This window comes from Vreelandella mediterranea (assembly GCF_970647075.1).
On record NZ_OZ310198.1, the window covers coordinates 2,152,209 to 2,209,746 of the forward strand.

At 61.1% G+C, this 57,538-nt stretch carries 48 protein-coding genes and 1 tRNA gene (2 of these 49 only partly in view); 23 read left to right on the top strand and 26 right to left on the bottom strand.

What is annotated here, in order from left to right; translation table 11 throughout:
• The 4 genes from greB to ACWFVE_RS10080 form a co-directional block, all read left to right on the top strand.
• A protein-coding gene (greB, locus tag ACWFVE_RS10065; RefSeq protein ID WP_447529137.1) for a transcription elongation factor GreB crosses the window boundary here: on the top strand, window positions 1-217 show its final stretch. The gene continues 317 nt to the left of window position 1, outside the view; 217 of the gene's 534 nt are visible here — the last part of the coding sequence; its start codon lies beyond the left edge, outside the window; its stop codon occupies window positions 215-217.
• An 85-nt stretch (window positions 218-302) separates the two neighbouring features.
• The gene (locus ACWFVE_RS10070; RefSeq protein ID WP_447529138.1) at window positions 303-662 is read left to right on the top strand and encodes an ArsR/SmtB family transcription factor; all 360 of its coding nucleotides are present in this window, start codon (window positions 303-305) and stop codon (window positions 660-662) included.
• Window positions 659-1,075: an arsenate reductase (glutaredoxin) gene (arsC, locus tag ACWFVE_RS10075; RefSeq protein ID WP_447529139.1), complete on the top strand. Its 417-nt coding sequence runs from the start codon at window positions 659-661 to the stop codon at window positions 1,073-1,075. Before ACWFVE_RS10070 ends, arsC begins: the two co-directional genes overlap by 4 nt.
• 86 nt (window positions 1,076-1,161) lie before the next feature.
• Window positions 1,162-2,472, top strand: coding sequence for an arsenic transporter (locus tag ACWFVE_RS10080; RefSeq protein ID WP_447529140.1), 1,311 nt, complete (start codon window positions 1,162-1,164; stop codon window positions 2,470-2,472).
• A 13-nt stretch (window positions 2,473-2,485) separates the two neighbouring features.
• Here ACWFVE_RS10080 and ACWFVE_RS10085 read toward each other — a convergent pair whose 3' ends face one another.
• The 3 genes from ACWFVE_RS10085 to ACWFVE_RS10095 are packed head-to-tail and all read right to left on the bottom strand — an operon-like array spanning window position 2,486 to window position 5,841.
• Complete coding sequence (locus tag ACWFVE_RS10085; RefSeq protein WP_447529141.1) at window positions 2,486-3,484, bottom strand: methyltransferase; 999 nt, start codon at window positions 3,482-3,484, stop codon at window positions 2,486-2,488.
• Window positions 3,481-4,290: a methyltransferase gene (locus ACWFVE_RS10090; protein WP_447529142.1), complete on the bottom strand. Its 810-nt coding sequence runs from the start codon at window positions 4,288-4,290 to the stop codon at window positions 3,481-3,483. The genes ACWFVE_RS10085 and ACWFVE_RS10090 overlap by 4 nt, the downstream gene beginning before the upstream one ends.
• Before the next feature lie 33 nt (window positions 4,291-4,323).
• Window positions 4,324-5,841, bottom strand: a complete 1,518-nt coding sequence (locus ACWFVE_RS10095; protein WP_447529143.1) for an amidase — start codon at window positions 5,839-5,841, stop codon at window positions 4,324-4,326.
• Window positions 5,842-6,005: 164 nt separating this feature from the next.
• Between ACWFVE_RS10095 and ACWFVE_RS10100 the strand changes: the two genes are divergently transcribed.
• The 3 genes from ACWFVE_RS10100 to ACWFVE_RS10110 are packed head-to-tail and all read left to right on the top strand — an operon-like array spanning window position 6,006 to window position 9,002.
• Window positions 6,006-7,031: a substrate-binding domain-containing protein gene (locus ACWFVE_RS10100; protein ID WP_447529144.1), complete on the top strand. Its 1,026-nt coding sequence runs from the start codon at window positions 6,006-6,008 to the stop codon at window positions 7,029-7,031.
• Window positions 7,024-7,998, top strand: a complete 975-nt coding sequence (locus ACWFVE_RS10105; protein ID WP_447529145.1) for a sugar kinase — start codon at window positions 7,024-7,026, stop codon at window positions 7,996-7,998. Before ACWFVE_RS10100 ends, ACWFVE_RS10105 begins: the two co-directional genes overlap by 8 nt.
• A gap of 29 nt (window positions 7,999-8,027) precedes the next feature.
• The gene (locus ACWFVE_RS10110; RefSeq protein ID WP_447529146.1) at window positions 8,028-9,002 is read left to right on the top strand and encodes a 2-hydroxyacid dehydrogenase; all 975 of its coding nucleotides are present in this window, start codon (window positions 8,028-8,030) and stop codon (window positions 9,000-9,002) included.
• A 116-nt stretch (window positions 9,003-9,118) separates the two neighbouring features.
• On the opposite strand, the gene uxuA is transcribed toward ACWFVE_RS10110, so the two are convergent.
• The 8 genes from uxuA to ACWFVE_RS10150 form a co-directional block, all read right to left on the bottom strand.
• A complete protein-coding gene (gene uxuA, locus ACWFVE_RS10115; protein ID WP_447529147.1) occupies window positions 9,119-10,300 on the bottom strand; it encodes a mannonate dehydratase in 1,182 nt (393 codons plus the stop codon).
• A 25-nt stretch (window positions 10,301-10,325) separates the two neighbouring features.
• The gene (locus ACWFVE_RS10120; RefSeq protein ID WP_447529148.1) at window positions 10,326-11,789 is read right to left on the bottom strand and encodes a mannitol dehydrogenase family protein; all 1,464 of its coding nucleotides are present in this window, start codon (window positions 11,787-11,789) and stop codon (window positions 10,326-10,328) included.
• Window positions 11,790-11,791: 2 nt separating this feature from the next.
• Window positions 11,792-13,075, bottom strand: coding sequence for a TRAP transporter large permease (locus ACWFVE_RS10125; protein WP_447529149.1), 1,284 nt, complete (start codon window positions 13,073-13,075; stop codon window positions 11,792-11,794).
• 2 nt (window positions 13,076-13,077) lie between these two features.
• Window positions 13,078-13,659: a TRAP transporter small permease gene (locus ACWFVE_RS10130; RefSeq protein ID WP_447529150.1), complete on the bottom strand. Its 582-nt coding sequence runs from the start codon at window positions 13,657-13,659 to the stop codon at window positions 13,078-13,080.
• Window positions 13,660-13,743: 84 nt separating this feature from the next.
• Window positions 13,744-14,712 carry a TRAP transporter substrate-binding protein gene (locus ACWFVE_RS10135; RefSeq protein WP_447529151.1) on the bottom strand — a complete coding sequence of 323 codons (969 nt, stop codon included), beginning with the start codon at window positions 14,710-14,712 and terminating at the stop codon, window positions 13,744-13,746.
• Window positions 14,713-14,796: 84 nt separating this feature from the next.
• Window positions 14,797-15,819: a Zn-dependent oxidoreductase gene (locus tag ACWFVE_RS10140; protein ID WP_447529152.1), complete on the bottom strand. Its 1,023-nt coding sequence runs from the start codon at window positions 15,817-15,819 to the stop codon at window positions 14,797-14,799.
• 12 nt (window positions 15,820-15,831) lie between these two features.
• Window positions 15,832-17,043: a D-mannonate dehydratase ManD gene (gene manD / locus ACWFVE_RS10145; protein WP_447529153.1), complete on the bottom strand. Its 1,212-nt coding sequence runs from the start codon at window positions 17,041-17,043 to the stop codon at window positions 15,832-15,834.
• Window positions 17,040-17,777, bottom strand: a complete 738-nt coding sequence (locus tag ACWFVE_RS10150; RefSeq protein ID WP_447530523.1) for a GntR family transcriptional regulator — start codon at window positions 17,775-17,777, stop codon at window positions 17,040-17,042. The genes manD and ACWFVE_RS10150 overlap by 4 nt, the downstream gene beginning before the upstream one ends.
• A 122-nt stretch (window positions 17,778-17,899) precedes the next feature.
• Between ACWFVE_RS10150 and ACWFVE_RS10155 the strand changes: the two genes are divergently transcribed.
• From ACWFVE_RS10155 to ACWFVE_RS10165, 3 genes are all read left to right on the top strand, one after another.
• Complete coding sequence (locus ACWFVE_RS10155; RefSeq protein WP_447529154.1) at window positions 17,900-19,075, top strand: alpha-hydroxy acid oxidase; 1,176 nt, start codon at window positions 17,900-17,902, stop codon at window positions 19,073-19,075.
• A 103-nt stretch (window positions 19,076-19,178) separates the two neighbouring features.
• The gene (locus tag ACWFVE_RS10160; protein WP_447529155.1) at window positions 19,179-19,703 is read left to right on the top strand and encodes a hypothetical protein; all 525 of its coding nucleotides are present in this window, start codon (window positions 19,179-19,181) and stop codon (window positions 19,701-19,703) included.
• 90 nt (window positions 19,704-19,793) lie between these two features.
• Complete coding sequence (locus ACWFVE_RS10165; protein ID WP_447529156.1) at window positions 19,794-20,342, top strand: CAP domain-containing protein; 549 nt, start codon at window positions 19,794-19,796, stop codon at window positions 20,340-20,342.
• A 22-nt stretch (window positions 20,343-20,364) separates the two neighbouring features.
• On the opposite strand, the gene ACWFVE_RS10170 is transcribed toward ACWFVE_RS10165, so the two are convergent.
• Together ACWFVE_RS10170 and ACWFVE_RS10175 are read right to left on the bottom strand one after the other, a co-directional pair.
• A complete protein-coding gene (locus ACWFVE_RS10170; protein ID WP_447529157.1) occupies window positions 20,365-20,868 on the bottom strand; it encodes a CreA family protein in 504 nt (167 codons plus the stop codon).
• Between the two features lie 46 nt (window positions 20,869-20,914).
• On the bottom strand, window positions 20,915-22,000 hold the full coding sequence (locus tag ACWFVE_RS10175; protein ID WP_447529158.1) for a catalase family protein: 1,086 nt from the start codon (window positions 21,998-22,000) through the stop codon (window positions 20,915-20,917).
• Window positions 22,001-22,228: 228 nt separating this feature from the next.
• Here ACWFVE_RS10175 and ACWFVE_RS10180 point away from each other — a divergent pair, with 228 nt between their 5' ends.
• Genes ACWFVE_RS10180 through ACWFVE_RS10195 form a run of 4 tightly spaced genes read left to right on the top strand, consistent with a single transcriptional unit; the run spans window position 22,229 to window position 25,416 of the window.
• Window positions 22,229-23,134, top strand: coding sequence for a 3-keto-5-aminohexanoate cleavage protein (locus ACWFVE_RS10180; RefSeq protein ID WP_447529159.1), 906 nt, complete (start codon window positions 22,229-22,231; stop codon window positions 23,132-23,134).
• On the top strand, window positions 23,131-24,135 hold the full coding sequence (locus tag ACWFVE_RS10185) for an L-carnitine dehydrogenase (protein WP_447529160.1): 1,005 nt from the start codon (window positions 23,131-23,133) through the stop codon (window positions 24,133-24,135). Before ACWFVE_RS10180 ends, ACWFVE_RS10185 begins: the two co-directional genes overlap by 4 nt.
• Window positions 24,135-24,587, top strand: a complete 453-nt coding sequence (locus ACWFVE_RS10190; protein WP_447529161.1) for a thioesterase family protein — start codon at window positions 24,135-24,137, stop codon at window positions 24,585-24,587. Before ACWFVE_RS10185 ends, ACWFVE_RS10190 begins: the two co-directional genes overlap by 1 nt.
• A gap of 1 nt (window position 24,588) precedes the next feature.
• Entirely contained in the window at window positions 24,589-25,416 is an 828-nt protein-coding gene (locus ACWFVE_RS10195; RefSeq protein ID WP_447529162.1) for an alpha/beta hydrolase, read from the top strand.
• A 54-nt stretch (window positions 25,417-25,470) separates the two neighbouring features.
• Here ACWFVE_RS10195 and ACWFVE_RS10200 read toward each other — a convergent pair whose 3' ends face one another.
• Both ACWFVE_RS10200 and ACWFVE_RS10205 read right to left on the bottom strand, forming a co-directional pair.
• Window positions 25,471-26,382 carry an ABC transporter substrate-binding protein gene (locus ACWFVE_RS10200; RefSeq protein WP_447530524.1) on the bottom strand — a complete coding sequence of 304 codons (912 nt, stop codon included), beginning with the start codon at window positions 26,380-26,382 and terminating at the stop codon, window positions 25,471-25,473.
• 211 nt (window positions 26,383-26,593) lie between these two features.
• On the bottom strand, window positions 26,594-27,562 hold the full coding sequence (locus tag ACWFVE_RS10205; RefSeq protein WP_447529163.1) for a GlxA family transcriptional regulator: 969 nt from the start codon (window positions 27,560-27,562) through the stop codon (window positions 26,594-26,596).
• A gap of 155 nt (window positions 27,563-27,717) precedes the next feature.
• On the opposite strand from ACWFVE_RS10205, the gene ACWFVE_RS10210 reads away from it, so the two are divergent.
• A complete protein-coding gene (locus ACWFVE_RS10210; RefSeq protein WP_447529164.1) occupies window positions 27,718-28,206 on the top strand; it encodes a pyridoxamine 5'-phosphate oxidase family protein in 489 nt (162 codons plus the stop codon).
• A gap of 57 nt (window positions 28,207-28,263) precedes the next feature.
• Here ACWFVE_RS10210 and ACWFVE_RS10215 read toward each other — a convergent pair whose 3' ends face one another.
• From ACWFVE_RS10215 to ACWFVE_RS10250, 8 genes are all read right to left on the bottom strand, one after another.
• Entirely contained in the window at window positions 28,264-28,503 is a 240-nt protein-coding gene (locus tag ACWFVE_RS10215; protein ID WP_447529165.1) for a DUF333 domain-containing protein, read from the bottom strand.
• A 70-nt stretch (window positions 28,504-28,573) separates the two neighbouring features.
• On the bottom strand, window positions 28,574-28,864 hold the full coding sequence (locus ACWFVE_RS10220) for a lysozyme inhibitor LprI family protein (RefSeq protein WP_447529166.1): 291 nt from the start codon (window positions 28,862-28,864) through the stop codon (window positions 28,574-28,576).
• Window positions 28,865-29,365: 501 nt separating this feature from the next.
• Window positions 29,366-31,096 (bottom strand): hypothetical protein, encoded by a 1,731-nt coding sequence (locus ACWFVE_RS10225; RefSeq protein WP_447529167.1) that lies wholly within the window; start codon window positions 31,094-31,096, stop codon window positions 29,366-29,368.
• 2 nt (window positions 31,097-31,098) lie between these two features.
• The gene (locus tag ACWFVE_RS10230) at window positions 31,099-32,832 is read right to left on the bottom strand and encodes a hypothetical protein (RefSeq protein ID WP_447529168.1); all 1,734 of its coding nucleotides are present in this window, start codon (window positions 32,830-32,832) and stop codon (window positions 31,099-31,101) included.
• A gap of 873 nt (window positions 32,833-33,705) precedes the next feature.
• The gene (locus ACWFVE_RS10235) at window positions 33,706-33,915 is read right to left on the bottom strand and encodes a hypothetical protein (RefSeq protein ID WP_447529169.1); all 210 of its coding nucleotides are present in this window, start codon (window positions 33,913-33,915) and stop codon (window positions 33,706-33,708) included.
• A gap of 56 nt (window positions 33,916-33,971) precedes the next feature.
• Window positions 33,972-34,048 (bottom strand) — tRNA-Arg (locus ACWFVE_RS10240).
• Between the two features lie 60 nt (window positions 34,049-34,108).
• Window positions 34,109-35,056 (bottom strand): AEC family transporter, encoded by a 948-nt coding sequence (locus tag ACWFVE_RS10245; protein WP_447529170.1) that lies wholly within the window; start codon window positions 35,054-35,056, stop codon window positions 34,109-34,111.
• Between the two features lie 122 nt (window positions 35,057-35,178).
• On the bottom strand, window positions 35,179-37,092 hold the full coding sequence (locus ACWFVE_RS10250; RefSeq protein ID WP_447530525.1) for a sensor domain-containing diguanylate cyclase: 1,914 nt from the start codon (window positions 37,090-37,092) through the stop codon (window positions 35,179-35,181).
• Between the two features lie 461 nt (window positions 37,093-37,553).
• Between ACWFVE_RS10250 and ACWFVE_RS10255 the strand changes: the two genes are divergently transcribed.
• Genes ACWFVE_RS10255 through rfaH form a run of 7 tightly spaced genes read left to right on the top strand, consistent with a single transcriptional unit; the run spans window position 37,554 to window position 52,486 of the window.
• Window positions 37,554-39,635 (top strand): capsular polysaccharide biosynthesis protein, encoded by a 2,082-nt coding sequence (locus ACWFVE_RS10255; protein ID WP_447529171.1) that lies wholly within the window; start codon window positions 37,554-37,556, stop codon window positions 39,633-39,635.
• A gap of 1 nt (window position 39,636) precedes the next feature.
• Window positions 39,637-40,872 carry a capsule biosynthesis protein gene (locus ACWFVE_RS10260; protein WP_447529172.1) on the top strand — a complete coding sequence of 412 codons (1,236 nt, stop codon included), beginning with the start codon at window positions 39,637-39,639 and terminating at the stop codon, window positions 40,870-40,872.
• Window positions 40,869-41,696 (top strand): SDR family NAD(P)-dependent oxidoreductase, encoded by an 828-nt coding sequence (locus tag ACWFVE_RS10265; RefSeq protein ID WP_447529173.1) that lies wholly within the window; start codon window positions 40,869-40,871, stop codon window positions 41,694-41,696. Before ACWFVE_RS10260 ends, ACWFVE_RS10265 begins: the two co-directional genes overlap by 4 nt.
• Entirely contained in the window at window positions 41,693-43,300 is a 1,608-nt protein-coding gene (locus ACWFVE_RS10270) for an LTA synthase family protein (protein WP_447529174.1), read from the top strand. The genes ACWFVE_RS10265 and ACWFVE_RS10270 overlap by 4 nt, the downstream gene beginning before the upstream one ends.
• The gene (locus ACWFVE_RS10275; protein ID WP_447529175.1) at window positions 43,297-50,634 is read left to right on the top strand and encodes a type I polyketide synthase; all 7,338 of its coding nucleotides are present in this window, start codon (window positions 43,297-43,299) and stop codon (window positions 50,632-50,634) included. Before ACWFVE_RS10270 ends, ACWFVE_RS10275 begins: the two co-directional genes overlap by 4 nt.
• Entirely contained in the window at window positions 50,631-51,959 is a 1,329-nt protein-coding gene (locus tag ACWFVE_RS10280; protein ID WP_447529176.1) for an aminotransferase class I/II-fold pyridoxal phosphate-dependent enzyme, read from the top strand. Before ACWFVE_RS10275 ends, ACWFVE_RS10280 begins: the two co-directional genes overlap by 4 nt.
• Before the next feature lie 8 nt (window positions 51,960-51,967).
• Complete coding sequence (gene rfaH / locus ACWFVE_RS10285; protein ID WP_447529177.1) at window positions 51,968-52,486, top strand: transcription/translation regulatory transformer protein RfaH; 519 nt, start codon at window positions 51,968-51,970, stop codon at window positions 52,484-52,486.
• Between the two features lie 483 nt (window positions 52,487-52,969).
• Here the strand turns inward: rfaH and ACWFVE_RS10290 are convergent, their stop codons facing one another.
• Complete coding sequence (locus tag ACWFVE_RS10290; protein WP_447529178.1) at window positions 52,970-54,010, bottom strand: phytanoyl-CoA dioxygenase family protein; 1,041 nt, start codon at window positions 54,008-54,010, stop codon at window positions 52,970-52,972.
• Window positions 54,011-54,204: 194 nt separating this feature from the next.
• Between ACWFVE_RS10290 and ACWFVE_RS10295 the strand changes: the two genes are divergently transcribed.
• The gene (locus ACWFVE_RS10295) at window positions 54,205-55,812 is read left to right on the top strand and encodes a gamma-glutamyltransferase family protein (protein WP_447529179.1); all 1,608 of its coding nucleotides are present in this window, start codon (window positions 54,205-54,207) and stop codon (window positions 55,810-55,812) included.
• A 403-nt stretch (window positions 55,813-56,215) separates the two neighbouring features.
• Here ACWFVE_RS10295 and ACWFVE_RS10300 read toward each other — a convergent pair whose 3' ends face one another.
• Both ACWFVE_RS10300 and pgi read right to left on the bottom strand, forming a co-directional pair.
• A complete protein-coding gene (locus tag ACWFVE_RS10300) occupies window positions 56,216-57,070 on the bottom strand; it encodes a UTP--glucose-1-phosphate uridylyltransferase (RefSeq protein ID WP_447529180.1) in 855 nt (284 codons plus the stop codon).
• Between the two features lie 44 nt (window positions 57,071-57,114).
• Window positions 57,115-57,538 carry the final stretch of a glucose-6-phosphate isomerase gene (pgi, locus tag ACWFVE_RS10305; protein ID WP_447529181.1) on the bottom strand. 1,250 nt of this gene lie beyond the right edge of the window, so only the last 424 of its 1,674 coding nucleotides appear in the window; the start codon falls outside the window, past its right edge; it ends in the stop codon at window positions 57,115-57,117.

The following is a 57,538-nucleotide window of genomic DNA, read 5'->3' on the forward strand; positions in this document are numbered from 1 at the left end:
CGGCGCGTTTGTCAGCCTGGAAGACGACGACGGTGAGCCGCTGAGCATTCGCATCGTGGGCCACGATGAGATCGATACCCAGAAACGCTGGATCAGCGTGGACTCGCCCATGGCCAAGGCTTTGCTTGGCAAGGAAGTCGATGACGAGATCACGGTGCAAACGCCCAGTGGCGAGACGTTCTATACCGTGACCGCGATCGACTACACCACCCCCTAGCAAGGTCCGGAGGGTAGGCTTGCGACTATCATGAATTTTTGATGAAGCGCTTGCCGAAACCCAATATGTCTATAATAGTAGACATATGGAAATAAATGATGCCACTACAAGTTTCAGCGCGCTTTCCCAGTCCACCCGCCTGGAAGCACTTCGCCTGCTCTTGCGCCATGAGCCCGAGGGCCTGCCCGCCGGCGAAATAGCCCGAAAACTTGACGTACCCCACAACACCCTGTCCGCGCATCTCGCGGTCCTTGCGCGCGCGGGCTGGGTAAGCTCAAAGCGCGAAGGCCGCTCGATCATCTACCGCGCAAACCTTGAGCACATGCAACGTGTGCTCACCTTCCTCGTCAGCGACTGCTGCAACGGCGACCCTACGCTCTGCGCGCCGCTCGTCGATGCCCTGACAACCTGTTCATCGCCCTCAATGAAGGAATCAACGCCGTGACAGCCTTGATCTACCACAACCCCGACTGCGGCACCTCGCGCAATACGCTGGCCATCATGCAGGCCTCACACGAGCCGCTTGAAGTATTCGAGTACCTGAAAACCCCGCCCGGCCGTGAGCGGCTGGTCGAGCTGATCGCGATGATGGGGATGCCCCCTCGCGAGCTGTTACGCCGCAAGGGAACGCCCTTCGAGGAACTCGGTCTGGACGATCCGGCCTTGAGCGACGATGCGCTGATCGACGCGATGGTAAAGCACCCGATTCTGATCAACCGCCCCATCGTCGTGACCGCCCGGGGCGCCCGGCTCTGCCGCCCCTCGGAGCGGGTCTTCGCCCTGCTGGCCACCCCGGTAGCCCGCTATACCAAGGAAGATGGCGAAGTCGTCGAGGCCAGGGATCATGTCGATCTCTAAACCGGACGATATCGATGATCGCCTCACCCTCATGCAGGCCACTCCGAGCACATCAACCAACCCTCTGCCTGGAGTGAGCGCCTAACATGCTGGCACTGGCAATATTCATCGTTACCCTGCTGCTGGTGATCTGGCAGCCCAAAGGGCTAGGCATTGGCTGGAGCGCGCTGGGCGGCGCCGTGGCGGCGCTTTTGACGGGTGTCGTGCAACTGGCCGAGGTGGCCATCATCTGGGAAATCGTCTGGGACGCCACGTTCACTTTCGTCGCGCTGATCATCATCTCGCTGCTGCTCGACGAAGCCGGCTTCTTCGCCTGGGCGGCGCTTCACGTGGCGCGCTGGGGTAATGGCCGGGGGCATCTGCTCTTTCCCCTGGTGGTCGTGCTGGGCGCCTTCATTGCCGCTTTCTTTGCCAACGACGGCGCGGCCTTGCTGCTCACGCCTATCGTCATCGCCATTTTACTGCGCCTGAACTTCACGCCCCCCGCCGCACTGGCCTTCATCATCGCGACCGGGTTCGTGGCGGATACCGCCAGCCTTCCGTTGGTGATCTCCAATCTGGTCAATATCGTCACCGCCAATTATTTCGGTATCGGCTTCGATCGCTACGCCCTGGTCATGGTGCCGGTCAACCTGGCGGCGCTTGCGGCCACGCTCGGCGTACTCTGGCTCGCCTTCGGCCGCCGGATACCGATAAGGTACGCGATGGACGAGCTCGAAGCGCCGCACTCGGCGGTGAAGGATCCGCTGGTGTTCCGAGCCGCCTTTCCGCTGTTGGCGCTATTGATGGTGGCCTACTTCGTCACTGCCCCGCTGGACGTGCCCATCGCGTTTGTCACCGGTACAGCGGCCGTACTTCTGATGGCGCTTGCCGGGCGCTGGTGGCAAGGCGGGCGCGGCGCGGTCGTATCGGTCACTCAGGCGCTGCGCGGCGCGCCCTGGCAGATCGTGCTGTTCTCGATCGGCATGTATCTGGTGGTTTACGGACTGGGCAACGCCGGCTTGACTGGCTACGGCGCACAGGCACTCGAGTGGCTTGCTCAGCAAGGCACTATCGTCGCCACGGTAGGCACCGGGTTTCTGGTCGCTCTCGTTGCCTCCATCATGAACAACATGCCGTCCACCCTGGTGGCGGCGCTGGCGATCGATCAGGCAACGCTTCCTGCGCTTACACAGGAACTGATGATCTACGCAAGCGTGATCGGCAACGACCTGGGGCCGAAGTTTACCCCCATCGGCAGCCTTGCCACCCTGCTCTGGCTGCACGTGCTGGCGGGCAAGGGCTACCGGATAAGCTGGGGGCAGTACATGAAGGTGGGGCTTTTGATCACCCCACCGGTACTGCTGGCAACCCTTCTGGCGCTGGCGTTCTGGCTGCCGATTCTGGGGCCGGGATGAACCCCGCCGGGGCTTAGCGCCTTGCCAAACCGGCGCGGTATACCTTGAAGCGCCGGTTATCCGCCAGGGTTTCGACATCACTCAGGGCGCGCTGTAAAAGCGGCGGATAGGGTAAAAACGCATTGGCGACCAACACGAGCTGCCCCTGGGGGCTCAAATGCTCGCGGGCCTGCTCGATCAGCCGGGCGCTGGGCCCGTAGCTAATATCGCGCTCCTGGTGAAACGGCGGGTTGCTGACGATGACGTCGAACTGCTTGCCCTCGAGCGCCTCGAACACATCGCTTTCGAGCACCCGGGCGCTTAACTCGTTGGCCGCGAGTGTTCGCTGACACGCCTTCACCGCGAAGGCGCTCACGTCCACGGCGGTCACATCAAAACCACGCTTGGCAAGCCAAGCGGTGATGATGCCGTCGCCGCAGCCCATATCGAGCACGCGAAGCGGTTTTTGCGGCAGGTGCTTTTCAAGCTGTTCCAGCAATAGCCGGGTACCGTCGTCGACCTTGCCGTGGCCGAACACGCCGGGGTGGCTGACAAGCGCCAGATCTTGCGCTTCGAACGTGGTCCAGGCATTTTCCGGGTCGCTCGCCCCCAGGGTGCGCGTGGTGAACAGCGAACAGCGCCGGGCGTTGTCCAGCTTGTCACAGGCCATGCCCTGTTCGTCCAGGAATTGGGGCACGCGCTTGATGCCGCCCTGGTGCTCACCGACGATATCCACCGCCGTGCCTTCCGGCAGCGTGTGGCAAAGCCACTGTAGCCACCAAAGCCCCAGCTGGTGCGCCTTGGGCCAGAAAAGCACCACCTGGCCGGCGGCCAGGCCGATCTCGGCGTCAAAAGGGCTTTTGGCGCTTTTTTGCTGGGCCTGCCAGGCAGTGCGCAGCGCGACGTTATCGCTGACCATGGCCGCCGAACGGTGGATCAGCCAAGCGTCCTCGGGTGGGGCGACGGGGCAAAGCGCGGCCGCGTCACCATAGTAGCGCTCGAGAAGTTGGCAGGCGGGAAGTTGGGCACTCATGAATCGGCCTCGGGTTTGGTTAATGTATAAAGCAAATAGCGCCCCAGTCGCCAATGCGGGTCCTGGCGGCAGTACTGTTTTTCCAGCGCCAGCAGCGTGGCTTGTTCGGTTTCATCCACCGGGGGCGTGCGTAGATAGTCCTGGAAGATGCGAATGCCGGCCACCGCCTGCACCGCGAGCCCGCACTCCTCGGCCCACTGGCTGATATCGGCGTGGGTCACCGGGGAGATCGGCGTCAGCCGCTGGCGCTTGCCCTTGCCTTCCAGCTCGTCGCTCAAGGCCTTTTTTAGATTACCCTTTACGGCGTTGGAGAAGCGCAGCGCGTCGCGGTTGAAGACCATCAGACTCAGTTGGCCGCCGGGGGCCAGCAAAGCGGCCAGCACGCTCAGTGCTTGGCGGGGCTGACCCAGCCACTCGAGCACCGCGTGGCAGGTGATCAAAGGCCAAGGGCCAGGGGCCTCGCCGGGTAGCGCTTGAAGCGGCGCCTGCAGGTAACGAATGGCCTGCTCGGGCACCGTTTCCCGCGCCCGGTGCCACTGGCGGGCGTAGTCGAGCATATCGCCGGAGGGCTCGGCCAGCGTCACGCCGTGGCCGCGCTCGGCGAACCAGGCCGCCTGCTGACCAAGCCCGCCGCCGATGTCCAGCGTGGCTTGGCCGTCGAGGGTCAGCATCTGCGGCAGCAGGTAGTCCAGCATGGCCAAGCGCAGCTCGCCGCGCGGGGCGTAGTAGAGCGAGCGGGAGAACTTGTCGACCATACCGTCGAAGTAGCGATCCCCCGCTTGGGTCAGTTCATAGATGGAGTGCATGCCTTTCGCCAGATGGCTCTCAAAGCGGGCAGTTTACCTTGCATCAAGCACGAACGCTTGTGAAGGTGGCCGCTGCGGCCAGGGGGCGAACTGCTCGAGCGCCCCGGCAAGCTGCATGAGGGTTTTATCCTCGCCCATGCGCCCCACCACCTGCACGCCCACCGGCAGGCCATTGGCCGCCACGTGCAGCGGCACCGACATTGCCGGCTGGCCGGTCAAATTGGCCAGCTGCGTATAGGGTGTGCGACTTAACGCATCGACGGCCAAACGCTTCAGCATCCCCGCCTTCAAGGCAATCGTTGGAAGGCCAGGAAGCGCCAAAAGCTTCATGAGCTGCTCCCGCGCTCGGCTGGGGTAAAGCTCGCCAATACTGGGCGCGGTGTCCGCCGTTACCGGCATCACCATCACATCAAAGCGTTCGTGAAACGCGCTCATTTGTGCCGCCGCGGCGTACCACTCGCGCTTGGCCAGTTCATACTCCCGCGCGCCCAGCTTTGCCCCCAGGCGGCCAATAGCGCGGGTCGCGGGCTCGATGGCCAAGCGGTGAAGCGGCGTATTCGTCGCGCGGCTGACCCATTCGAGATCCGCCGCCAGGTGGCCCAAATAAAGCGTCAGGTAGCTGTTGGCCAGCGCCTCGCCATCGACTGGCGGGTCCGCCCACTCCACCTCATGGCCCATGTCTACCAGGGTCTTGCCCGCCTTCTCGATAGCGGTTTTGACCTCTGGCGAGAGCGTCGTTTCAAGGCCTTTCGAGAACGGCTCGCCCAGCGAGAGCGCAATACGCAGCGGCTTGCAGGGCGCAGAAAGCGCTGCCAAATAACCGGTTTCACGGGCCACCGGGTAGGGGCTGCCCGGCAGCATGCCGTTGATGTGTTCTAAAAGCGCGGCGCTGTCGCGCACGCTGCGGGTCAGCGCGTGTTCGATCACCGCGCCCTGCCATACTTCACCCTGGCCTTGCGCGAGCGGCACCCGCCCGCGGGACGGTTTGAAGCCGAACAGCCCGCAGTAGCTTGCCGGGATTCGCAGCGAGCCGCCGCCGTCGCCCCCCAGCGCCAGCGGCACCATACCGCCCGCCACCGCCGCGGCGGCGCCCCCGCTCGAGCCCCCCGGCGAATAGCCCGCGCGCCAGGGGTTTTCCGGGTGCGCAAACGCCCTGGGCTCGGTAATGCCCATCAGGCCAAGCTCCGGGGTGGCGGTTTGGCCTGCCATCACCAGCCCCGCCTGGCGCGCCCGGGTGATGATCGGCGCGTCCTGCGTCGCGCGCCAATCCATAAGCGCCGCACTGCCACAGGCCAGCGGCTCGCCGGCCATGCCCATCAAGAGATCCTTGCTCAGCGTGGGCACGCCGGCAAACACACCGTCATCGTTTAGCGAGGCGCTTTCGCGCCGGGCCTGGTCGGCACGGGTTCGCACCACGGCGTGCAGCGCCGGGTTCAACTGTTCGATGGCGCTTAGTGCGCTATCCAACAGCTCTTCACGGCTTACTTCGCGACGGCGAACCAGCTCGGCCAGCCCCAACGCATCAAAACGCTGATACTCATCCAGGCGCATGCGGTCTCCCTTTTTTGTTCGGTAATGCCGGCTTTCGAAAGGCTCTAATGCTCACTCTACCACTTTAGGCGATCTTGTCTTCGCCTCTCAAAACCACTAGTTTGAAACATCAATGGGAACGTTCCCATCGCAGTCATGAATACAGTCATGAATAGAGCCAGCGCATGTCCCAAACGCCACCGCGCGCCACCCTGATCGAAGTGGCCAAGCGCGCCCACACCTCGAAAACCAGCGTGTCGCGCTATTTCGGCCCAGAGCGCGGCAAGCTCTCGGCCGAGCTTTGCGCGCGTATCAAGGCGGCGGCGGGCTCGCTTGGCTACCAACCCAACCAGATGGCACGGGGATTGAAAGGCGGCGGCTCGAAGCTTTTGGGCCTGCTGGTGGCGGATATCCGCAACCCGTTTTCGGTGGCGATTGCCCACGGCGTCGAGCAGGCCGCGCGGGCGCACGGCTACTCGCTGCTCGTCTGCAACACCGATAATGACCCGGTTCAGGAGCAGCGCCACCTCGAACTGTTGGCCGGCTACCAGGCCGAGGGCATCATCATCAACGCCACAGGCCAGCCCCAGGCGCAGCTTCTAACGCTCGAGCGCCGCGGCGTGCCGGTGGTACTGCTCGATCGCGAGATTCCCGACTTGGGGGAGCAGGCGATCGGTCTGGATAACGCGCTTGCCATCGATATGGCGCTGGAGCACCTCATCGCCCAAGGGTATCGCTCGCTTTTATACGCAAGCAACGCCCCGGAGGGCGCCAGCGCCCGCCAACAGCGCCTGGCCCGCTTTCAAACCCGGTGCGCCGAGCTTGGCATCAACCCGCGCACCCTCACCCTTCTCGAGCCTGATGCGATCTCCCAAGCGCTGACCGAGCTGACCGCGACCGCACAAACGCCTTGCGCGGTGCTTTGCGCCAACGGAACCGCCACGCTTGCCGTGGTCGAAACCGTTCAGCGGTTGCGCTTAACCCTCGGGCCGCTGGGGCTGATGGGCATCGACGAGCTCGACTGGTGCGCGCTGATGACCCCGAGCATCACTACCCTTGCCCAACCCTGTGATGCGATCAGCCGCGCCGCGGTGGCCCGGCTGTTAACGCCCGACGCCCCCATCGACTATCGCCATGCGCCGCGTTTGATCCCCCGCGGCAGCACCGTTTTAACCCACCCTTTACCGACCGCTGGAGCACTACATGGCTAACACCGCCTCAACCAATTCATCGCCGAGCGTACTGACCTTTGGCGAAGCCATGGGCATGCTGGTCGCCGACACACCGGGGCCGCTTTCGTCCATCGAGCACTTTCACCGCCGCCTGGCCGGCGCGGACAACAACGTCGCCATCGGTCTTTCACGGCTGGGCTACTCGGTGGGCTGGCTGAGCCGGGTCGGCCAGGACAGCTTCGGTGACTTCATTCGCCACACGCTTGAAGCCGAAGGCATCGACGCACGCTACATTCATACCGACACCCAACACCCCACCGGACTGATGTTCAAGGAGCGTGCCGAAGGCGGCGCCGACCCTCGGGTGGAGTATTTCCGCCGCGGCAGCGCCGCCAGCCACCTGGCAGTAGAAGATGCGCAAAGCATCGACTTCGCCGCACTCACTCACCTGCACGCCACCGGTATTACCCCGGCACTTTCGCAAAGCGCCCAGGACTTGACGCGTCACCTGATGCAAAAGGCGCGCGCCGGCGGGGTGAGCGTTTCCTTCGACCCGAACCTGCGCCCCTCGCTTTGGCAAAGCGAAGACGTCATGCGTGACACCTTGAATGAACTCGCTCGCCATGCAGACTGGGTACTGCCGGGGCTCTCGGAAGGCCAACGGCTGACCGGCGAGCAGGAGCCCGCGGCAATAGCCGATTTCTATCTCGAGCGCGGCGCCAAAGCGGTCATCATCAAGCTCGGCCCCCAGGGCAGCTACTACCGGGGCCATTTGGGCGGCCAGCTTGAAAGCCTGCACGTGGCGGGGCAACCGGTGGCCAACGTGGTGGACACCGTCGGCGCGGGGGATGGCTTCGCGGTGGGTACGATCAGCGCACTGCTCGATGGCTTATCGCCCCGACAGGCGCTTGCCCGTGGTAATTTGGTTGGGGCCCAGGCGGTGCAGGTCGTCGGCGATATGGAAGGCCTGCCCACCCGCGAACAGCTTCAGGCGCTGGAGCGCTGAATCGACAACAACGCACGCAAGGAAACCGCATGAGTAAAACCGTTATCGTGATGGGTACGCTGAGCGACAGCCAATGGGCCGAACTCGAACAGCACTTCGAGTTGATCGAACTGGCCAAGCCGCTGGATTTCCAGGCACCCAAAACCCTTGATGTCCTCTCCCGCGCCCACGCCCTGATCGGCTCGGGCCTGCCCATTACCACCGAGCTACTCGACGCCGCCCCCAGGCTCGAGGTGGTCGCGACCATTTCCGTGGGCTACGACAACATCCCGGTGGACGAGCTCACAAGGCGCAACATCCTGCTTTGCAACACGCCGGACGTGCTGACGGAAACCACCGCGGATACCGGCTTTACGCTTCTGATGGCCACCGCCCGGCGCGTTGTGGAACTGGCCACCTGGGTGAAAGCGGGCGCCTGGGAGGCGAGCATCGGCCCGGACCTTTACGGCAGCGACGTGCACGGAAAGACGTTGGGCATGGTAGGGTTTGGCCGCATCGGCCAGGCGATTGGCCGGCGCGGCGCGCTTGGCTTTGGCATGAAGGTGCTCTACTCCAACGCCTCCCCCAAGCCCGATGTAGAAAGTGAATTAGGCGCCGAACGGCGCGAACTCGAACAGTTACTCGCCGAGTCGGATTTCGTCTGCCTGACCGTGCCCTTGACCGAACAAACCGAAAAGCTCATCGGCGAGAAGGAGCTTTCGCAAATGAAGCGCACGGGCATTCTGATCAACATCGCCCGCGGCAAGGTGGTCGACGAAGGGGCGTTGATCCAGGCGCTGGAAAGCGGCGTGATCCACGCTGCGGGGCTGGACGTGTTCGAGCAGGAGCCGCTTTCCGATACCTCACCGCTGCCCGGCATGGCCAACGTGGTCGCACTTCCCCACATCGGCTCCGCCACCCTCGAAACCCGCGCCGCCATGGCCCAGCGGGCGGTGGACAACGTGCGCCAGGCGCTCACCGGCGAGCGGCCGATTAGCGTCGTGAATGAAGAACTGTGCCAATAAAAAGAAGCACTGTGCCAATATAAACAGCCGAGCCAATTAACGTTGGCAAGATTGGAACGGCAAAACGCCCGCTTGGCCAGCCAAGCGGGCGTTTTAGATAACGAAGGCATCCCTTCTTACCGCGCTGTCAACTGCCGCACGGCGACCTCGACCCCACGAAGCTCGGAAAGGCCCCGCAGGCGCCCATAAAGCGGGTAACCCGGGGCAGTGGCGCGCGCCTGGTCATCCAGAATATGGTGGCCGTGGTCCGGGCGAAGGGGAAGGCGTGCCCCGCCTTCGCGTTCGCGGCGGCGCTCTTCCTCTATCAGCGCCTGAATCACTCCGACCATATCCACGTCGCCTGCCAGGTGCGGCGCCTCATGGAAGCTTCGCGCATCCTGGGCTTCGCGTTTCGTCGCGCGCAGGTGGGCAAAGTGGATGTGTGGGCCAAAGTGGCGCGCCATCGCCACCAGGGCGTTATCCTCGCGCACCCCGTAAGAGCCGGTGCAGAAGGTAATGCCGTTGGCGGGGCTCGGGACGCAGTTCACCACCCACTGGGCGTCGTCCTGGGTCGATACCACCCGAGGAAGGCCCAAAAGCGGCCGGGGCGGGTCGTCCGGGTGAATCGCCATGCGAATGCCGACCTCTTCGGCGACCGGAATCACCGCGCGCAGAAAGTAGCCCAGGTTCTCGCGCAGTGTTTCTGCGTCAATAGCCGCGTAGCCCGCCAGGGCCTCGCGAAACTGCGCCAGGGTATAGTGCTCCTCGGCGCCGGGAAGCCCCGCAATGAGCGTATCGATCAGCTTGTCGCGGCCCGCCTGGTCCAGCGATTCCAGATACGCCTGGGCATCACGTTGCTCTTGCTCGCTGTACTCGCTCTCGGCACCGGGGCGCTCGAGCAGGTAAAGGTCGAACGCCGCAAACGCGGTTTGATCGAAACGCAGCGCCCGTGCTCCACCGGCCAGCGCGTAGGTCAGGTCGGTGCGCGTCCAGTCGAGAATCGGCATGAAGTTATAGCAGACGACATCGATCCCGCAGGCGGCCAGGTTTTTGAGCGTTTGGCAGTAGGTCTCGATGAGTTCATCACGCGCGGGCAGGCCCTTCTTCACGGCCTCGGGGACCGGCACGCTTTCGACCACCGACCAGGAAAGCCCTTCCGCCTCGATCATCGCCTTGCGTTCGCTGATCGCCTCGACCGACCAAACCTGGTCGTTGGGTATGCCGTGCAGGGCGGTAACGATGCCACTCGCGCCGGTCTGACGAATCTCGCTGAGTTGGATCGGGTCGTTTGGTCCGAACCAGCGCCAGGTATGTTCCATGCTGTATCCTTATAGCGAGCGCTAGTTAGTGCTCAAGATGTGCAAGCGCGTGTTCGACGCCGTGTTCGGTCAATGTCCGGTAGGCCTCGACGACCTGGCGCTTGAACGCCTCATGGTCCGCGAGGGCCTTGGGCATCACCGCCTCCAGTGCGAAGAAGGCGTCGACCAGCGCAGCGGCGTCCGCGTTGCGTTCATGAAGCGATGCCAGCTTCTCGGCCATCGGGTCTTCGACACTGAATGCTTGACCAGAGAGCGTGGTGCCCTGGGTATAGCGAATCCAGGCGGCCAGGCCCAGTGCGACGCACGCGGTGCTGCGACCGGCGGCCAGGTTGGCCTCGACCACCTGCAGCCAACGCTGGGGCAGTTTCTGGCTGCCGTCCATGGCGATCTGCTGCAGGCGGTGGCGCAGGCTGTCGTTGGCAAAGCGCGCCAGTAGCGAATCCGCGTAGGCGTTCAGGTCGATCTCGTCGGGCATATCCAACGTCGGGGCGGCCTCATCGCGCATATAGCGACTCAAAAGCGCCTTGAACGCCTCGATTTGCACGGCATCGAACACGGTTTCGATATCACCCAGAGCACCCAAATACGCTAAAAGCGAGTGGCTGCCGTTGAGCATGCGCAGCTTCATGGTTTCGAACGGCGCAACGTCCGACACCATGGTCACGCCCTCCTCTTCCCAGCTCGGGCGGCCGGCGGGGAAGTGATCCTCGACGACCCACTGGGAGAACGCCTCGCACACCACGGCGTTGCCATCGTCAACGCCCAGCGACTTGAGCGCGGTGAAGTCCTGCTCGGTCATGGCCGGCACGATCCGGTCGACCATGCTGCAGGGAAACGCCACGCTATCCAGAATCCACTCGGCCAAGGCAGTGTCGTTTGTCCGGGCAAGCTGCGCCACGGCCTGACGGGTGCGCTGGCCGTTGTCCGGCATGTTGTCGCAGGAGAGCACGGTAAACGGTGCAACCCCCGCCGCCCGACGGCGCTTTAGCGCCTCGACCAAAATACCCGGCGCGGTGCGTGGCGCCCCGGGCGTGGCGATATCGGCCTGGATCATCGGGTCGTCTGTCAAAAGCTCGTCGCTTGCCGGATTGAGAAAGTAGCCCTTCTCGGTCACGGTGAGTGTGACGATGCGCGTATCAACCTGGCTCAAGCGCTCGAGCAGCGAATCCAGGTCGCGCCCCCACTCGCCCTCTTTGGCCTGGCCTGTGAACAGCGCCTCTTCGATAACCCCCACTTCACGCAGCGTTACGCTGTCGCTGTCCTGGTACTCGGCCACGTGGTAGCGAAAGTCCGCCTTGCGCAGCGCATCGACCAGATCGACGCTTTTGCGCAGGTTCGCTGCACTTACGCCCCACTGGGTGTCACCGGTGCGGTGTCGATAGCGCTCAAGATAAACGGCCTGGTGGGCGCGATGAAACGCACCCAGGCCGAGATGGACGATGCCGATTTGGCCGTTTTGCGCGTGGGTGTCAATACGTTCTATCGTCACGACTAATTACTCCCCATCAGCAAATTGGGCAGCCAGAGCGAAATGGCCGGCACGTAGGTCACCAGCAGCAGCACCGCCAGATTACACAGCAAGAAAGGCACGATGGCGCGGGCCACGGACAGCATGGGTATCTTGCCGATACCCGCCACTACGAACAGGCACACCCCGACCGGCGGCGTGGTCAGGCCGATCATAAGGTTGAGCACCGCGATCACGGCAAAGTGGACCGGGTCGACGCCGACACCGGTGGCCACCCCGACCAGCGCCGGGAACAAAATGATCAACGCGGCAATGGTTTCCATGAAGGCGCCGACGAACAGCAGGATCAGGTTGAGAATCAGCAGCACGATCAGCGGGTTCTCGCTGATGGAGAGAATCAGCGTGGCGACCATCTGGGGAATTTGCTCGCTGGTCAGGATCCAGCCGAACAGGTTGGCAAGCCCCACCATTAGCAAAAGCGCCGAGGAGGTCAGCACGGTGTCGACCAGAATCGACGGGAGCTTACGCCAGGTCAGCCCCTTGTAGACGTACATACCGACCACCAGGGCATAGACGCAGGCCACGATCGAGGCCTCGGTCGGGGTGAAGAAGCCACCGATGATGCCGTAGAGAATGATCACGGTCATCAGAAGCGCCCAGAAGGCGGTTCTGGCTTCGCGCAGAAGCTGCATGACCGGAACACGCTTCTCCTTCGGGTAGCCCCGCCGAACGGCCAGGATGTACACCGTCACCATCATGGCAAGGCCCATCAAAAGCCCCGGAATGGCGCCGGCTAGAAACATTCGACCCACGGAAATCCCGCTCAAAGAGCCGGCGATGATCATGGGCACACTCGGCGGAATGATCGGCCCGACCGTGGAGGACGCCGCGGTGACGGCGGCGGCGAAAGGTTTGTCGTAGCCCGAGCGCGCCATACCGGGAATCATCACCGAGCCGATACTCGCCGAGTCCGCCACGGCGGTGCCGGAGATGCCGCCAAAGATCATCGAGCCGCCCACGTTGGCAAGACCCAACCCGCCACGAATATGGCCAAGCAACGCATTCGCAAAACGCACGATGTGTTCGGTGATGTTGCCCACGTTCATCAGGTTACCGGCCAGCACGAAGCCTGGAATACACAGCAGCACGAAGGTATCGATACCTGCGAACATACGCTGGGGCACGATGGTCAGCGAAATGCCTTCCATCAGCAGATAGGACATCGAGGCGATACCCAGCGCAAAAGCGATGGGCATGCCCACCACCAGCAGTACCAGAAAAACGCTAAACAAAATGATGACTTCCATGCTTACGACTCCCGTTCACGAGCGGCAGAGGGACGACACACCGCCATCACTCCCTCGACGCAGCCCAGCGCGCTATAAAGCAGCACCAGCGCAAAAGTCACTACCGTCGAGAAGAAGATATACAGCATGGGGATGCGAAGCGTGGGGGATGTTTGCCAGGTACCGTTTTGGGCATACTGCCAAGCGTAGGGCAGCACCATGAAAGCAAATACGCCGATGATCAAACAGATCAGCGCCTGACACGCGGCTCGAGCGCGTAGCCCGAGCATATGATGGAACAGCTCGACGCTGATATTGCGGTTTTGGCGCAGCACCACGCCCGCCGAGAGCGCCACCATGTAGATGAACAAATAACGCGAAAGCTCTTCGGTCCAGGATATGGAGACCGGCAGAAACAGCCGCGAAGCCACTTGAAGCAGGACCGTGGCGGCAATGGCGATAAGCGCCAGCACGGCAAGCGTGAGAAAGCACGTATCCACCCAGCTCATCAGGCGCCCGATAGGCCCCTTGAACTTGGGTACCGTCGACATCGAATCCAGACTCTCTAGCGCCTCTTGCTCGAGCGCATTTTGATCCGAGCTCATAATCGTATCCTCGAGGGGCAAACCACTCTTGCAGATAGAAAACGGGCTGGCGTAGCCGCCAGCCCATTCTCGTTACCAACCGCGTTACAGGTCTTGAATGGCGTCGAACAGTTCACGCTGCTCGTCCGTCAAGGCATCGATGACCGCCGGGCGCGCTTTTTCGGCAAAGGCGTCCACGTCCACCTCGATGAACTCCATGCCCCGCTCTTGAAGCGCCTGCTCCAGACGCGTCTGGTCTTCATCGAAGAGCTCGGACTCGAAGGACTGCATGGTGCTGGCGGCATCGCGAACGACCTGCTGCAGGTCATCGGGCATGTTTTCCAGCTGGTTACGGCCAATTACCACGTAGATCCAGCTACGCACGTGGCCGGTCATGTTCACGTAGTCCTGAACTTCGTTGAAGCTGGCGCTCTCGATCAGGCTAAGCGGGTTTTCCTGGCCTTCGAGGGTATTTTGTTGAAGCGCGGTGAATACCTCGCTGAATGCCATGGGCGTGGGGCGTGCACCCAACGCCTCCCAGGTGTCGACGAAAAGCGGCACGTTGGGGACACGTAAACGCAGGCCGTCCAGATCCTCCGGCGTGCGGATCGGCCGGTTGGAAGTCAGCTCCCGCGCGCCACGCTCGAACCAGGCAAGCGGCACCAGGTTGGTACGATCGATGATCTGCTCTTCGATCTCGCTGCCGATCTCACCGCTCACCGCCGCATGCAGGTGCTCGGAGTCGCGGAAAGCGTAGGGTACGGCCATCATGGCGGCTTTAGGGGCCCAGTTCTGCAGGCTCTCACCGGTAATGGTCATATCCGCGGTGCCCAGCTGGATGCTATTGATGACATCCATTTCATTACCCAACTGCTCGCTGGGATAAAGGCGCACTTCGATACGACCATCGGAGTTGGCTTCGACCTCTTCCTTGAATTTCTCTGCGGCCTGGTGCCAGATGTTCTGTTCGTTGGCCAGGTGACCAAAGCGTAGCGTGTAATCCGCCGCCAGCGCCGACTGCGCGCTGAGCAGAACCGTTCCGAGTACTGCGCTGGTTAGTAGTTTCTTGATCATTTTTATCACTCCTGCACTTTTGCGTTATTGGTTGTTAGTCGCGCTTTACGGCTGTTAAAACAGCGTGGTGAGTTGGCGTATGCCTCAAGAGCTGATCTGGATCAGCACCTTGCGAGCTTCTTCCGGGCGGTGATCGAGCATGTCGATGGCATCGGGCATCTCGCCCAGCGGCAGTCGATGGCTCACCAGCGCCAGCGGGTCGAGCTTACCGCTTGCCATCAGTGCCAATACCTCCGGAAACTTACGGTTATTGAGCCGCGAGCCGACTAGCGTCAACTCTTTTTTGATCACTTCGAGCTGGATCAAATCGCTTGGCTGAACGCTGAAGCCAAGCAGACCGATGCGCCCCGCCGGGGACGCCAGACGCAACATCTGGGGCAGTAGCGCCGGTACGCAGGCGGCGTCGGCAATCAGCGGCACGCCCTCGCCCTGGGTCAGCGCCAGAATCTCTTTTTCGACATCCTGGGTATGGCTGTTGAGCACGTGGGTCGCGCCAAGCTCCTTGGCTGCGGCCAGGCGCTCGTCGATCACATCGGTCACGATGATTTCATCGATGCCCATGGCCCGCGCCATCTGCAGGATGGTCATGCCGATCATGCCCGCACCCAGAATCATAAGCTGGTCGCCACGGTGCGGCTGCATGCGGTCCAACACGTTGGCGGCAATGGTGTAGGGCTCGACCAGCGCGGCGGCGTCCAGGCCGATATGCTCGGGTACCTTGTGCACATTGGCGGCCGGCACGACCACGAACTCCTCGAAGCCGCCGTTACGGTGCACGCCGATCACTTCCAGCGCGCTGCATACGTTGGGGCGGTTGATACGGCACGGATAGCAGGTGCCGCAGCTAATCACCGGGTCGACGCAGACGCGTTCGCCGGCGGCGACATCCGCAACGCCCTCACCGGTGCTCTCCACCACCCCGGCAAACTCATGGCCGGTAATACGCGGAAAGCGCACGAAGGCGTTATCGCCGTGGATGATGTGCATGTCGGAGCCGCAAATACCGGCAAACGCGACGCGCACCAGCACCTCGCCCGCGGCGGGTGTGGGGACATCGACATCGCCGACCTGGTAGTCGTGGGGGGCATTGACCTGAAATGCTTTCATAAGCAGAACTCCTTACCAGTGCCAGAGGGTGCCGTCTTCAAGGCGGTTGACCGGCAGGCTGGCACGCTTGTAGGGATACTGTTTGGCAAGTTCCTCGTCGATATCGACGCCGTGCCCCGGTTTTTCACCCACGATAAAATGGCCATCCTCGAAGCGATAATCGTGGGGGAAGACCTCGTCGGTGGTCTGGGTGTGCGGCATGTACTCCTGAATACCGAAGTTGGGCACCCAGGTATCGAAGTGGATCGCCGCGCCCAAGCACACCGGCGAGAGATCCGTCGGCCCGTGGAACCCGGTACGCACGTGGTAAAGCCCCGCCAGGTCCGCCAGCCGGCGCATGTGGGTGATACCGCCGGCGTGGGTGAGCGTGGCGCGAATGTAGTCGATCCACTGGTTCTCGATCAGCGCCTTGGCATCGAACAGGCTATTGAACACCTCCCCCACGGCAAGCGGTGTGGTGGTGTGTTGACGAACCAGACCGAAACTCTCCTGATTTTCCGCCGGTACGCAGTCCTCGAGCCAGAACAAATGATAAGGCTCCACTTCCTTGCCAAGCCGGGCCGCTTCGATGGGCGTCAGGCGGTGGTGAACGTCGTGCAGGATATGCAGGTCATCACCAAAGCGCTCGCGCACGGCGGCAAACAGCTTGGGCACGTGGTTCAAATATTTGGAGGTATTCCAAACGTGCTCCGCCGGCAGGTCGGCGTCGGCGGGCTCGTAGGGCTCGCCATCCTTTTTCGCCACGCCGTAGATGCTCGCAATACCCGGCACGCCGGCCTGAACGCGCACCGCCTTGTAGCCCTGGTCCACGTGGCGGGCGACCTCTTTTAAACACGCATCGATATCGCGCCCGGTCGCATGGCCATAGACCATCACCCGCTCGCGGCTTTTACCGCCCAGCATCTGATAAAGCGGCATACCGGCAAGCTTTGATTTGATATCCCAAAGCGCCATATCCACCGCGCCGATCGCGCTCATGGTGACCGGCCCACGCCGCCAGTAGGCGCCGCGATACAGATAGTGCCAGATATCCTCGATGCGTTGCGGGTCCCGGCCAATCAGTGCCGGTATCACGTGTTCATCGAGGTAGGCGACCACCGCCATTTCGCGGCCGTTGAGCGTGGCGTCGCCGATACCGTAGGTCCCTTCATCGGTAACGATTTTCAGGGTAACGAAGTTACGCCCCGGCGAGGTGACAATGGTGTAAGCGTGTTCGATTTTCATGAAGTTGCCTCCTCAATGAGGGATACCGTTTCCTGAGCATCGAACATCTCGGGAAACCGCTTAACTAAATCGGGAAGAGAAACGAAGATTTCGCGCAAATGCCGGCGCATCGCCTGCTCGGCAAGCGCTACGTCCCGCTCTTCGATGGCGGCCACGATATCGGCGTGCTGGTCGACCAAACGGGCGATGGGGGTGGTATCGGGTACGCTCAAATAGCGCACGCGGTCGAGCTGTACCCTCACCTCTTCGATCACTTTCCAGGCCGAGGACTGATCGACCGCGAGTGAAAGCGTTTTGTGAAAGCGCTCGTCCAACTGATAGAAGCCGACCGTGTCGTGGGGCTCGATGCAGCGACGCTGACGCGTTAGTAAATCGTGCAATTCGCTTAGCACCTCGGGCGCTAGCCCCTTGGCCGTTGCCTGACGCACCACCGCCACCTCGACGGCTTCGCGTACGAAGCGGGCCTCGAGCACCGCACGCTGAGAAATCTTGACCACGTAGGTGCCGCGTTGCGGCCTTACCTCGACCAGCCCCGCCTCGGAAAGGCGAATAAACGCTTCACGCACCGGCTGGCGGCTAACCGAAAACGCGTCCGCCACCTCTTTTTCGGACAGCGCCTTGCCCGGCGCCAGCGCCATTTGAATGATCGACTGGCGAAGCACGTGGTAAAGGCGCTGGCGAACCGGCTCGTTCTCCGAGGTATCCTGCCATAGCACTTGTAGCGCCGTGTTCATATTGCCCATTGGAAGCAGCCTGTTGGTAGGACGGGTGCCCTTATCTGATAGAACTAGTATGGTAGTATGGCGATACAAACAAAAGACCTTTCACGCTATACTTTGGTTGAAGGTGAACAATCATGAAACGCCAGCTTTACAAGGGCTCGGATTACAAAAAAGCCTTGAATATCGAAGACCTGGAGCGCATTGCGAAGAAAAGAATGCCCAACTTCGTATTCGAATACGTTTATGGCGGAAGCGACGACGAGCACACCTTGCATCGCAACCGTTCGGTATTCGATCGGTACCTGTTCGAGCCCAAAACGATGACCAACGTCGGCCCGCGGGATTTGAGCGCTACCCTATTGGGGGGCACTTACCGCATGCCTCTAGCGATTGGCCCTACCGGGTTCAACGGCATGCTCACCCGCGACGGTGACCTAAAACTTGCCCACGCCGCCCGGGATGCCGGTATCCCCTTCGTACTCAGCAGCGTCTCGACCACGCGTCTGGAAGAGATCGCCGCGGTCGAAGGCCTCACCGCCTGGATGCAGATCTACTTCTATCGCGACCGCGACTTCGTCGAATCGATGGTCAAACGCTGCCAAGCGGCGGGGTTCGAGGCCATCGTGGTGACCACCGATAGTGCCATTTACGGCAACCGCGAGTGGGATGTGCGCAATTTTCGCCGGCCCATGAAGCCCTCGCTGCCCAATTTGCTTCACCTGCTTGGCAAGCCCGGCTGGATGAGCGATGTCCTTTGGCCCGACGGGCTGCCCACGTTCAAGAACCTGGATGAGCTGCTGCCGCCGGGTAAGCGCAACGCCCAGGGCGCCTCGCAGATCATCGGCCCACAGCTGGACCCTTCCCTTAACTGGGACGATATTGCCTGGCTGCGCGCGTTCTGGCCCGGCAAACTCATCCTGAAAGGCATACTCGCGCCCCAGGAAGCCCAGCACGCCGCGGACCTGGGCGTGGACGCCGTCGTGCTCTCCAATCATGGGGGCCGCCAGCTCAATCACTCGCTTTCACCCATGGATACCCTGGAGGAGGTCAAGGCCCGGGTGGGCGAGCGCTGCCAGGTGTTCGTCGATAGCGGCTTTCGCCGCGGCACCGATATCATCAAGGCGCTGGCCCTCGGCGCGGACGCCGTTTGGCTTGGCAGAGCCACGCTATATGGCCTTGCGGCCGGCGGGCAAGCGGGCGTCACCCATGCGCTTGGGCTACTCGAAAAAGAGATGGCGTCGACACTTGGCCTTTTAGGATATAACCGCTTAAGTGAGCTGGATACGCACTGCCTGCGACGCCCGGCTTAACCATCGTGCAAGCGCCTTCGGGCGCCACGTATTTGTTTGCCCAACGCCCAGCAACGTCAGATACTGAGCGTGCTCCAGGCCACCCACTACTGCGAGAATGCCCATGCCCCGCTGCTGTACCGCCCTTCTGCTCTCGTTTTTCCTGGCATCGTCCGCCCAGGCGGCCTGCCAGCGTGACCCCGTCAGTTTTGATTTTCCCGCCCAGCGGATGGACGAAGCGCTGCAGCAATTAGCCCACCGCACGGGCTGCTTTATACACACGCGCCCCGCCGCTATGGGCGACACCCAGGTACCGGCCGTAAGCGGCACCTACCGCCCGGAAGAGGCGCTTTGGGCGATTTTGAAAGGGTCGGGTTGGGAGGGGTATCGCACCGATGAAGGCTTGGCGGTCAACCGGCACTGGCAAACATGGGTCAAGCGACACACCCAAACCCTGCGCGCCCGGTTAGAAGCGCTCGAAACGCTAAACGCCGCCGAGCGCCAAGCCTACCTCGATGAACTTCAAGCGCTTGAAAATAGCGTAAGCGCGCTCGCCCGCGAGCAAGGGTTTATCAGCGCGGGGGAACACGCGAGCTATCAGCGCAGTATCGAGGCGCTGGAAAGCACGTTGCGGGCTCACAGCTCATAGCGGTAACGGCTTGCCTGCCTCTCGATGGCGGGCCAGGCTTGCGCGATGGGTAAAGCATTCGAGCACGGCATACTTTTAGGCAGGACATTCATGAAAAATCCATCTTCACGCCAGCAACTCAAGCGGACTTCCGGCATAGCGGTAGTGGGCGCTTGCCTGCTGGCCGCCTCGTTAAGCGCCAAAGCGCAGGAGACGACGTCATCCAGCGAGTGCGAGATGACCGAGCGCCAGCAGGAAATGCTTTCGCGGGTCAACGAGGCTCGGAGCAGCGCCCGGGAGTGCGGTGGGGAGTCTTTTCCGGCGGTAGAGCCGCTTGGCTGGAGCTGCCAGCTCGAAGCCGCCGCCAGGCTGCACTCACAAGACATGGCCGAGAACGCCTTCTTTAGCCATACCGGCTCCGAAGGTTCCAGCATCGAAGAGCGGGTGAATGAACAGGACTACGCCTGGCGAGCGGTCGGCGAAAATATCGCCGCGGGCCACCGGTCGGTCGAAGCGGCGATTGAAGGCTGGATCGAAAGCCCCGGCCATTGTCGCAACCTGATGAGCGAGCAGTTCAGCGAAATGGGGATGGCGAGGGCCGACAACGACGACACCCGCTATTCGACTTACTGGACGCAGACCTTCGCCGACCCGCGCTAGGCGCTCAGAGCCGGGTAAAGCCTTACTGGGCGGCCGGGGTTAAATCACCGTAGTGCACCGCGGTAATCGCATTTTTCGGCGAGCCATCGACCAGCTTGGTGCTGTAGGTCAGGTAGACGAAGGTTTGGGTTTCGGCGTCGTGCATGCGTACGACGCGCATGTTTTTGAATAGCACCGAGCGGCGCTGGGTGAAAATGACCTCCTGCTCGGTGACCTCATCCGGGTCAAAGATGATCGGCCCGGTTTGGCGACACGCCACGCTCGCTTCGCTCGCCTCCTCGGCCAGGCCTATCGCGCCGGAAATACCGCCAATCTGAGAGTAGGAGATATAGCACGAAATGCCCTGCACCTTCGGGTCGTCGAAGCGCTCCACCTCGATGGTGTTGTTCGGCCCGAGCATTCTGAACTCGGTGCGTACGCTGCCGATATGAGCGTCCTGGGCCAGCAGCGCGGCCGGCAACAGGGCCGCCGCCACGGCCAGTGATCCAACCACGGCGCGATTCAAACGAAACAAGGGCTTGGCCATCAGTGTGAGGTCCTGAACGGGGGAGAGAAATCGATACCGCTTCAACTCAATGAGAGCCGGCTGACGGTTCATGGTACGGGCAGCCGTTGAAGCGTGCACGGAAATCCGCGGAGTGGCGGTAGGTCTCCTTGCGCACGCGGTTGATATTACCCAGCGGCTGGTGGTCGATAATACCGGTCCAGACGCTAAAGCGCATTTCATCCTCGACCCGCTTGACCTTCTCTTCTTGCCAGCTATCCTGGGCGGGAACACGCAGCGTGGCCACGCGCTGAAATGGCGTGCGCGTCTCTTCCCACTCGACCGTTGCATCTTCGATCGGCTGCTTTTCGAGATCGCGGCAAAGCTGAACGCAAAACTCCCACTCGCCCGCGCGGTGGTGCATCTCACCGCGTACATCTTCACGGATCGCATCCTGGCGCCCGTCGATATCGACCGTGCGCCCGGTAAGCGCCTTGAGCGAGTCGCTGACCGGTCTGAGCATGAACTTGGCCATGTAATCGCCGTAGCGGAAAGCCGTCGCGCTGTAATAGGTTTCCCCCAGCGGGTCGATATTGGGCGCCCCGCCCAACGCGTTCAGCGTGGTGCTACTACTGCTCACGGCCTCGAGCGCCTTGTTCACGCCCTGCAGGGTTTTGGAGGCGACCACCTTGGTGCCCTCCAAACGGTCCGTGGTACTGGCCAGCATCTTGAGATTGGTCAGAAACTTGCTCGCCGTGGGCGCTTGAAAGACCGGCGCATTGAGCAAGATGAAATCCTGATTATGCCCTTCCGAGTCAGGCAGCCGCTCGCCTTCGACATCCACTACTTTTAGCGCAAGCCCCCGGGGCAGCGAAACGGCGTCGGGAAGAATGTCGCCGGCGTTGGTCGAAAGGCGCAAGAACACATCGAACTCGCCGGGCTTGGCAAAAAGCCCCTGAGCCAGCTCATCGGACAACCCCTGCTCGACGCTCAACGTACCGCTCAAAATACCGTGGGCCTTGGCATGCACTGCGCGCACGGCGTGGCCGTAATCCTCAGAAGTGTGCTCTAAAATGGTATCGAAGGTGTCGTTGAGCGAATCGATGACGTCCTGCTCGTCCTCCAGGGGTGTTTCAACGTCAGGGGTATAGCGTAGGGGAGTAGACAGCTCCATAGGGCCTCCATGCTTTGCTTTATTCGTTATCTCTACTAGCGTCACGGGTCACTGCGGAAACTACCTGTCGCGCAGTGCTCCAAGCTTAGCCTGGCCAAGCGGTCAGCGCCTAGGCGAAAGCGCCCAGCCGAATGTCCGCCCTGGTATATCAAGCGTCGTCTTATAACAAATTCACGACCTGGCATCGCGCCATACTGATTCGTATCAACATCAAATGTGGAGCGAGTAATGAATCGCCATGTCATCCTGACCTGCGCCGTGACCGGCGCGGGTGACACCACCGGTAAGAACCCCAACGTGCCGGTCACCCCGGAACAGATCGCCAACGACTGCATCGCCGCCGCCAAGGCCGGCGCCAGTGTGGCCCATATTCACGTACGCGACCCGAACACCGGTGGCGTCAGCCACGACCCGGCGCATTTTCGCGAAGTGATGGCCCGGGTGCGGGGCTCCGGCCAAGACATCGTGATGAACATCACCGCCGGCGGCGGCGGCGACTGGATCCCCGACGCCCAGGACCCTACCCGGGGCGGGCCAGGTACCGATATTCAAACGCCCGCCGAGCGTCACGCCCCGGTAGGGGAACTCTTGCCCGAACTGTGCACGCTGGACTGCGGTAGCCTCAACTTCGGCGACATGGTCTACGTCAACCCGGCGGACTGGCTGCGCGAGCACGCCCGCCTGGTGCAGGCCGCCGGCGTCAAACCGGAGCTGGAGTGTTTCGACCTGGGCCACGTCTGGTTCGCCCGCCAGCTTCAACAAGAAGGCTTGATCGACGGCGACCCGCTCTACCAGCTCTGCCTGGGTATTCCCTGGGGCGCCGAAGCCGACACCGAAACCATGGTGGCCATGCGCAACAAATTGCCCGCCCACGCCCAGTGGGCGGCCTTCGGCATCGGCCGCGCGCAGATGCCGATGGTCGCGCAGTCCGCGCTTCTCGGCGGCCACGCCCGGGTGGGTTTGGAGGACAACCTCTACTTGAAAAAGGGGGTGATGGCGACCAACGCCCAGCTGGTCGAAAAAGCCGCCACCCTGCTCGAGAACCTGGGCGGCCAGGTGATGACCCCGGCCGAGACCCGCACGCATCTCTCGCTCAACGGCGCTAAAGCCTTGAATAAAGGAGCCAACGCATGAGCCAGCAGCCGTCCCAACAACGATCTCAACAACCGTCTCAGCAACGATCCCAAAAGCTATCCGTCATCGGCACCGGCGTGATCGGCAACGGCTGGATCGCCCGGGCGCTGGCCCAGGGCTTCGACGTAGTCGCGTTCGACCCGGACCCGGCCGCTGCCGAGCGTACCCGCGCGTTCATCGACAACGCCTGGGCTTCGCTTGAAGGCCTGGGCCTGGCGCCGGGGGCCAGCAAGGAGCGGCTGCGTTTTGCCGACACCATCGACGCGGCGGTCGAAGGCGCGGACCTCATTCAGGAGAACGTGCCCGAGCGCCTGGAACTCAAGCGCGACGTGCTGGCCAGAATCGACCAGGCCGCCGATGAAACCGTGCTGATCGGCTCCTCGACCTCGGGCTACAAGCCTTCTGAGCTTCAGGCTGGCTGCTTCAAAGCGCCGGGGCGGGTGATCGTCGCCCATCCGTTCAACCCGGTGTACTTGCTGCCGCTGGTCGAGCTGGTGGGGGGCGAGGCTACTACGCCGGCGCACATCGAACGCGCGCAGCGCCTTTATGAAGACCTGGCCATGCGCCCGCTGGTGGTGCGTAAGGAGATCGAGGGCCACTTGGCCGACCGCCTGATGGAGGCGCTCTGGCGCGAGGCGCTGCACCTGGTCAACGACGGCGTGGCCACCACCGAAGAAGTGGACGCCGCGGTGGTCTACGGCTGCGGGCTGCGCTGGTCGTTGATGGGCACCTTCCTGACCTTCCACCTGGCCGGTGGCGACCAGGGCATGCGCCATATGCTCGAGCAGTTCGGACCGGCCTTGAAACAGCCCTGGACCAAACTCGAAGCCCCGGAGCTCACCGACGAGCTGATCGACCGCGTGGTCGAAGGCTGCGAGCACCAGGCCGCCGGGCGCAGCGTGGCCGAGCTCGACCGCCGCCGCGACGACTTCCTGGTCGAACTGCTCGGCCTGGTGCAAAAATACTGGCCCGAGGCCGAAGGCTTGAAAGGACGGCTCTAATGCAGATACTCACCACGGAAGTGGCAAGCGAGTGGGTCGACTACAACGGCCACATGAACGACGCCGAGTACGCCCGGGTCTTCTCGCTGGCCGTCGATGCGCTGATGGACCACATCGGCCTGGGCAGCGAGGGCCGCGCCCAGCATCGCTACACGCTCTACACCCTGGAAACGCACCTTTGCTACCGACAAGAAGCCCATGAGGGCCAGGCCCTGGTTGTTACCACGCGGGTATTGAACCAGGACGCCAAGCGCCTGCACATGTTTTTCGAGATGCAGGATAGCGAGGGGGCGCTGCTTGCTACCAGCGAGCAGATGCTAATGGGCATCGACGTGCAAAGCGGGCGCCCGGCGCCCTTTCCCGCGCCGGTGAACGAGGCCATCGCCTCGCTCCCCGTCTGCGACGAACACACTTGGCCCGCGCTTGCCGGGCGTACCATCGGAATTCCCTGACATGGATATCACAACCTTCATTCGCCGCTTTGAAAAAGGCCAGGCCACGCTTGAATCACTGCCGCTGCCCCAGGCGCGAAAGCACTACGATGCGCTGTGCCAGTCGTTCACGCCTTCGGACCCGGCGGGCATGCAGGTAGCCGATGACGTACTGGCCCACGTACCCATACGGCGCTTCAAGCCCGCCCACGCTGGCCCCGGGGCGGTGATCTTTCTACACGGCGGCGGTTTCACCATCGGGTCGGTGGTGAGTCATCACGGCGTCGCGGCAAGCCTGGCCGAGCAGCTCAAGCGTGAGGTGATCAGCGTCGACTACCCCCTCGCTTATGAAGCGAATTACTCCAGCATGCTCAAACGCTGTTGCGAGGTGATCGACGCCGCTAAGCCTGCTTGCATGGTGGGTGACAGCGCCGGCGCGAGGCTGGCGATGGACGCCTCGATAAGGCTTAATTCAAAAGCGGTACTGGGGCTTATCTACCCACCTGTGAACGGTTTGCGCCATGAAACGCTGGGGCCGGACGCCCCGCTATTGAGCCGCCAGGACGTGCTGTTCATCTCGCCGCTGTGCCCGGCGCTTGCTTCGAGCGCGCCGACGCCGCTTCCCAAGGGCGTCGTCGAAGTTCTCGCGGTGGAGCACGACCCGCTGACCGCACCGCTTGAGCGGGTGGTCGAGCAGTGGCGTCATCAAGGCGCAGAGGTAGGCTACCGGTGCGCGCCCAACATGGTGCACGGCGCCCTTCACGCCCAGGCACACCTTCCAGACATGCAAAACGCCTGGCAGGATTTCTGCCAGGCGCTCGAACGTCGTTTAGCCTCAAAGGCCGGGTAGCAGCGAAGACCGCTTAGCAACGTAGCTCAGTTAAAAAAGAAGCAAGGCCAAGGGTTATTCGTAGGCGGCTCTTACCGCTTCGATGGCGGGTTCGCCGTCCTTATCGTCGACGCCGTCCAGCCAGGCCTCGACGGTCTCCAGGTTGGCGGCGATCCACTCGGAGGCGACTTCATCCGCCGGGCGGTCGTCGAAGCTATAGCCGTGGACCCATTCGTTTTGATCTTCGATATCCACCACGAACTGGGAAAGAAAGCGGTGCAGCGCCGGGTCGTCCTCGGCCAGGCTCGCCGGTACCACGGTCCACACGGTGCTTTCGATCTCGGCCACGCCCGCGTCGTCCGAGTCTTTTAGATACGCCAGGTCGAAGCTTACGTTCATCCAGTGGGGTTCCCAGCCCACGAAGGTTACCCACTCTTCGTCGCGCATGCGCTGCTCGGCCTGGGCCAACATGGCCGAGGTGGAGCTTTCCCGCAGGCGCCAACCGCCCAAACCGGCCAGGTCGTTGTCGATGGCGTTCAGCACGGCGGTATTGATGCCGGTGCCCGCCTCGATGCCCTGAATCTCGCCCTCGAAACGCTCACGGTGCTCGTTCAGGTCGGCCACCGTGGTCACCCCCGCGTCATACACGTAGCGCGGCACCACCAGCCCCGAGTTCGCCCCTTCGATGTTGGAGACGAGCTTCTCGACCTGGCCGTTATCCACCAGGGGCTCGACCATATCCGTTTGCACCGGATACCAGCCGCCCAGGTAAACGTCGATATCGCCGCGAGTCAGGCCTTCCAGAATCACGCTCACCGCCAGGTCGCGCTGGCGGGTCTCGTAACCCATGGCTTCCATCAACTGCGCGGCCACTTCGGACTTCACCGTCACCCCCGGCCAAGGCGGCACGCCAAAACGCACTTCATCGAGCGCGGCCTGGGCGGCGGTGGCGCAGGCCAGTCCGCTTAGGCTCAACGCGCCGATCATCAACGCCCTGGGCAGGCGAGCGCTGGTTGAACGGGCCTGGTTTGAGCGAATATTGTTTGAACGGGTATTGTGCAGAACGCTTGCGGGCAGTGTTTTCAGGGCCATGCTCATTCGCGTCTCCTCTGTTGACGGTAGACCACCAGTTTGACCGCCCCACCCCAACGCAAACGACACCAGGCGACTCTAAAGCCACACTTTACGACATAGCGCCTTACAACCGGGCGTGGCGGCGCGCCTGAATGGGCGAATGCCCGAACCGGGCACGAAACGCCCGGGCGAAGCTGGAACTAGAGCCAAACCCGCAAGCAACGGCGATGGCAAGCACGCCCATATCGGTTTCGATCAAGAGCCGTTCGGCGCGCGCCAGGCGCAGGTTCTGGTACCACTGGCGCGGCGAGGCCCCTAGCTGGTCCTCGAACAGACGCTGTAATTGGCGCGCCGATACGCCGCTTTGCCGAGCGATCTCGCCAAGTGTGAGCGGCTCTTCCAAGTGGCGCTCCATCAGCGCGACCGCCTCGACCAGGCGGCGGTTGTGGCTGCCCAGGCGGCGCGCCAGGGACATGCGCTGCTGGTCGTGGTGGCTGCGCAGGCGCTCGTGAATCAACTGCTCCGAGACCGCCACTGCTAGCCCCGCCCCGTGGCGCCGGGCAATGACCTCCAGCGCCATGTCCATCGCCGCCGCCCCGCCGGCGCAAGAAAAACGCCGCTCGCCAAGCTCGAACAGCTCATCCGAGGTTTCGATCCCCGGAAAGCGCTCGCGAAACACCGGCAGGCTCTCCCAGTGAAGCGTGACCCGCTCGCCCTTCAAAAGCTCGGCTTTTGCCAGCAGGAACCCGCCGGTATCCAGCCCGCCGAGCGCGCATCCGGCCTGGTCCAGCCGGTGCAGCCACCCCGTGAGCGCCCGGTTCAAATGGGCCTCGGGCTCGAAGCCGCTACAAAGCGCCAACGACGATATATCGAGGGTGCCGATGGGCTGGTCCACCATCAGCGTCATCTGGTTGCTGGCGGTGACCGGCTCGCCGTTTTCGCTCAACAACACCCACTCGAAAAGCGCCTTGCCGCTGATGCGGTTGGCGATACGCAGCGGCTCCACGGCGGAGAAAAACGCCATCATCGAAAAACGCGGCAGGAGGAGAAACCCGATACGCTCTGGTAACGGCCCAACATAGTGCAGGCGCAATGTCGCTCCCGATGGATAGAGTGTTTTAAAAACGAACCCACGCGCCGGCTAATTTAAAGCAAGCCGGCGCGCTCTCTTCTACACTGAAACGCATAACGAAGCACAGGCCGCTGTGCGCGTTAGTATAGAAAGCCGATTCATAAGGAGAGTGAACGATGTCGAGCCCCGAGCATAAGCAAAAAATCTGGTCGATGATCAAGGATATCAAAGTAGGCATGTTGGTCACCAATGACCACGACATGCCCCGCGCCCGCCCCATGCACCTGGTGCAGGAAGAGTACGACGGCACGCTTTGGTTCTACACCCGCCGCAGCGCTGAAAAAGTGTTCGAGGCGGAAAAAGATCACGACGTTTGCCTGAGCTTCTCGGATCAGGAGCACGGTATCTACGTCTCCATGTCCGGCAAGGCCAACCTGACCGACAACCGCGACCTGATCCACAAGTACTGGAACCCCTTCATTGCCGCCTGGTTCCCGGAAGGCAAGGACGACCCGGACATCGCCCTGCTCGAAATCAAGGTCGAGATGGGTGAGCACTGGAAAGCCAACGAGAGCAAAGTCTACCAGCTCTACGAAATCGCCAAGGCCAACATCAAAAAAGACGACACCCCGGATATGGGCGAGAACGAGAAGTTCGGCCACTGATCGTCTAACGCCTATCTCCCCCCACGGCGCCGGCTTGTCCGGCGCTGTGGTTCAGCTTCACTCGTGTAAGCGCAACCCTTCCGAACGGTACAGCTGGTTCACTTCGATGACGCGGCCCTCCATCAAATGACAGTACTGGCGGCCATCATCGCTGCCGTCGCGGGTTCTCACCTCGCCCCCTTCCCGCTCGCAGTAATTCACGGCCAGTTCTTGCGCCTGTTCTGCCCCGTTGGAGCCTGGTGCCGCGCACCCTGCCAAGGCCACAAGCAACACCGCGCCTACGCTATAACGAATCATATTGGTCTCCTTTTATAAAACCCGTGGACTCACTATAGCCACTCCCCGCCCCGGTGGCGAAATACCTGGCTCAGGGCTGCTGCATGTACTCAAGCTCCGTGGCCCGCTCGGCGGTGGCGCTTAAAAAGCAGTCGTTGCTGATCAAACGGGCCATCGTGCCTTCTCCGGTCGCGTAGAAGTAGCAGTTAGCATCCCGGTACGAGATCCAAAGCCGCTGGGCATCCCGCAGGGCTATTTGCCGCTTCTCGGGTAACTCGCTACGAATAGCCCGGTAGGCATCGTTTAACCTTTGGTCTTGAATCTCGAGTTCGTCGCTCATGCACTCGACCATGGATTGCGTAACGCCGCCGGAGGCTTCCATGCAGGTGCTGTATTGGTTGGTGTAGGGATTTTCGTCGTTAGCTTGGGCCTTGAAAGGTAACGGTATAAAAAATAATGCTGTGGCTATTATGGGTAAACGGTTTTTGTTCATTGAGGCTCTATAGGGGCCGGTTAAGTTAAGGTGTGAAGGTTAACTGATGTTTGAGAGTTGGATGGGGATTTTATGGAGGGTGAGTATTTGAGTATTGTTGAAGATGCAGGGCTTTGTTAAAAGCTCGCTTTGATTTCCTGACAGGAGTATATAATAAAAATTAAGCTACTGAAAAATAATTGTTTTAAGTAAATATTAAAAAATGAATATACCAGTCTGTATATCATTCCCCTTCATCTGCAATCCGTTGACGGATTATCGTAGGATAATATCAATGCCGATTCAGTTTGCGGCACAGATGGACTGCTTACGGCCAAATGCGGACATTGACGGCCCCCGACGGTGCTGCAGCGCAGCTTTCACTAAAGGGCAAAAAGGCTTCTTGCTTTACTATGAATGAGGCTCTACCAGAGCCTCATCTGAACTGCTTTGCGGCGGCATCCAAAGTGTTGGCGGGATAGGCAAGCGGTAGTGCCTACAGGCCGTCAAGAAAAGTGGAACCAGTCCTCGCTTCATCGCTGTCATTTCAAAAATTGCCCCACACTCCTTGATTGCCAGGTTCAAGGCTTCTGCTATCTCCGCATTTCCACGTGCTGGCGACAGGTCAGTCACGCAAATCCCATGGTAGGTATCCCCACGCCAGATTTTTTGGTCTGTCTCCTCATCGGGGAACCACGCCTGATGCGTGCAGGCGGGTATTTTTTGGGAAAGTCGTCTGGAGAATTCTTCAATGAAAAATTGTTCAGGGCAATACTGAAGCCAAATGAATAGGTAGGGATACAGGACACTGCCAACACAAGCCTCATCACGGTACTCCTGTTCATTACTCGCAGGATGAGCAAGCAGATCGTTGTAGTCGCGAAAACACGTTGGGTAACTAGTATTGGTTAGAAGTGCGAACGATGTGTTCTCAGCCATGGCATGGAACCATGGCATAAATCGCCTGCCTGACGATGTTTGTTGAGCAAGATACATGACCAAGGCTGCCTCGATCATGTGGTCGTCCTTGAACGGAGACCCCAAAGTCGGGTTGTTGTTGATCAGGGCCACCAACATATCGAGCATCTTCTTTGTCTGCTCGTTCAGACTGTGAGCGAACTCGGGGTTCGTCTCCGAGAGAGCTTTCCCGAACAAGTCAGTCCAGATTGCACGAGTGGCCGCACGGCCAAGCAAGTCGAACATCGCAAGATTGGCATCGACCGCTTCTCGCGACTTCACCGAAACCGTTAGCGAATGGAGCGTCTCAGCATGAGGATACAGAACCTTCTCAAAATAAACCTCGGACATCATCAAATAGAGCCGGACGTACTGGTCCAAAATTTCCGTCAGAGCAATTTGATGTTTGGTAGGCTTAGACTTGACGGGTTCTTCGCGCATTGCATCCCAGCAGAACAGCAAGCCCAATTCAGATATCCGATAAACGACATCGAGACTCTTTGCTTCAACCGCCCAGGCGCAAATGGCGTGGAGGCAAATATACGCCTGTCTTAGCCTCAATAGGCGCTCTTTGTCTTTCATATCCTCTTTTGGGAGAGCGATGGCAACAAAACTTCTGGTATATTCATAACAGGCCTCTGGCTCATTCACCATTGCAAGGGCTTTCTGAAAATGCCTGCGCGCCGCTTCGTCCAGCAACTCCCGAGCCAATAAAGATTTTTCCATAAATCCAGCTAACCGGTCTCCATTCCACAACTCAAAACCAATTTTCTCGCTTGCATAAGTCGCTGTGAAGCCGGCCCAGTTTCCTTCAACCGTTTCCTTTAATTCCCCCCCCATGCACAGGCAAATTTTGATCGGCAAATCTTGATGCTCTTTGGCAATCTTTGAGCGAATGTACACCTCTAGAATTTCTCGAAGTTCAGGGCCTACTGATTGTGGCCCGGCATCCCAGTCATTGCGCCCAACATCTCCTGCCTTAACACAGAGCAAATAGAGGTATTTCTGCTCATCGTCTGGCAACTGACCGACAGCAGATATATCAACTCCATCTTGGCGGGTTCCGATCATTGGGGTTTTCAGAACCTGCAATCCCATCGCGGAAAGCAGGTTGGGCAACAACACTTTATCGAGGTCACCTCGTTCCTTGAGGGACGCCAGATATTCTTTGAGTATCAGTTTCATTTTTATTTTCTCTGCTCGACCCTGCACAGCAAGAGCAAACGATTAAAACCAACCGGGTCAATTACGGACAAACGAGGAAGTTCAACGCTATAGGAGTGTTCGCTCAGGGGGGTGATACTTGGAAACTTTTCGCCATCAGCACCCGTGATCATACTGAAGCTCTTGCGACCGTAAAGCATCGTCGCAGTATGAAACATATCGCCAAAGATAGACATTTTGCGCGCTTGCTTTTGAATATCCGTATTCCTCTGGTGATCTTTGATCGCCGCCGCTCGTCTCGCTTCATTTGAGGGTTCAAGTTCGCTAATGTCCTGCGCCTTTTCCAGCCTGTCAATATATGCTGCGTGGTGCGCTATCAGCTCTTGAGCCGCCTTAGCCACAGTTGGGGAAGCACTAGACGCTTGTTGCTCAAGATACGGCTTAAGCTCATTAGAGTAGCTAAGGAGCAGCGGTTCCCAAAGGAGATCTTCAATCTCAGGGACAGCATCTGGATGACCATATTCGACTAGACTAAGCAGAATTGACGCTGCCGTGATCTCATGCAGCCAAAGAAAGCCGATACATTTTCGGGCTAGAAAAACTTGATCTACTGCTTCTGGAGGTAAGTCTTGCGGCAGGAGAGATAGTGCTGTCCCCTTATCTCCGCCGCTGACCATTTCGGCCAAAAAGCTGCACAGGGAGAAGTTGCCAGAATTAAGCCAGCGCGCGAAAAGATATGAAGTGTTTGCTGTTTCTTCCCAAACCCATTCGCAAAAGCTATGAAACTGCTTGCTCTTTGCTGGCTGCTCGAAGTGCGGAATCATGGCCTCTATGAACGCGATCACCTCCTTAAATGACCAGCGTTCATCTTTCCAAGTTAGTGCTTTATCTATCCAGTGGCTTGCTGTCTCGAAGCTAGAGGATATGCTTTGTGATCTACTCAATACTGCACTGATAGTTTGCTCTGTGGATGCATTCTTGTGATAGAAAAGCATCGCGCACAGGCGCACCAAGTCGTCATCTGTCGGCTGGGCGAGAAGGGACTTTATCGCTTCGTCTTGCCGATATTTTTCCTTGGTCGCATCATTGTCCCAAATGCGAAAAACGGCCTCAATAGCAGCATTTCGCGCATCATCAGAAGACGGACTTTGAATTTCCGAAAGGCAAGCATCTATACCAGTTTGGTCGTCCTGTGATGTCATGTTCTTGAGCCTTCCTAAGGCGCGAAATCCTATAGATCGGAGTTCCGCTCTACTGTCCTCTAAGAAATCTACCAAGTATCCAAAGTTATTGAGACCTTGTAAGGCAAACACACAGGAACGTTGGCAATCCTCTTGGCCGTCTTTTGCGCCTGTAATTATTTTTTTGACTTGAGAGGGATGTTTTTCGCACCAACGAACGAATGACACAAACGGAGTGTTAGAAGCCCCATCGTTACCTGCTCTCTCAACCAGACACTCAGCAAACTGCTGTACAGCAGGGTAATCATCCACCACGTGCTCAATTGCGTCAGACAACGCGCCGAACACCATCCAAAAGTCGTTGTGTTCCAGCTGTCGTATGGCCGCACGGTTGGCGTTCGAGAGCAGAGCGATCTCACCCGAGTTGTTCAAATCAGCCAATAAACCGCCAAGTTCCCGTTTTCTGTCTTTGTATTCAAAGTCGAGAATGGTTGGGATAAGGCGTCCGGCGGCATCGCCCTCGATAATCAGCTGAGCTAAATCACTTTTTTCTGTCACGCTGCCGACCTCGTTCACCAATGCATTCTTTGCACAACCATACCGCGCAGACCAGTCGTTGGAAACTACTGCCTCTCAACAAGGGCAAGTAATTTTCACACAGGCTGTTGCGACTTTTCACCTGCAGCGAACGACAGCTATCCGCCCTCCACGTCGATGATCCGACATATGCCGCACCCTGCATGACGGTCTGCTTTGGGTCGAAAGCTGCTGGTTAGTGATATGCAAAATCTGGCCGCAAGCAGGTTGATTCGCATAAGACCCTGACCTCTAATTTAATTATTATTAGCAGTATTACCCATTCATTTACACCAGCGCAACCCGTCTAGCTACAACTCTAGGCCACCCTGCGCCGGAACGCTTCGGCACTTCTAGGCCTTTTCAGGTATGCCTTTCTTAGCTATCGGCCAACCGATGGAATAGTTTTAGAAGCTTGCCCTACATCTCCTCCACATTAACTGCATAACCTCGCATGAATTCGCATAATTTTCATGCACCCATTTTTTGCCAGCCAGACCAGCAGTGCCGCGGCTTAGCGGCGGGTGCGGGGGTGCATAAAAACCACTACATTTAGCGCGCGGGCGGGGCGGGGTATCGATAGCGCGCCGTGGGGCGCGGCCGATAAGTGGGTATGAGGTTGGCAACATCCTATTCAGACGGTCTATAGCCACACTCAGTAGCTCCCCTTCTCTCGCTGAGCCCTGACATACGAACGCCCCGCACAAAGGCGGGGCGTCGGTCCCATACCAGCATCGTTTGCCCATGCGGCGGCCAAGTTGGGCACAGCTTCACGCTATTTCAAATGGCATTCAAAGCGAATGGGTAATGCGTACTCGGTTGCTTCAGCTTGGCGGGCTAACGGCGTAGAAAGCGAGTAATGACCAAGCCTGCTTAACGCCGCATAAAAATCCGAATGCCCTTCACCACAGAAATAGCGACGCCTATGCCGCCCATAAGAAACGCGGCGTATGCAATAGTCGGGTTATCCAGGGCGGGATGGATTTCGCTGGGATCAGAGGATGAAAGAATCATGATGCCCACGCCCACCAACAGAAACGACGGGCCGGCGAGGAGCTGTAATTTAAGGTCTTCCTTCGTCATGAGCGAACCCTTTTAGCGTCGGGGAAAGTACGACGGACGCCGTTGGCGTAATGAAATGGCGTCCCTGGCAGGAGTCGAACCTGCGACCTGCCGCTTAGGAGGCGGCTGCTCTATCCTACTGAGCTACAGGGACTTTAAGGTATTGCGGGGCGCGTAGTATAGCGCGGCCGGCCGTATAGGCCAACCGGTGGCATTAAATCCAGCCCAGCAGGCGTAAGGCGAAAATGCCCAGGGTAATCGTCAGGCTGGCCATTAACGTGGTCAGGGCGATGATGTTGGCGGCCAGGGTCACGTTGCCGTTCATGGCTTTGGCCATAACGAAACTAGCCGCCGCCGTGGGGCTTGCGAAAAACAGGAACAAAAGGCCCAGCTGCTCGCCGGTGAACCCGCAAAGCCAGGCGATGACGGTAGAGGCCGTGGGCAGCACCACCATTTTCATCACGCTGGAGCTAAGCGCCACCTGGTGGCCGCTACGCAGGCTGGCCGCAGAGAGCGTGGCGCCAATGCAAATCAGCGCCAGCGGCAGCGTAAGCGAGGCAAAGTAGTTGCCGGAGGTCATCACCCAGTTGGGCAGCTCGACCGAAAGCGCGGTAAAGGGAATGGCCAGCACGACGCTCAGAATTAACGGGTTGGTGGCGATGTTTTTGAGCATGGCCCGCCAGTTGGTGGTCGCGCCCGGCTGATACACCGACAGCACCCACACCGAGAGCACGTTATACAGCACGATGACCAGCCCCAGCAGCAGACTCCCCGCCGAAAGGCCGTAATTGCCGTACATGCCAGCGGCCAGGGCCAGCCCCACGACCCCGCCATTGCCCCGAAAGGCACCCTGTACGTAAATGCCACGCTCAGAATGAACCACCCGGTAGCGCGCCCACAGCCAGCTCACGAAGAACTGGCCCACCGTGGCGAGTGCAAAAAACACCAGCAGGCGGATATCCAGCGCTACGCTTAGGTCCGCCTGAATCAGGCTAAGAAAAATCAGCGTCGGAAGGGTTGCACGAAAAACCAGCGCCGAGGCGGTCGAGACGAACGCCCGGTCGATCAACTTGAGCCGCTTCAAAACGATGCCAATAAACACCATGGCAAAAACCGGCAGGGTAATGTCTAACGTACGCGCGAAGAGCTCTAAAAGGTCCACAGGGCTGCTCTAATGGGTAAAGGGTGTCTCATAGGTATGGACGGGTCATGGATAAAGAGTGAGAGAATAAGAGTGAAAGATAGTACCGCAACGCCCTGCCGACTGACACCGGCGTACCGGTGTCAGTCGAATAGGGTCATGGAGTCGAGCTGGCCAGGCAGTTTGACGACCACTTCGTTACGCCCGCGGGCCTTTGCCTCGTAGCTTGCGGCGTCCGAGCGCTCGAGCGAGCCCTCGACCGACTCGTCGTCCTCGTCGAATTGCGTCACGCCCATGCTGAGCGTGACGTTATACACTTTGCCCGCGTGGGTGACCGAGACCTCGCTGACCGCCTGACGCAACGACTCGGCAATGCGCCGCGCCTGAATCAGGGTGCAGCTGGGTAGCAGCACGGCGAATTCATCGCCCCCCTGGCGGGCCACGTGGTCGCTGCGGCGTACTTCCCAGGCGATCACCTGGGCGACCCGGCGCAGCATTTCATCGCCCAGGGCGTGGCCGCCTTCATCGTTGATCGGTTTGAAGTGATCGAGATCGAACAAGAGCAGCGCCGAGGGCGTGCTGGTTTTTTGGAAATCGGCGAACGCCTCTTCCAGGCGGCGCAGGAAACCGCGCCGGTTGAGCAGGCCCGTGAGCGGGTCGTGTTCGGCTTCCCAGCGCTGCAGGGCTTCCTGCTGGCGGCGTTCGGTAATGTCCTTGACCACCCCGACCAGGCCCAGCGAGTGCCCGCCCTGGGAAAGCATGACCACCCGGGCGTGAACATCCAGCCAGAGCATTTCATCACCGCTTGTGGTAAAGCGCAGTTGGCGCACGTAATCCTGGCCGGTTTTTAAGCTGTGCTGCCATAGATCGATCACGCCCTGGCGGTCGTCCTGGTGAATCTGCTTGAGCCAGGCCTCCATGAGCATATCCGGGGGTATCGCCAGCATCTTCAAAAGCGCGGGGTTCATGTAAGTGATGCGACCGTCGAAGTTGGCCACGAACATGCCCTGGGGGCTCGAGTTCAGCACCGAATCCAAAAACGCTTCGCGCTCGTGGAGATTGGTCATCAACTGCTGGCGCTCGTCCTCTACGCGGTTGAAGGTCTGCGCGACCTGTTGAAGCTCCTGCATACGGGTGGCCAGCGCCACGTGGGAGCGCCCGCCATGGCCCACTTCGTCGATTTGCGACTCCAGCTGGTTGAGCGGCGAAAGTATACGCGCCAGCAGCCACCATAGAAGGGGGAGCAGCAACAGCGCCAGCGCCACCCAAATCCACCATAGCCGGTAGATGAAATCCGACAAGGGGGTTTGTGCCTGATCGACGGGTAAATAAAGCGCCACGATCCAATTGGCCGGCCACACCTGGGAGTAGGCCTGGTAAAGGTTACGCCCGCTGAAAAGCGCGCCGGCCCCCTCACCCCGCCAGCCATCCAGCGCCATATCGAGCCAGGGGTAGGCCCTGGGTTTGTCAATGGCGGTATTCACCCGCTGTGCGTCGGGGTGGTAAAGAACTTTGCCGGACGCCGTATAAATGGCCGAGAAGCCGTCATCCCCAAGGCGGATTTTCGCCAGGCGGCCAAATAGCCCGCCAGCGTCCAGGCTCACCACGCCGCCAATGAAACCTTGAAACTGGCCTTCCCGGTCTATTCGAGGCACCCCGACCAGCACGAGTGGCGTGTTGCTGGCGCGCCCCACGAAAGGCTCACTAACATAGGGACTTCGCGTGCCGCGCAGCATCCGAAAATGCTCCTGATCGGCGGTTTCCAGGCCCACTCGCCCCACGATACTGGGCCAGTCTGCAATCAGGGTTCCAGAGGCGTTACTGACGACGACGCCCTCGAACCAGGCGAGCAGCGAGTCGTTTTTACTGAGTTCGTACTGCACCCACTCGGCGTCATTGGCGGTGCCGATCGCCTCGCTCAAACGCTGCAAGGCGTCGATGCGGTTTTCGACCTGCTGGGTGAGCTCATCGGACACCAGATTGGCCTCGTAGCGCAGGTGCGTTACGTTGGCGTCTTGCAACATGTTTTTACCGACCTGCCACGTTAGCCCCAGCATGATCGCGGCCACTATCAGTAGCGTAACGGAGAGCCCCAGCAGCAGTCGGCTTTTGAGGGATCGAAATGGGGTCAGTCTTTTGTGTAGGTGGGCTGGCAGCACCGATTGTACCTATTCGTCAATTTTCTTTGAACGACAGTGGCAGTAGAATGCTAGCCGCCATGAAGCCGCCGGGTACCGAAGAGTCTCGATCAGCAGCCGGATGCGGGTAATCTTGCAAATGGGTTAGCCTACATTGCCAAGCCAGGCGGCAAAGCTAGTTTTAATTAATCTTTTAAGGCTCACATACTTTAGCCACCGTTTCCACCTTAATTAATTCTTGCTAACAAGTCATTCAAAATACGCCCTTATTCACGCGAGTGAAGGGGGATTATTTTCGTACACTTTATGGCATTTGAAAGGTCGAACTGCGTAACATTCCGACCCGATGACGGCTTTCACCTCAGGATCTATGGCGTTACATGGCAAAACACACGGCAGGCTACACCTCGCAAGGGATTGGTAAAATTCCCCATCTTCACGCACTGCTGCCTGAATTTGACGCACTGAGACGCCTTGGGCCGCTTTCCGGCCCGCCCAGCGCCGTCATTGGCTGGGGGCTCAAACCCACCAGCCTGCGTGCCCGGCGTTTTGCTGCCCGCCACGCGCTTCCCTACGTGTCCCTGGAAGATGGCTTTATCAGGTCCCTGGGGCTGGGGGCGCAGGGCTATCAACCGCAAAGCCTGGTAGCCGACTATACCGGCATCTATTACGACGCCACGCGCCCAAGCGATCTCGAAAACCAGCTAAATGACGCTGTCTTCGAACATGAGGAGCTGGCACGCGCCAAGCGCTGCATGGCCTTGCTCGAGCGCGGGCGGCTATCGAAGTACAACCACGCCCCGGATACGCCGCTTGAAGGCACGTCTGCTAAAAATACGTCTGAGGCCAACGTGCTGGTGGTGGACCAAACCGCCAACGACGCCTCCATTCATTACGGCCAGGCCTCGTCGGCAAGCTTTACCCGAATGCTGGAGCACGCGCTAGAGGCGCACCCGCAAAGCACTATATGGGTCAAGATTCATCCGGATGTCGTCGCCGGCACCAAACAGGGCCACCTGCTGGGCGCCGCCGATCACCCTCGTTGTCGGGTGATCAGCCAGGACCTCAATCCCTGGGCGCTATTTGACCAGGTCGACACCGTGTATGTCGTCACCAGCCAGCTTGGTTTCGAGGCGCTGGTCGCCGGCAAGACCGTCCACTGCTTCGGCCTGCCCTTCTATGCCGGGTGGGGGCTCACCCAGGACCAGCTCACCTGCCCGCGCCGGGTAGCCAGGCGCACGCTTGCCGAGGTGTTCGCCGCCGCCTACCTGCGCTACAGCCGTTATGCCAACCCCTACACCGGCGAGCCCAGCAGCCTGGAAGCCACCATTGCGCTGATTCAGGACCAAAAACGCCAAAAGGAGCGCCTGCAGGGGCACTGGCAAGCCTGTGGCTTCTCGGTTTGGAAGCGCGGCTTTATTGGGGACTTTTTGGGCCCCGCCGCCACGGTCGATTTCCAAAAAACACTGCCCGAGGACCCACCGGTTCAAACGCCGGGGAAAGCAGCGCCGGCGCCAGCCACTCAACCCCCAGAAGGCAGCGAGAAAGCCCCGCACCTGCTGGTATGGTCGAGCCGTATCGATGCGGCGTTCAAGGCGCGCTACCCGGCAAAGCTCAAGCGGCTATGGCGAATAGAAGACGGCTTCATACGCTCGGTGGGGCTGGGAGTGGATCTGGCCCGGCCGCTTTCGCTGGTCATCGACCGTCGGGGCATTTATTACGACCCCAGCCAGCCAAGCGATCTGGAAACGCTGCTAAGCGACAGCGTATTTACTGACGATGAGCTTAAACGCGCGGCCGCGCTTCGCACCCGGCTGGTCACGCTCAAGCTCTCGAAATACAACGTTCAAGGGCAAACGGCGCTCGATCTACCCGGTCACGTGCCCACGATTTTGGTACCGGGCCAGGTGGAAAGCGATGCCTCGATCGCCACGGGCTCGCCCCAGTTGAGCACCAACAGCGCGCTTTTAAAAGCGGTGCGCAGCGCGCATCCGGACGCATTCATCATCTACAAGGCGCACCCGGATGTGTTGAGCGGTGCGCGGGTGGGTAAACTCGATAACCAGGCCGCAACCCTGTATGATCTCGACGCCAGCCATCTGGACATCTCGGCGCTGCTGGAGCAGGTAGAGGCGGTTCACACCATGAGTTCGCTCACCGGGTTCGAGGCGCTGCTGCGCGGCTGCCAGGTCAGCACCTACGGGCTGCCTTTCTATGCGGGCTGGGGGTTAACGTTGGACGCCATGCAGTGTACCCGGCGTACCCGCCACTTGAGCCTGGATGAGCTCGTGGCCGGTACGCTGATACGCTACCCCACCTACGTCGACCCACGCACGGGCCAGCTTTGTAACGCGGAAACCGCCGTTACGCTGTTGGAACAGGCCCGCGCCAAAGCCCCCGCACTGAGCATCCGGCAGCGCCTTTACCGCTACTACCGTCATTTCTTTATTGGAAGCCATTGAGTTGATACAAAAGCGCGCATTCTTATTTCTGCAAGGCGTTTGCTCGCCCTTTTATCAGCGTTTGGCAAGCCAGCTAATCCGCGATGGGCACCGGGTGGTGAAGGTACACTTCAACGCCGGTGATATCGCCTACTGGAGCCGGTCGCTGGGCGAAAGCCACCTTTTCCGCGGTAAGCTCGATGAACTGCCAGGCTTTCTGCAAATGCTTTGGCAGCGCTACGCGATCACCGACCAGCTTTTATTCGGCGACCGCCGCCCCGTTCACCGCGCCGCCATCGACAACGCCCCGGCTGCGGGTATTCGCACCCACGTGCTGGAAGAGGGTTACTTTCGCCCTTTCTGGATCACCCTGGAGCGCGAAGGGGTCAACGGCCACTCGCTGCTGCCCCGGGACCCGAACTGGTTTTTTGAAACCGGCAAGGCGCTGCCAACGCCGCCAAAGCCGGTGCGCTTTAAGTCCTCGTTCAAGATGCGCGCCCGCCACGATGTCGCCTACCACCTGGCCGGGCTTGCCAACCCGCTGGTGGCGCCGCACTACCGTAACCATTCGAGCATTACCGCACCGAAAGAGTACGCCGGCTATATCAAGCGCTTTACGCTTTTAAAGCAGTGGAAAAAACGCGACAACGCACGCATCAAAGCGCTGATCGAAGGAAGCGCCCCGTTCTTTTTGCTCCCGCTACAGCTCGATACCGACGCCCAGATCCGTGATCACTCCCCCTACGCCGACATGGCCGAGGTGATGGATCACGTGTTGGGCTCGTTTGCCCAGCACGCCCCGGCCAACGCGCGTTTATGCATCAAAAACCACCCGCTGGATATGCGCCTGATTAGCCACGCCAAAACCGTCGAGCGCCTGGCGCGGTTTTACGGTTTGCAGGGGCGCATCGTCTACCTGGAGTCCGGCGACCTGGAGGCGCTACTCAAGCACGCCGCGGGTACGGTCACGGTCAACAGCACCGTGGGGATCGTGGCGCTTGAAAACGCCTGCCCTACTTTTGCGCTGAGCGACCCGATCTACAACCTGACAGGGCTTACCAGCGGCGGGCCGTTGGACGAGTTCTGGCACGCGCCGGCGGCGCCCAATAGCGCGCTGTTCGGCTATTTTCGTGCCACCGTGATGCACACTACCCAGGTCAACGGCGGCTTTTACTGTCCAACGGGGATCGATTTAGCGGTCGGCAATACCGCCCGTATACTAGAGGCCAGCCCCTCGCCTTTGGAGAAGCTGCTTTGAGCGACACTCTACCGCCCACCACCCCCGGCGATAACCAAAGCGCCGCGCCAGCCACGCAGTGCGTTTTGATTACCGGCGCCACCGGCGCCATTGGCGGCGCACTGGCCAGGCTTTACGCCCGTGCGGGCTGGCACCTGGTGATTCACGGCCGCAATAGCCAGGCGCTCGATGCACTGGCCCAGGAATGTGAGGCGGCCGGGGCTCGGGTGACGTGCTCGAGCGTCGATATCACCGACGAAAGCGCCCTGGCCGGCTGGCTACAAGGCGTGTGCGCCGAGCAAGTACCCGATGTCATGATCGCCTGCGCGGGTAAAAACACCCACCCCCAGGGGCCGGGTGAGCTCGAGGCCTGGCAAGACGTTCAGGCGCTTTTGGATGTGAACCTGAAAACGCCGATCAGCATGACCCAGCACCTGGTGCCCTCCATGAAGGCGCGCCGTAAGGGCCAACTGGTACTGATCAGCTCCCTGGCCGGCTGGCACGGCCTGCCATCAACACCCAGTTACAGCGCCAGCAAAGCGGGTATCAAGGCCTACGGCGAAGGGCTCCGGGGCCTACTTGCGCCGTTCAATATCGGGGTTACCGTGGTCATGCCAGGCTACGTTACCTCGCCCATGTGCAACGCCATGCCGGGGCCCAAGCCCTTCGAGTGGCCGCCGGAGCGTGCCGCGCGGGTCATCAAGCGCGGCATCGACGCCAACCGCGCCCGGGTCAGCTTTCCGTTTCCGCTCAATTTCGGCACCTGGTGGCTGGCCGTGCTGCCCGCCGGCGTTTCCCAGTGGCTCATCAAGCGCCTGGGGTTCGATCACCTGGAGGCGCCATGATGCAAAGCCTTACCCAAGCACTCTGGGCGCCCTTCTTGCTGGGCCTGGTCGCCAGCTACGTGATGGAGGCCTGCCTGCGCCCGCGCCCCGCGCCGTTTACCCAGCGTGGCCTTGGCGTTAACGCCGTGCATATCGGTAGCTGGTGCGTGCTTTTTGGCCTTTTCAGCCTGGTGTTTCAGCGCCCCTGGTTTGCGGTGGTGCTGGCGCTGTCGCTAACCCTGGTCGTGGTGCAGTCCAGCAACACCAAATCGCACACCCTGAAAGAGCCGTTCATCTGCCACGATTTCGAATACTTCTGGGATGCGATTTTGCACCCGCGCCTCTACGTACCGTTTTTCGGTATTGGGCTGGCCATTGCGGCAAGCACGGCCGGGGCGCTGGCGATCGGCGCCTTTTTATATTTCGAGCCAACGCTTTTAAGCCGCTGGAGCGCCGGCCAGGCACTCGTTCAGTTGGCGTTATTGTTGCTGGCCGGGGCTGGGCTGGTCGTAACGGGGTTGAAAAAGTGCCCGCCGGTCACGTTTCAGCCCGCCGCGGATATGTGTCGTTTAGGGCTTTTCGCAAGCCTTTGGGCATACGGCGTGGCGCTTTTTCGCTCGAAAGCACCGACCGCTGACAACGCCCCTTTCGATGCTCATGCTTATAAAACCGCGCCACCGGCCAAGCCGGACGAGCCACACCCTCACGTAGTGCTGGTGCAAAGCGAATCGTTTTTCGACCCTCGGCCCTGGTGCGCCGATGTCGCCCCCCAAACACTTAGCCACTTCGATGCCACCTGGTCCCAGGCGCTACAAAAAGGCACGTTGAGTGTGCCGGCCTGGGGGGCCAATACCGTGCGCACCGAATGCGGCGTGCTGACCGGCCTGCCGGCCAGCGCCTGGGGCGCGCGCCAGTTCAACCCCTACCATACGCTGGCCCGCCAGGGGCTCCCTAGCCTTGCGTCGGCGTTCAAGGCCAAGGGCTACCGCACGGTGTGCGTTCACCCTTATCTTGGCTCTTTCTATAAGCGCGACCAGGTTTTCCCCAAACTTGGCTTCGATTCGTTCATCGATATCAACGATTTTGCCGCTGAAGATAAATTCGGCCAATACATGAGTGACCGCGCGGTTGCACGAAAGGTTGGACGTCTGCTTGAAGATGACGATAATAGGCCGCTCTTTGTATTCGTCATTACCATGGAAAATCATGGCCCGCTGCACTTGGAAGCGCCGGAACAAACACGGATGAGCACGGTGCTTCCGGGTGCCAGCTGGCCCCCTGCCAGGCACTTGAAAGACCTGGCCGTCTACCTCAAGCATTTGGGTGAGGCGGACGCAATGCTCGAGCAGATAAAAGCAGCGCTGAGCGTGACCCAACGCCCAGGGCTTTTGGGTTTTTACGGCGACCACGTGCCCATTTTGCCCGAGGCCTACGCACACTACGGCGCCCCTACGGGAGAGACGCCTTACATGATATGGTCAACGAAACGCCAGGACCACGTGGCCACCAACACCACCCCCTTGAAGGCGCAGGAATTGGGTATCGCCTTGTATGAGCGGGCGTTTGGGCACGATAGACATAGCGAACAGATCAAGGCAGATCCAGAACCGCAGGAGCAAGAATGACTAAACGCGTTGCCATTATCGGCGCCGCCCATCGTTTCCCCGGCACCACCCCTGAAACGTTCTGGCAAAATCTGCAAGCCGAAAAAGACCTGGTGACCCAAGTGGCGCCGGACCGGTGGAGCCACGACGCTTTCTGGCACCCGGACAAACGCCACCCCGGTACCAGCGTGTCTTTTGCCGCCGGTAGCCTTGGCGACATCAGCGGCTTCGATGCAGAGTTTTTTGGTATTTCCCCGCGGGAAGCCGCCAACATGGACCCGCAACAGCGCATGCTGTTGGAGCTTGCCTGGGAGACCATCGAAAACGCCGGTATGAAGCCGGCTGACCTGCGCGGCAGCGAATGCGGCGTGTTTCTGGGCGTGGCGAGTCTCGACTACTCCTACCGCTTAGCCGACGACATGGCGGCGATCGACGCCTCCACGGCGACCGGTAATACCTCGAGCATCGCCTCGAACCGGCTCTCCTACGTATTCGATTTCCACGGTCCGAGCATGTCGCTGGACACCGCCTGCTCATCGTCCATGGTCGCCTTTCACCAGGCCTGCCAGTCGATCAAAAGCGGCGAGACTACCATGGCGCTGGCCGGCGGCATTAGCCTGCACCTGCACCCCTATGGGTTCATCATTTTCTCCAAGGCGAGCATGCTCTCGCCGACCGGCCGCTGCCAGGTATTCGACGAAGCCGGCAACGGCTACGTGCGCTCGGAAGGCGCCGGGCTGTTCTTTTTAAAAGATTACGATTTGGCCGTCGCCGATGGCGACAATATTTTGGCCGTAGTAGCAGGCTCGGCGGTCAATACCGACGGCTATAAATCGGGCATTACGGTTCCTAACCCGGACGCGCAAGTTGCGCTGATGCGCCGCGCCTACGAGCAGGCAGGCATCACGCCGGATGAAATCGACTATCTTGAGGCTCACGGTACCGGCACCTCGGTGGGCGACCCCATCGAAACCCGCGCCATTGGCGAGGCGCTTGGCCAGCACCGCCAAACGCCGCTGCCCATCGGTTCGGTCAAAAGCAACCTGGGCCACCTGGAAACCGCGTCTGGTGTAGCCGGGCTTGCCAAAGCGCTTTACAGCCTCAAATACCGGGAAGTGCCCGCGACGATCGGCATTCGCAAACTCAACCCCAATATCAAATTCGACGAGTGGAATATCAGCGTCGTCACCAAGGCGCAGCCGCTCAAGGCCGAAGGCCGCCTGGTGATCGGCATCAACTCCTTCGGCTTTGGTGGCGCCAACGCTCACGTCATTTTGGAGAGCGCGCCGGAAAAACAGGTGCCGCCCGCCCATACCGCAAACGTGGCCCTGCCCATTCGCGTTAGCGGGCGCAGCGAAGACGCCCTGGCCGCCAACGCGGCTAATCTCGTCACCTATTTGGAGCAAAGCGAGCAAGGCTTTTACGATATTGCCCATACGCTTTTCCACCACCGCGAGCACCACCGCGTGGGCGGGCTATGCTTTGCCCAAACCACGGCTGAAGCCATCAGCGCGCTCAAGGAACTGGCCGACGGTGACACCAAGCACGTCGTCAAACTCGATAAACTCGACGCCCCCCAGGGCCCGGTGTTCGTGTATGACGGTAACGGCTGCCAATGGGAAACCATGGGCAAGAACCTGCTGGACGAACCCACATTCAGTGCAGCCATTGACGAGGTCGATGCGCTGTTCGTAAAGCTGGGGGGCTTCTCCCTACGCGATGAGCTGGCAGGTCTTAACGGTGAGAGCGACAACGCCGGGGAAAACCGCCTGGATCGCACGGAAATCGCTCAGCCTGCGCTGTTCGCGCTACAGGTAGCGCTCACCCAGTGGCTCAAGGCCCGGGGTGTGACGCCGGCAGCGGTGTTTGGCCACAGCGTGGGCGAAGTCGCCGCTGCCTGGGCGGCGGGCGCCTTGAGTCTGGAAGACGCCGTCAAGGTCATCTACTACCGCAGCCACTACCAGGGCATGACCCGGGGCCTTGGCGAAATGACCGCCGTGGCGACCAGCGCCGAGGACATTGCCCCTTGGCTTGAAATGCCGGCGTTCGACCGCATTAGCCTGGCCGGGGTGAATAGCCCCAAGGGGATCACCCTGGCCGGCGATGCCGGGCAGCTACAAGCGCTCGAAGCACAGTTGGTGGGCCAGGATATCTTCGCCAAGCGCCTGCCGCTCGACTACGCCTTCCACAGCCCCGCCATGGACAGCATCCAGGCGGGGGTGATCGATGCGCTCAGCGACATTACCCCGGGCGAAACGTCGATCCCCTACTACTCGACCGTGACCGGCGCCCTCAGCGAAGGAAGCGCCCTCGACGCCCACTACTGGTGGCTCAACATTCGCGAGCCGGTGCTTTTCGAGCGCGCCGCAGCGACGCTTATCGAACAAGGCTACAACATCTTCGTCGAGGTCGGGGCGCACCCTATCCTGCGCCGCTACCTAAGCGAGACGCTTCGCAATCTCGATACCCAAGGGCTGGTGGCCGGTACCCTCGAGCGCCACAAAAATGGCGTCGAGGTCCTGACCAAAAGCCTGGGCCAGCTACTGCTCAGCGGCCTTGCCTTCGATACCCAGGGCTTTTTCCCGGTCGAAGGCCAGCGCGTCGACCTGCCCCGCTACGCCTGGCAGCGCACCCGCTACTGGGTGCCCGGTACAGGCGACGGCCAGGGGTTGCTGGCGCGTTACTACGAGCACCCGCTGCTGGGCTACCGGCTGGCCCAACAGGCCAACACCTGGGAGAGCCAGCTGGATACCCAACGCACGCCCTGGCTTGCCGGCCACGTGGTCGGCGAAGGCGCAGTTTTCCCGGGCGCGGGCTTTATCGAACTGGCGCTGGCGGCCAACGCCTCGCAAAAAGAGACGGCGCTACTGGATGTCGAGGAGCTCGAGATCCGCGCGCCGCTGCTGCTGGATGGCGCTAACGGGCGCACCGCGCGCCTGCACCTGGACCCGGACAGCGGCCAAATCGCCATTCACTCCCGCGAACCCGCCGCCGAGAGCGAATGGCAGCTCAACGCCGTCGCGCGCACCATGCGCGAAAGCCGCGGCTTTTTGCTGGACCGCACCGCCCCCGCGCTTCCAAAGCGTGCGCCGGACTACACGCTAGACGACCACCTCGAACTGGCCGACGCCATCGGGCTGCACTATGGCGAGGCGTTTCAGGCCATCAAGCGCGGCTGGTTGGATGACGATACGGTCATCGGCGAAATCGAGCTGGACGCCGACACCGACGCTCAGCGCGCTTCGCTACACCTGCACCCGGGCATTCTGGACAGCGCCTTCCAGATGTTCATCCCGCTGCTGGCAAGCCATCAGGGCTTTGCCGAAGGGCTCGCCTTCGTACCGGTGCGGGTCGGCCGTATTCAGGTCGACCTGGAAGCCGGTGCGCCGGTGCTCGCCCGGGCGGTCATGGGTAAGCGTGCGCCCCACTCGTTCACGGCGGATTTCGAGCTATACGATGCCCGCGGCCGCGCGGTCGCCGTACTCAGCGAAACCCGCTTCAAGGCGATTCGCCTGAACCGCGCCCGCCATCACGAGCTAAGCTATATCGATGTCGCGCTCACCCCTGCCCCGCTGAACGCCTCGGCGCAGGCGCTTCCCGAGCAGGCGCTGGCCACCCTGGCCGCGCTTGGCGAGCGTTACGGTGAGGCCACCGGCCAACGCTACGCCGCCGAGATCGCCCCGCTGCTGGACAGCCTGAGCGAGGCGTTTGCCCAAACGCCAGAAGCGAGCAGCGACACCCCGCCGGCCGAGGCGATTTGGCAGCTACTGGTTCAGGACTACCCGGATTACTTCGCCCCGATTCATCTGGTCGGCCGGCGAGGCCTTCACCGCGAAGCGCTGGCCAGCGGCCAAGAAGACGCGGCCTCGCTCAATATCACCCAGGAACAGCTTAGCGAGCTCAACCGCGTGCTGATCGGCGAAAGCGGCTGGAACGTTCTGGCCGAGAGCCTCGAGGCACTGGTGAGCGAAGCGCTATTGGCGCTGCCCAATGGTCAGCGCCTGAACCTGCTGGAAGCGGGCCCCTGCGCGCCGGCACTTGGCCAGCGCCTGCTCGAGCCGCTGCTGTTAAACACGGCGGACAACGGCCGCTACGCCTACCGCGCGCTGACCACCACGGACACCGCCAAACACCAGGCGCTGCAGCTCCAGGAACGTTTCCCGCTGATCGACGTGGCGGCGCTTAGCGACAACGGCGCCGCCCTTACGCCAGCCCAGAAAGCCCAGTTCGCTTTCATCAGCGTGGATGTGACCAGCGCCGAGCGCACCCGCGCGCTGATCGAAGCGCTGCCCGAGCGGCTCGCCCCCGACGCCCAGCTGTTGGTCGTTGGCGTCAACCCCAGCCGCTGGCTGGATGACGTGCTGGCAACGCCTGGTTTGAACGCCGCGCCGGTCGAGCAAGCGCACCTGGTCGAGTGGCTGAGCGCCCAGGGCTTCGAGCTATCGCCGGCCATTGCGTTGGAAGAGGACGGCGGCGGCGCCTACATGCTTCACGGCCGGGCGAGCGGCACGCCGGCGGCGGCAAGCCCCGTGGTCACGCGTCATATCATCGTGACGGACGCCGCCACTCGCCCCCTGGGCGAGCGCCTGCAGGAAACGCTACCGCCGGGTCAAACCTGGTTGGTCGAAAGCGGCGACGAACCTGCGCGCATTTTGCAAAGCGCAGGCGAAGGCCTGCTCGAACACGCCGCGAGTGCCCCGGGCCCGGTCAATATCATCGACCTTCACGGGTTGGGCGCTACCACCACGCCCGGCCAAACCGCGCGCTGCACCCGCGCGCAGCAGTGGTCGCTGGCGCTGGAAGGCAGCGGTCTTGAAAGCCAGGGCTGCCCGCCCACGCTTTGGCTAGCAACCCACGGTTTCAACGCCCAGGGGCCGGCGGGCTCTTTCGACGCCGCGCTTTGGGGCTTTGGCCGCTCGCTTGCCAACGAAGCCGTGGGCCATGCGGTCACGCTGGTCGAACTACCCGACCCGCTAGGCGACGCAGCCCTGGCCACTCTTGCCCAAACCCTTGCCACACCGGACGACGAAAACGAGCTGGTGCTGCACGCCGACGGCGCGCGCTTCGCAACGCGCCTGCGCACCCAGGCCGCGCCCCACGCACCGGGGCCGGATACCGGCGCGCCGCACCAGGCAATGACGCTTGGCTTTGCGCTACCCGGCCAGTTGCGCCAGCTTCAGTGGCGCCCCCGGGCGCTACCGGCACTGGGCGCTGATGACGTCGAAGTACGCGTCAAGGCCACCGGGCTCAACTTCCGCGATGTGATGTACACCCTCGGCCTTTTATCCGATGAAGCGATCGAGAACGGCTTTGCAGGGCCAACGCTTGGCCTCGAGTTCTCCGGCGAGGTCATCGCGGTGGGCGACAACGTACAAAACGTCACCCCCGGCCAGGCCTTGGTCGGCTTTGGCCCGGCTAGCTTCAGCGACAAGCTGATTGCAGGCCAGCACGCCATCGCCCCGCTGCCCGACGGGGTAAGCTTCGCCGCGGCAGCGACGATCCCCACCACTTTCTTTACCGTGTACTACGCGCTCAAGCATCTGGCGCGGCTGGAACCCGGTGAAAAAGTGCTGATCCACGGCGCCGCGGGCGGCGTGGGCATCGCCGCGCTGCAAATCGCCCAGTGGATGGGGGCAGAGATCTACGCCACCGTCGGCTCGGAAGAGAAGCGCGACTTTCTGCGTCTGATGAACGTCGAGCATCTTTACGATTCGCGCTCGCTCACCTTCGCCGAAGAGATTCTGCGCGACACCCAGGGGGAAGGCGTGGATATCGTGCTGAACTCGCTGGCCGGCGAAGCGATCAACCAGAACCTGCGCGCGCTGCGCCCGTTCGGCCGCTTTTTGGAACTGGGCAAGCGCGATTTCTACGAAAACACCCAGATCGGCCTGCGTCCGTTTCGTAACAACCTGAGCTACTTCGGCATCGACTCCGACCAGCTCATGAAGGTGCAGCCCGCCCTGACCCAGCGCTTGTTCACCGAGATGATGGCGCTATTCAACGATGGCACCCTGAGCCCGCTGCCGTTTACCGCCTTCACCCACAGCCAGGTGGTCGACGCCTTCCGCTACATGCAGCAGGCCCGCCAGATCGGCAAAGTGGTCGTCACCTATGACGCGCCCATCGCCGCCCCCGAGCGCAACACCCTGGGCCAGGACACGCTCAGCCTGCCCGCCGATGCCAGCTACCTGGTGACCGGTGGGCTTGGCGGCTTTGGCCTTAAAACCGCCCAGTGGCTGGTGAGCAAGGGCGCGCGCCAGTTGATTCTATTAAACCGCAGCGGCACCCGTACCGATGCCGCTCGACAGGCGGTCGAGGAACTCGAGGCGCAAGGCGTCAAGGTGCTGGCCGCGGCCTGCGATATTACCGACCGCGCCGCGCTTGAGAACGTGCTCGAACGCGCCCGGGGCGAGCTTCACCCGCTGCGCGGTATCGTCCACGCCGCCACGGTGATCGACGATGGCCTGATCCGCAACCTGGACGCCGAGCGCATCCAGAGCGTGCTGGCACCCAAGATCGAGGGCGCCCGCCATCTGGACGCGCTCACTCAAAACGACACGCTGGATTTCTTCATCCTCTATTCGTCGGCCACGACCCTGTTCGGCAACCCCGGCCAGGCCAACTACGTGGCAGCCAACCACTGGATGGAGGCGTTCGCCGAACACCGCCGCCAAAAAGGCCTGGCGGCGACCTGCGTACGCTGGGGCGCCATCGAAGACGTCGGCTTCCTTGCCCGCAATACCCGCACCCGCGACGCCCTGCAAGAGCGCCTGGGTGGTTCGGCCCTGCGCTCGGCGGATGCACTCAACGTGTTGGAGCAGATGCTGATCACCCCCGGCGCAAGCCTGGGCGTGCTGGAGCTCGAGTGGGGGGCGCTGGCGCGCTTTCTGCCCACCGCCGCTGCGCCGCGCTTTGACGAGCTTGCCCGCCAAAGCGACGACGACACCAGCGCGGACAGCGACGACGATATCAGTGCGCTACTGGCGGACCTTTCCCCGGAAGAGCTTCAGCAAACGGTCACCGAGCTTTTACGTGCGGAACTCGCCAGCATTTTGCTGATCGAGGAGGAGAAGATCGACGTCGACCGCTCGGTGTACGACATGGGCTTCGACTCGCTGATGGGCGTGGAGCTGATGACCGCCATCGAGAACCGCCTGGGCGTACAGGTGCCGGTAATGGTGCTTAGTGAAGCTTCGACGCTCAACAAGCTCGCGGGGGTGCTGATCAAAAAGCTCCACCATGGGGATGAGGATGTTGAAGAGTCGCCACAGGATGCGATAGCCTCTCTGGCCGCTCGCCACGGCGCCGACGAGCTAAAAGCGCCCGCGACACCCTCTACTACCGAGACACCATGACCGCCAAGCGTTCCGATTTAAAACGACAGCTGCTGGAAAAGGCGCGCAGCCGACCCAGCACCCGCGGGCCGGCTGCCAGCAGCGAGCCCGCGGCGCAAACGAAAGGCCAGCCCGTGCCCGAGCGCTTTACGCGCTTCGAGGACCACCCGGGCGCCCAGCAGCTCACCATGATGCGCGACGCCGCCAAGCAACTGGGCCTGGTGGACCCGTTTTTCAAGGTGCACGAAGGCCAGGCCGGCGCCACCAGCGTGATCGACGGGCGCGAGTGCATCAACTTCGCAAGCTATAACTACTTGGGCTACTCCGGCGATGCGCGGGTGATTCAAGCCGCCGCGGATGCCGCCGCTCATTACGGCACGTCGGTGTCGGCCAGCCGCGTGGTGTCCGGCGAGCGTCCCATTCATGGCGAGCTCGAAGCGGCCATTGCGCGCACCTACGCCGTGGAAGACGCGGTCGCCTTCGTTAGCGGCCACGCCACCAACGTCTCCACCCTGGGCTACCTGCTGGGGCCCAAGGATTTAGTGCTTCACGACGAGTACATCCACAATAGCTCTCTGGTGGGCGCCCAGCTCTCCGGCGCCAAGCGGATGTGGTTCAACCACAACGACCCGGATGCTCTGGAAGCGCTGCTCGAACGTCAACGCGGGCAGTTCGAGCGCGTGATCGTGGTGATCGAAGGCCTCTACAGCATGGATGGCGACATCCCGGACCTGCCGCGCTTTATCGAGCTGAAAAAGCGTTATCAGGTCTGGCTGATGGTGGACGAAGCCCACTCGTTCGGCGTGATGGGCGACACCGGCCTTGGGCTTCGCGAGCACTTCGCGATCGACCCCACCGAGGTCGACATCTGGATGGGCACCATGAGCAAGACCCTTTCCGGGTGCGGCGGCTATATCGCAGGCTCCAAGGCACTGGTCGAAATGCTGCGCTACTTCGCGCCGGGCTTTCTTTACAGCGTGGGCATGCCCGCCCAAGTGGCCGCGCCGTCGATCAAGGTACTCGAGCTAATGGCCCAAGAGCCGGAGCGCGTCGCCAGGCTTCAGGAGAACGCCCGCTACTTCCTGACCCGCGCCCAGGCGCTGGGTATGGATACCGGCCACAGTATCGGCTCGGCGGTCGTGCCGATCATAGTAGGAAGCTCGCCCAAGGCGGCCATGCTTTCCCACGCGCTGTTCGAGCAGGCGATCAACGTTCAGCCGATTCTTTACCCGGCGGTACCGGAAAAAAGCGCCCGGCTGCGGTTTTTCCTCTCCTGCGAACATACCCAAGCGCAGATCGACCAAACCCTCGATGCGTTAGCTGCGCTGCTTGCGCAAAACGTTTGAGCGACACCATGCAAAGCGAATCCAAAAGCGCCGAGAGCGCCCAGTGGTACGTGATTCAATGCAAGGGCGGCGAGTCGTTTCGCGCCGCCGAACACTTGGCCAACCAGGCGTTCGAGGTGTTTCACCCGGTTTTGGAAATCAAGCGCAAGCGCCAGGGCAAGCTCGTCACCGTGACCGAGCCGCTCTTTCCCTACTACCTGTTTATCCGCCTGGATCAGATCGCCAGCAACTGGCGGCCGATCCGCTCGACCCGCGGCGTGCTCAAGCTCTTGACCTTCGGCAATACGCCGGTGGCCGTGCCGGACGCCCTGGTGCAAAACTTTTATGCCCAGCCCCATCGGGTAGAAGGCAGCCACGTGACCTTTACGGCGGGTGAGAAAGTCACCATCTGCGACGGCCCGTTCAAACACCTGGAGGCGGTCTTCAAACACGCCAAGGGCGAAGAGCGCGCCATCGTGCTACTCAACGTACTTCACCGCCCCCAGCATCTCGAGCTCGATGTCACAAGCCTCGAGAAGTCGCGCTAACGACCTGCCAGCGCGCCCCGCACACCTGTCGGTGATCTACAGTATCTACGGCTACCGGCGCCAACGCCGGCTGGCCGAGCAGCGCAGCAGACTCGAGGAAAGTGCATCTCGGTAGTCGTCCCGGGCACCCCTCGCTTTGTTGCAAAGCCCATCAAAAATGCCCGCTCTCGAGCGTAATGCCGATCAGTTAAGGCTTTTGCCTACCCACAACGAGCGGTAAATCTATTGTAGCAGCGCGTTGCGCTGCATCGCTGGCTGAAGCCTGCTCCTACAAGGGATGGATGCAAGATTTCGTTGTTGTGGAGCCCGCTTCAGCGGTGGTCCGACAATTCGGCGAATGGCGCCGTCAGGCGCCCTGGCCAAGCCACCCTTCGCGAGCTAAAGCTCTGTCCCACAGGTGATAGCCAAGCTTAACTGATCGGCATTACGCTCTCGAGCGGGCATTTTCGGTTTTACGCGTTAGCGGCAACGCCTGGCCGAATTCTACGGCGCCTTCGGGCGCTCCTCGATGATGCGGGTCTGCTCGATGCGGTGCCAGGAGGAAGGAACGCCACGGGCGGCGGCCTTCTCGTCGTCGCGCACTCGCATACGCTGCAACACGCGGTACTGCAAACGGTTGATCGCGCCGATGCCGATGCCGGGTAGCGGCACAAATGGATTGGTACGGCTCATACCCCAAAGCGCCAGGCGCGAGCTGCCCGGCGCGGCGTCACCCCGGGCGTGGATGCCGAAGGTGTTGGCGATCAGCAGCGTATTGGCTTTCACGCAGAAAGCCCGGGGCCCCTCCTTGCCCAGGCGCGCAGCATCTTCGGCGCTAACCCGAAACGAGCCGCTGGCGGTGTAGTGATCCGCGTGGCGGCTGGCCTTCAAGCTCATGTCGTGCTCCCACTTCAAGCGGTCACGGTGCGGGCGGTTGGAGCCAGGTACGTAAATGAAGGGGCCGTTCGCCTCGCTGACCTCTTCCAGATAAAGCCAGAACTTCATGGTCGGCTGGAAGGTATCGATATGCAGGTTCTTCTGCGGATCGCGTCTCACCCCGGCCTCCGCCGGGTCGTTGAGCACGTTCTCGATGTGGCAGATCGGCAGGCGGGCGTGACCGCTGCAGTAGCGAAACAGCCGCTTGAGCGACGGGTCATCCAGCACCGCTTTCACTTCCGGTACCGCGTCGAGTACTTCCGGCGTGAGCAGGATACGGTGGGTGCGTGCATCGCCCTGGCAGCACTCGCGAATTTCGCCGTCGAAGCGGGCAATGGCCGCTACCAGCGCCTGGAAGTGCGCCTCCGAAAGATAGTTCTCCTTGAGCACGTAGCCGTACTCGTTGAACTGCTCGCGGTCCGCCTTGGGCACCCCGGGGGCGAACATGGCCATGCGCAGCCGCGAGATCCAATAGGCCAACCGAACACGGCTCTTGTGGAGCCCCCAACGGTTGAGCCGATGGCTACCCAGTAACGGGTTGGCCTTGAAGGACTTGGCCCCGGTGAAGACCTCACCTCCCCATACCAGATATCGCCCTAATGCTTTCATCGCCGCTTCCTCTGCACACTTTCAGAGCCGGTATTAAGACACACCCCGCGGCCAAGGGTAAACCTCGACGGCGCCTGACGACTATTGACGCCGCTTTTGCGCTTCGCCTATAGTCAAATGCCTTAAAAATAATCGATTTTTTATATCACAAACGATCATTGAGCCCGCACCTTCCCCAAGCGCAAGGAATTACCATGAAGCTCGACCCTCACTACTACCCCGCCGCCTCCCGCCGAACGGTCACCTTTGGCAAACGCGGTATGGTAGCCACCTCGCAAACGCTGGCCGCCCAGGTGGGCGCCAACATTCTGCGCGACGGCGGTAACGCGATCGACGCCGCCATCGCCACCGCCGCGGCGCTGACCGTGGTCGAGCCGACCTCCAACGGTATCGGTAGCGACGCCTTCGCGCTGGTGTGGGTCGATGGCGAGCTGCACGGTTTGAACGCCAGCGGCCGCGCCCCGGAGGGTATTTCGTGTGAGGCCGTCAAGGCGCTGGGCCATGACACCATGCCCGCCCATGGGCTGGTGCCGGTCACCGTACCCGGCGCGCCCGGTGCCTGGGCGGCGCTTTCCGAGCGTTTTGGTAAGCTCGATTTCGCCGCACTCATCGCGCCGGCCATCGAACTTGCCGAGAATGGCTACGCGGTGCTGCCTACCGCCAGCCAGCTCTGGGAGCAAGCGTTCAAGCGCTACCGCCAGTACGAGGGCCAGGAATTCGCTCCCTGGTTCGATCACTTCGCCCCCGAGGGCCGCGCACCACGCCCAGGCGAGGTATGGCGCTCACCGGAGATGGCCAAAACCCTGCGCGCCATCGGCGAGACCCGGGCCGAGGCATTCTACAAAGGCGAGCTGGCCGAGGCCATGGACGCTTTCTCGCGCCAGCACGGCGGGTTCTTGCGCAAAGAAGACCTGGCCGCGTTCACGCCGGAGTGGGTCGACCCCATTAGTGTGCGCTATCGCGGCCACGATATCTGGGAGATTCCGCCCAACGGCAGCGGCCTGATTGCCCTACAGGCGCTGGGTATTCTCGAAGCGCTGGGCGACGAGCCGCGTGATCTGGTCGAATCCATTCACCGGCGTATCGAGGCCACCAAGCTTGGCTACGTGGACGGGCTTCGCTACATCACCGAGCCCGCCGACATGACGCCCAGCGTCGAACAAATGCTATCGCCGGCGTATCTCAAGCAGCGCGGGTCGCTGATCGGCACCGAGGCGTTGGACCCCACCCACGGCAACCCCTTGCTGGGCGGCACCGTTTATCTTTCCACGGCGGATGACGAAGGCAACATGGTGTCGTTCATTCAAAGCAACTTCGATGGCTTTGGCTCGGGTATCGTGGTGCCGGGTACGGGCATCAGCCTGCAAAACCGTGGCTGGCAGTTCTCGTTGCAGGAAGACCACGCCAACGTATTGCGCCCGGGCAAACGTACCTACCACACCATCATCCCGGGTTTCATCACCAAGGATCACCAGGCCGTGGGGCCCTTTGGGGTAATGGGCGGCTACATGCAGCCCCAGGGCCACGTTCAGGTCGTTGCCAGCCTGCTGGAGGATCACTTGAACCCCCAGGCCGCGCTGGACCTGCCCCGCTGGAAATGGGTAGAAGGCAAAACCGTCGAGGTCGAACCCGGCTTTCCGGACCACCTCATTCAAGCCCTTGAGCGTAGGGGCCACCACATCGTCAAGAGCACCAGCGGCATCACCTTCGGCCGCGGCCAGGTGATTGTGCGTGACGCGGCAAGTGGCGTGCTGCAAGGCGGCACCGAACCCCGCGCGGATGGTGCGGTATTGCCGGTTTAATGTTGATGGTTAGGTAGGGTTTAAAGAAAGGCGCTTCAAGCGAAAGAGGAGGTTTTGCAGAGGCGCCTATCGGCGCCATCGCCGGTATGCCGGACCACCAATAAATCGGGCTCCTACAGTTAACCCCTGCACCGTAGGAGCAGGCTTCAGCCAGCGATCTCTTTAAGGTGGCACCGTGGCCCAAGGAAGGCTGGCGCCTTCCATCGCCCAATGAATTGGGCTCCTACAAAAGCCAGCGGCGATCCGGGTTCGCCACCTGCACCGTAGGAGCAGGCTTTAGCCAGCGATTTGTTTGGGGCGCCACGACTGCCTGGAAAACCCTTCATCTTCCCGACAACGTTAAACCAGACGAAAAAGGCTCCCTCGGGAGCCTTTTTTATGAGCGAATACTGGCCAGCGGCGATTAAATATCGAATCCGGCTTCGCGGGCCAGGGTGTTGTTGGCTTGTAGCCAGCCTTCGATGTGGCCACAGTCGAAGGTGCGTCCGTGCATGCGAAACGCCTGTACGGTTTGGCCTTCCTTCATGAGACGGTCGATGGCATCGGTAAGCTGGATTTCGTCGCCGGCGCCCGGCGCCTGGTCTTCGAGAAGCTCCATGATGCGATAAGGCAGCACGTACCGGCCGATGACAGACAGCCGCGAGGGGGCCTCTTCCGGCTTGGGCTTTTCGACTACGCCGCGCATATCAGCGCTTTCACCGGCGTTTGGCTCGTCGCAGTCGACGATACCGTAGCGATACACCTCTTCCTGAGGCACCGCTTCCACCATGATTTGCGACGCCTGGTTGGCATCCCAACGCTCTACCATGCGGCCCAGATCGCAGGTATCACTACCGACCTGGGGCTTGACCAGTACGTCCGGCAGGATCACGGCGAAGGGCTCGTTGTCGTCCAGCAAATGAGCCGCGCAGTGAATGGCGTGACCAAGGCCTTTGGCATTGGCCTGGCGCACGCTGGTGACTTTCAATTTGGGCGGAGCGATCGCCGAAAGCGTTTCCAGCAGCGCATCTTTGCCTTTTTTGGCCAGCGAGTCTTCGAGCTCGTAGTGCGCATCGAAGTGGTCTTCAATGGCGGATTTCCCCGTACGGGTGACCAGAATAATTTCATTGATGCCCGCGGCCAGCGCCTCTTCGACCACGTGCTGGATCAACGGGCGGTCGACCACCGGCACCATCTCCTTGGGAATCGCCTTGCTGATCGGCAGAAGGCGCGTCCCAAATCCCGCGACAGGAATAATGGCTTTACGGACCTGAGTCATCTAATCATCCTTTTCGTTAAAGCGTTTCGTAGGTTCAAGCGCGATCACTGCCGCCACGCCTGTATTTTTTCAAGTAATGCCCGCGTACTGGGGTCCTGCACGGTGGGCGTATCGACCGGCTGCTCTTCAAGGGCCTGATAAAAGCTTTCGGCCAGCTTCTTGCCAAGCTCTACACCGGGCTGGTCGAACGGGTTGACGTTCCACAGTACCGACTGGACGTACACCTTGTGTTCGTAAAGCGCGATCAAGGCGCCGATGCTCCAGGCATTCAAAGACTGCATCAAAATAACGCTATTGGGCTGATTACCGCGATACCCCATGGCCATTTGCCCGCGAGAAACCGCCGGAATGGCGTCATCACCCAGCGCAAACAGTTGAGACTGCGCCAAACAGTTGGCGAGCGTCAGATGCTCCTGAGCACGCAAAGCACCGGCCAGCGCACCCGTGGCATTACATTCGCGGGTCGCG

Excerpts from the sequence above, each read along its gene's own strand:
- ACWFVE_RS10215 (WP_447529165.1), bottom strand. The coding sequence starts at position 28,503 with ATGATTCGTTATAGCGTAGGCGCGGTGTTGCTTGTGGCCTTGGCAGGG.
- ACWFVE_RS10225 (WP_447529167.1), bottom strand. The coding sequence starts at position 31,096 with ATGAAACTGATACTCAAAGAATATCTGGCGTCCCTCAAGGAACGAGGT.
- ACWFVE_RS10140 (WP_447529152.1), bottom strand. The coding sequence starts at position 15,819 with ATGAAAGCATTTCAGGTCAATGCCCCCCACGACTACCAGGTCGGCGAT.
- ACWFVE_RS10235 (WP_447529169.1), bottom strand. The coding sequence starts at position 33,915 with ATGACGAAGGAAGACCTTAAATTACAGCTCCTCGCCGGCCCGTCGTTT.
- ACWFVE_RS10185 (WP_447529160.1), top strand. The coding sequence starts at position 23,131 with ATGAGCCAGCAGCCGTCCCAACAACGATCTCAACAACCGTCTCAGCAA.
- ACWFVE_RS10190 (WP_447529161.1), top strand. The coding sequence starts at position 24,135 with ATGCAGATACTCACCACGGAAGTGGCAAGCGAGTGGGTCGACTACAAC.
- ACWFVE_RS10105 (WP_447529145.1), top strand. The coding sequence starts at position 7,024 with ATGGCTAACACCGCCTCAACCAATTCATCGCCGAGCGTACTGACCTTT.
- ACWFVE_RS10220 (WP_447529166.1), bottom strand. The coding sequence starts at position 28,864 with ATGGAAGCCTCCGGCGGCGTTACGCAATCCATGGTCGAGTGCATGAGC.
- ACWFVE_RS10255 (WP_447529171.1), top strand. The coding sequence starts at position 37,554 with ATGGCAAAACACACGGCAGGCTACACCTCGCAAGGGATTGGTAAAATT.
- ACWFVE_RS10125 (WP_447529149.1), bottom strand. The coding sequence starts at position 13,075 with ATGGAAGTCATCATTTTGTTTAGCGTTTTTCTGGTACTGCTGGTGGTG.
- ACWFVE_RS10180 (WP_447529159.1), top strand. The coding sequence starts at position 22,229 with ATGAATCGCCATGTCATCCTGACCTGCGCCGTGACCGGCGCGGGTGAC.
- manD (WP_447529153.1), bottom strand. The coding sequence starts at position 17,043 with ATGAAAATCGAACACGCTTACACCATTGTCACCTCGCCGGGGCGTAAC.
- ACWFVE_RS10080 (WP_447529140.1), top strand. The coding sequence starts at position 1,162 with ATGCTGGCACTGGCAATATTCATCGTTACCCTGCTGCTGGTGATCTGG.
- rfaH (WP_447529177.1), top strand. The coding sequence starts at position 51,968 with ATGCAAAGCGAATCCAAAAGCGCCGAGAGCGCCCAGTGGTACGTGATT.
- ACWFVE_RS10095 (WP_447529143.1), bottom strand. The coding sequence starts at position 5,841 with ATGCGCCTGGATGAGTATCAGCGTTTTGATGCGTTGGGGCTGGCCGAG.
- ACWFVE_RS10150 (WP_447530523.1), bottom strand. The coding sequence starts at position 17,777 with ATGAACACGGCGCTACAAGTGCTATGGCAGGATACCTCGGAGAACGAG.
- ACWFVE_RS10090 (WP_447529142.1), bottom strand. The coding sequence starts at position 4,290 with ATGCACTCCATCTATGAACTGACCCAAGCGGGGGATCGCTACTTCGAC.
- ACWFVE_RS10270 (WP_447529174.1), top strand. The coding sequence starts at position 41,693 with ATGATGCAAAGCCTTACCCAAGCACTCTGGGCGCCCTTCTTGCTGGGC.
- ACWFVE_RS10165 (WP_447529156.1), top strand. The coding sequence starts at position 19,794 with ATGAAAAATCCATCTTCACGCCAGCAACTCAAGCGGACTTCCGGCATA.
- ACWFVE_RS10110 (WP_447529146.1), top strand. The coding sequence starts at position 8,028 with ATGAGTAAAACCGTTATCGTGATGGGTACGCTGAGCGACAGCCAATGG.
- ACWFVE_RS10295 (WP_447529179.1), top strand. The coding sequence starts at position 54,205 with ATGAAGCTCGACCCTCACTACTACCCCGCCGCCTCCCGCCGAACGGTC.
- ACWFVE_RS10130 (WP_447529150.1), bottom strand. The coding sequence starts at position 13,659 with ATGAGCTCGGATCAAAATGCGCTCGAGCAAGAGGCGCTAGAGAGTCTG.
- ACWFVE_RS10135 (WP_447529151.1), bottom strand. The coding sequence starts at position 14,712 with ATGATCAAGAAACTACTAACCAGCGCAGTACTCGGAACGGTTCTGCTC.
- ACWFVE_RS10170 (WP_447529157.1), bottom strand. The coding sequence starts at position 20,868 with ATGGCCAAGCCCTTGTTTCGTTTGAATCGCGCCGTGGTTGGATCACTG.
- uxuA (WP_447529147.1), bottom strand. The coding sequence starts at position 10,300 with ATGGAACATACCTGGCGCTGGTTCGGACCAAACGACCCGATCCAACTC.
- ACWFVE_RS10250 (WP_447530525.1), bottom strand. The coding sequence starts at position 37,092 with ATGCTGGGGCTAACGTGGCAGGTCGGTAAAAACATGTTGCAAGACGCC.
- ACWFVE_RS10155 (WP_447529154.1), top strand. The coding sequence starts at position 17,900 with ATGAAACGCCAGCTTTACAAGGGCTCGGATTACAAAAAAGCCTTGAAT.
- ACWFVE_RS10175 (WP_447529158.1), bottom strand. The coding sequence starts at position 22,000 with ATGGAGCTGTCTACTCCCCTACGCTATACCCCTGACGTTGAAACACCC.
- ACWFVE_RS10290 (WP_447529178.1), bottom strand. The coding sequence starts at position 54,010 with ATGAAAGCATTAGGGCGATATCTGGTATGGGGAGGTGAGGTCTTCACC.
- ACWFVE_RS10210 (WP_447529164.1), top strand. The coding sequence starts at position 27,718 with ATGTCGAGCCCCGAGCATAAGCAAAAAATCTGGTCGATGATCAAGGAT.
- ACWFVE_RS10200 (WP_447530524.1), bottom strand. The coding sequence starts at position 26,382 with ATGATCGGCGCGTTGAGCCTAAGCGGACTGGCCTGCGCCACCGCCGCC.
- ACWFVE_RS10275 (WP_447529175.1), top strand. The coding sequence starts at position 43,297 with ATGACTAAACGCGTTGCCATTATCGGCGCCGCCCATCGTTTCCCCGGC.
- ACWFVE_RS10300 (WP_447529180.1), bottom strand. The coding sequence starts at position 57,070 with ATGACTCAGGTCCGTAAAGCCATTATTCCTGTCGCGGGATTTGGGACG.
- ACWFVE_RS10160 (WP_447529155.1), top strand. The coding sequence starts at position 19,179 with ATGCCCCGCTGCTGTACCGCCCTTCTGCTCTCGTTTTTCCTGGCATCG.
- ACWFVE_RS10085 (WP_447529141.1), bottom strand. The coding sequence starts at position 3,484 with ATGAGTGCCCAACTTCCCGCCTGCCAACTTCTCGAGCGCTACTATGGT.
- ACWFVE_RS10100 (WP_447529144.1), top strand. The coding sequence starts at position 6,006 with ATGTCCCAAACGCCACCGCGCGCCACCCTGATCGAAGTGGCCAAGCGC.
- ACWFVE_RS10280 (WP_447529176.1), top strand. The coding sequence starts at position 50,631 with ATGACCGCCAAGCGTTCCGATTTAAAACGACAGCTGCTGGAAAAGGCG.
- ACWFVE_RS10195 (WP_447529162.1), top strand. The coding sequence starts at position 24,589 with ATGGATATCACAACCTTCATTCGCCGCTTTGAAAAAGGCCAGGCCACG.
- ACWFVE_RS10070 (WP_447529138.1), top strand. The coding sequence starts at position 303 with ATGGAAATAAATGATGCCACTACAAGTTTCAGCGCGCTTTCCCAGTCC.